This window comes from Algoriphagus hitonicola (genome assembly GCF_900113375.1).
GTDB classification, from domain to species: Bacteria; Bacteroidota; Bacteroidia; order Cytophagales; family Cyclobacteriaceae; genus Algoriphagus; species Algoriphagus hitonicola.
Genome location: NZ_FOPC01000008.1, coordinates 173015 through 224217 on the forward strand (window position 1 = coordinate 173015; position 51203 = coordinate 224217).

At 43.2% G+C, this 51203-nt stretch carries 41 protein-coding genes, 3 tRNA genes and 1 pseudogene (1 of these 45 cut by a window edge); 19 read left to right on the forward strand and 26 right to left on the reverse strand.

Annotated elements, in window-relative coordinates; all coding sequences use genetic code 11:
• The 4 genes from BM043_RS12410 to BM043_RS12420 form a co-directional block, all read right to left on the reverse strand.
• Positions 1–630, reverse strand: partial view of an amylo-alpha-1,6-glucosidase gene (locus BM043_RS12410; RefSeq protein WP_092792103.1) — the beginning only. Its footprint begins 1290 nt before the window's first position; the window shows 630 of its 1920 coding nt (coding positions 1–630); it begins with the start codon at positions 628–630; the stop codon falls past the left edge of the window.
• Positions 631–737: 107 nt separating this feature from the next.
• Complete coding sequence (locus tag BM043_RS19505) at positions 738–878, reverse strand: hypothetical protein (protein ID WP_177188473.1); 141 nt, start codon at positions 876–878, stop codon at positions 738–740.
• A gap of 89 nt (positions 879–967) precedes the next feature.
• A tRNA-His gene (locus tag BM043_RS12415) sits at positions 968–1044 on the reverse strand.
• A 78-nt stretch (positions 1045–1122) separates the two neighbouring features.
• Positions 1123–2466, reverse strand: a complete 1344-nt coding sequence (locus BM043_RS12420) for a dihydroorotase (protein WP_092792187.1) — start codon at positions 2464–2466, stop codon at positions 1123–1125.
• 36 nt (positions 2467–2502) lie between these two features.
• On the opposite strand from BM043_RS12420, the gene BM043_RS12425 reads away from it, so the two are divergent.
• Entirely contained in the window at positions 2503–3852 is a 1350-nt protein-coding gene (locus tag BM043_RS12425) for a DEAD/DEAH box helicase (RefSeq protein ID WP_092792106.1), read from the forward strand.
• 45 nt (positions 3853–3897) lie between these two features.
• Here BM043_RS12425 and BM043_RS12430 read toward each other — a convergent pair whose 3' ends face one another.
• On the reverse strand, positions 3898–5394 hold the full coding sequence (locus BM043_RS12430; protein WP_092792110.1) for a M28 family metallopeptidase: 1497 nt from the start codon (positions 5392–5394) through the stop codon (positions 3898–3900).
• Positions 5395–5589: 195 nt separating this feature from the next.
• Between BM043_RS12430 and gcvP the strand changes: the two genes are divergently transcribed.
• Entirely contained in the window at positions 5590–8484 is a 2895-nt protein-coding gene (gene gcvP, locus BM043_RS12435) for an aminomethyl-transferring glycine dehydrogenase (protein WP_092792188.1), read from the forward strand.
• Positions 8485–8557: 73 nt separating this feature from the next.
• Here the strand turns inward: gcvP and BM043_RS19875 are convergent.
• The 3 genes and pseudogenes from BM043_RS19875 to BM043_RS12450 form a co-directional block, all read right to left on the reverse strand.
• Positions 8558–8983, reverse strand: a pseudogene (locus BM043_RS19875) (hypothetical protein); the annotation flags it as partial.
• A gap of 190 nt (positions 8984–9173) precedes the next feature.
• Positions 9174–11573, reverse strand: a complete 2400-nt coding sequence (locus BM043_RS12445; RefSeq protein WP_092792114.1) for a ribonucleoside-diphosphate reductase subunit alpha — start codon at positions 11571–11573, stop codon at positions 9174–9176.
• 36 nt (positions 11574–11609) lie between these two features.
• Entirely contained in the window at positions 11610–12590 is a 981-nt protein-coding gene (locus tag BM043_RS12450; protein ID WP_092792116.1) for a ribonucleotide-diphosphate reductase subunit beta, read from the reverse strand.
• 702 nt (positions 12591–13292) lie between these two features.
• Here BM043_RS12450 and rplU point away from each other — a divergent pair.
• From rplU to BM043_RS12470, 4 genes are all read left to right on the forward strand, one after another.
• Complete coding sequence (rplU, locus tag BM043_RS12455) at positions 13293–13604, forward strand: 50S ribosomal protein L21 (protein ID WP_092792118.1); 312 nt, start codon at positions 13293–13295, stop codon at positions 13602–13604.
• A 34-nt stretch (positions 13605–13638) separates the two neighbouring features.
• On the forward strand, positions 13639–13899 hold the full coding sequence (gene rpmA, locus BM043_RS12460) for a 50S ribosomal protein L27 (RefSeq protein ID WP_092792120.1): 261 nt from the start codon (positions 13639–13641) through the stop codon (positions 13897–13899).
• 152 nt (positions 13900–14051) lie between these two features.
• A complete protein-coding gene (locus tag BM043_RS12465; protein ID WP_092792122.1) occupies positions 14052–16760 on the forward strand; it encodes a S9 family peptidase in 2709 nt (902 codons plus the stop codon).
• A 100-nt stretch (positions 16761–16860) separates the two neighbouring features.
• Entirely contained in the window at positions 16861–19923 is a 3063-nt protein-coding gene (locus tag BM043_RS12470; protein WP_092792124.1) for a WD40/YVTN/BNR-like repeat-containing protein, read from the forward strand.
• Positions 19924–19961: 38 nt separating this feature from the next.
• Here the strand turns inward: BM043_RS12470 and BM043_RS12475 are convergent, their stop codons facing one another.
• From BM043_RS12475 to lipB, 7 genes are all read right to left on the reverse strand, one after another.
• Positions 19962–21134 (reverse strand): baeRF7 domain-containing protein, encoded by a 1173-nt coding sequence (locus tag BM043_RS12475; protein ID WP_092792126.1) that lies wholly within the window; start codon positions 21132–21134, stop codon positions 19962–19964.
• A 222-nt stretch (positions 21135–21356) separates the two neighbouring features.
• A complete protein-coding gene (locus tag BM043_RS12480; protein WP_092792128.1) occupies positions 21357–21986 on the reverse strand; it encodes a rhomboid family intramembrane serine protease in 630 nt (209 codons plus the stop codon).
• Between the two features lie 2 nt (positions 21987–21988).
• Complete coding sequence (locus BM043_RS12485) at positions 21989–22975, reverse strand: polyprenyl synthetase family protein (protein WP_092792130.1); 987 nt, start codon at positions 22973–22975, stop codon at positions 21989–21991.
• Positions 22938–25136 (reverse strand): ribonuclease R, encoded by a 2199-nt coding sequence (rnr, locus tag BM043_RS12490; RefSeq protein ID WP_092792132.1) that lies wholly within the window; start codon positions 25134–25136, stop codon positions 22938–22940. The genes BM043_RS12485 and rnr overlap by 38 nt, the downstream gene beginning before the upstream one ends.
• A 50-nt stretch (positions 25137–25186) precedes the next feature.
• On the reverse strand, positions 25187–25939 hold the full coding sequence (locus tag BM043_RS12495; protein ID WP_092792134.1) for a 3'-5' exonuclease: 753 nt from the start codon (positions 25937–25939) through the stop codon (positions 25187–25189).
• Positions 25940–25949: 10 nt separating this feature from the next.
• Complete coding sequence (locus BM043_RS12500; RefSeq protein WP_092792136.1) at positions 25950–26351, reverse strand: hypothetical protein; 402 nt, start codon at positions 26349–26351, stop codon at positions 25950–25952.
• 3 nt (positions 26352–26354) lie between these two features.
• The gene (lipB, locus tag BM043_RS12505) at positions 26355–27089 is read right to left on the reverse strand and encodes a lipoyl(octanoyl) transferase LipB (protein WP_092792190.1); all 735 of its coding nucleotides are present in this window, start codon (positions 27087–27089) and stop codon (positions 26355–26357) included.
• Positions 27090–27173: 84 nt separating this feature from the next.
• On the opposite strand from lipB, the gene BM043_RS12510 reads away from it, so the two are divergent.
• On the forward strand, positions 27174–27530 hold the full coding sequence (locus tag BM043_RS12510) for a YraN family protein (protein ID WP_092792138.1): 357 nt from the start codon (positions 27174–27176) through the stop codon (positions 27528–27530).
• Here BM043_RS12510 and BM043_RS12515 read toward each other — a convergent pair.
• Positions 27524–28393 (reverse strand): toxin-antitoxin system YwqK family antitoxin, encoded by an 870-nt coding sequence (locus tag BM043_RS12515; RefSeq protein ID WP_092792140.1) that lies wholly within the window; start codon positions 28391–28393, stop codon positions 27524–27526. The genes BM043_RS12510 and BM043_RS12515 overlap by 7 nt on opposite strands.
• Before the next feature lie 133 nt (positions 28394–28526).
• Here BM043_RS12515 and BM043_RS12520 point away from each other — a divergent pair, with 133 nt between their 5' ends.
• Together BM043_RS12520 and BM043_RS12525 are read left to right on the forward strand one after the other, a co-directional pair.
• Positions 28527–29729 carry a pyridoxal phosphate-dependent aminotransferase gene (locus tag BM043_RS12520; RefSeq protein WP_092792142.1) on the forward strand — a complete coding sequence of 401 codons (1203 nt, stop codon included), beginning with the start codon at positions 28527–28529 and terminating at the stop codon, positions 29727–29729.
• Positions 29730–29805: 76 nt separating this feature from the next.
• On the forward strand, positions 29806–30516 hold the full coding sequence (locus BM043_RS12525; protein ID WP_092792144.1) for a glycosyltransferase: 711 nt from the start codon (positions 29806–29808) through the stop codon (positions 30514–30516).
• On the opposite strand, the gene BM043_RS12530 is transcribed toward BM043_RS12525, so the two are convergent.
• Positions 30513–31337, reverse strand: a complete 825-nt coding sequence (locus tag BM043_RS12530; RefSeq protein WP_092792147.1) for an FkbM family methyltransferase — start codon at positions 31335–31337, stop codon at positions 30513–30515. The genes BM043_RS12525 and BM043_RS12530 overlap by 4 nt on opposite strands.
• A gap of 41 nt (positions 31338–31378) precedes the next feature.
• Positions 31379–32152, reverse strand: a complete 774-nt coding sequence (locus BM043_RS12535) for a glycosyltransferase family 2 protein (RefSeq protein ID WP_245753025.1) — start codon at positions 32150–32152, stop codon at positions 31379–31381.
• A gap of 346 nt (positions 32153–32498) precedes the next feature.
• Here BM043_RS12535 and BM043_RS12540 point away from each other — a divergent pair, with 346 nt between their 5' ends.
• Both BM043_RS12540 and amaB read left to right on the forward strand, forming a co-directional pair.
• A complete protein-coding gene (locus tag BM043_RS12540; RefSeq protein WP_092792150.1) occupies positions 32499–33494 on the forward strand; it encodes a DUF4421 domain-containing protein in 996 nt (331 codons plus the stop codon).
• 78 nt (positions 33495–33572) lie between these two features.
• Positions 33573–35117, forward strand: coding sequence for an L-piperidine-6-carboxylate dehydrogenase (gene amaB, locus BM043_RS12545; RefSeq protein ID WP_092792152.1), 1545 nt, complete (start codon positions 33573–33575; stop codon positions 35115–35117).
• Positions 35118–35164: 47 nt separating this feature from the next.
• Here the strand turns inward: amaB and BM043_RS12550 are convergent, their stop codons facing one another.
• The 5 genes from BM043_RS12550 to BM043_RS12570 form a co-directional block, all read right to left on the reverse strand.
• Positions 35165–35725, reverse strand: coding sequence for a type 1 glutamine amidotransferase domain-containing protein (locus BM043_RS12550; RefSeq protein WP_092792154.1), 561 nt, complete (start codon positions 35723–35725; stop codon positions 35165–35167).
• 21 nt (positions 35726–35746) lie between these two features.
• Positions 35747–35995, reverse strand: coding sequence for a DUF7218 family protein (locus BM043_RS12555; protein WP_092792155.1), 249 nt, complete (start codon positions 35993–35995; stop codon positions 35747–35749).
• Between the two features lie 206 nt (positions 35996–36201).
• Positions 36202–36276 (reverse strand) — tRNA-Val (locus BM043_RS12560).
• An 18-nt stretch (positions 36277–36294) separates the two neighbouring features.
• Positions 36295–36369, reverse strand: a tRNA-Val gene (locus tag BM043_RS12565).
• Between the two features lie 117 nt (positions 36370–36486).
• Positions 36487–38313 carry a TonB-dependent receptor plug domain-containing protein gene (locus tag BM043_RS12570; protein ID WP_092792157.1) on the reverse strand — a complete coding sequence of 609 codons (1827 nt, stop codon included), beginning with the start codon at positions 38311–38313 and terminating at the stop codon, positions 36487–36489.
• Between the two features lie 164 nt (positions 38314–38477).
• Here BM043_RS12570 and BM043_RS12575 point away from each other — a divergent pair, with 164 nt between their 5' ends.
• Positions 38478–40427 carry a M1 family metallopeptidase gene (locus tag BM043_RS12575; RefSeq protein ID WP_245753027.1) on the forward strand — a complete coding sequence of 650 codons (1950 nt, stop codon included), beginning with the start codon at positions 38478–38480 and terminating at the stop codon, positions 40425–40427.
• Between the two features lie 92 nt (positions 40428–40519).
• On the opposite strand, the gene BM043_RS12580 is transcribed toward BM043_RS12575, so the two are convergent.
• Together BM043_RS12580 and BM043_RS12585 are read right to left on the reverse strand one after the other, a co-directional pair.
• Positions 40520–40954 (reverse strand): VOC family protein, encoded by a 435-nt coding sequence (locus BM043_RS12580; protein WP_245753026.1) that lies wholly within the window; start codon positions 40952–40954, stop codon positions 40520–40522.
• A 110-nt stretch (positions 40955–41064) separates the two neighbouring features.
• The gene (locus BM043_RS12585) at positions 41065–42741 is read right to left on the reverse strand and encodes a S41 family peptidase (protein WP_092792192.1); all 1677 of its coding nucleotides are present in this window, start codon (positions 42739–42741) and stop codon (positions 41065–41067) included.
• A 163-nt stretch (positions 42742–42904) separates the two neighbouring features.
• On the opposite strand from BM043_RS12585, the gene BM043_RS12590 reads away from it, so the two are divergent.
• The 5 genes from BM043_RS12590 to BM043_RS12610 all read left to right on the forward strand — a co-directional run bounded on the left by BM043_RS12590 (position 42905) and on the right by BM043_RS12610 (position 47844).
• Positions 42905–43663, forward strand: coding sequence for a hemerythrin domain-containing protein (locus BM043_RS12590; protein WP_092792161.1), 759 nt, complete (start codon positions 42905–42907; stop codon positions 43661–43663).
• Entirely contained in the window at positions 43663–44076 is a 414-nt protein-coding gene (gene ruvX, locus BM043_RS12595; RefSeq protein WP_092792163.1) for a Holliday junction resolvase RuvX, read from the forward strand. Before BM043_RS12590 ends, ruvX begins: the two co-directional genes overlap by 1 nt.
• The gene (gene def, locus BM043_RS12600) at positions 44073–44627 is read left to right on the forward strand and encodes a peptide deformylase (RefSeq protein WP_092792164.1); all 555 of its coding nucleotides are present in this window, start codon (positions 44073–44075) and stop codon (positions 44625–44627) included. The genes ruvX and def overlap by 4 nt, the downstream gene beginning before the upstream one ends.
• Positions 44624–45424, forward strand: coding sequence for an amidohydrolase (locus BM043_RS12605; protein WP_092792166.1), 801 nt, complete (start codon positions 44624–44626; stop codon positions 45422–45424). Before def ends, BM043_RS12605 begins: the two co-directional genes overlap by 4 nt.
• A gap of 188 nt (positions 45425–45612) precedes the next feature.
• Complete coding sequence (locus BM043_RS12610) at positions 45613–47844, forward strand: NADP-dependent isocitrate dehydrogenase (protein ID WP_092792194.1); 2232 nt, start codon at positions 45613–45615, stop codon at positions 47842–47844.
• A gap of 54 nt (positions 47845–47898) precedes the next feature.
• On the opposite strand, the gene BM043_RS12615 is transcribed toward BM043_RS12610, so the two are convergent.
• On the reverse strand, positions 47899–48771 hold the full coding sequence (locus BM043_RS12615; protein WP_092792196.1) for a S1 family peptidase: 873 nt from the start codon (positions 48769–48771) through the stop codon (positions 47899–47901).
• A 244-nt stretch (positions 48772–49015) separates the two neighbouring features.
• On the opposite strand from BM043_RS12615, the gene gap reads away from it, so the two are divergent.
• Positions 49016–50020: a type I glyceraldehyde-3-phosphate dehydrogenase gene (gene gap / locus BM043_RS12620; protein ID WP_092792167.1), complete on the forward strand. Its 1005-nt coding sequence runs from the start codon at positions 49016–49018 to the stop codon at positions 50018–50020.
• 284 nt (positions 50021–50304) lie between these two features.
• On the forward strand, positions 50305–50925 hold the full coding sequence (locus BM043_RS12625) for an LON peptidase substrate-binding domain-containing protein (RefSeq protein WP_092792169.1): 621 nt from the start codon (positions 50305–50307) through the stop codon (positions 50923–50925).
• Positions 50926–51203: the final 278 nt, after the last annotated feature.

Below are 51203 nucleotides of genomic sequence, written 5' to 3' on the forward strand. Positions count from 1 at the left end.
AATGTACTCCACATTGTTGTACCAGTTAGGCTCGAATTTGAATTTATTTTTCTTCGAAAGCTGTAAAAATAGCGGATCATAAACCGGGTAAAGCCTAAACTGTACGCCGTTGGGGACTTTTTCAAAATCCTTGTTGATGTCTGAGTTTTCCTTGCACAAGGTATGATATCCGCGAAAAGCCAAAAATGGCTGGATCCGGATTTTGGTAGGAGAGTGGGCTTCCAAAAGCGTATATCGAATCATTACTCGATCCCGGTTGGTGTCCAGAATGATTTCTTTTTGAAGGACCACACCTCCGACACGATAAGTGAGCTTAGGGATGGGTTCGGAATCAAAATCTTCTAGGTATTTATGGCCTCTCGGTGAATAGTTGCCGGGATATTTGCTGATGCCGAGATTGAAGCTGGCTCCATGCTGGATGACCGTCTCATGGACTGTCGATAGAAAGACGTGGTTTTGGGAATCGATTTGTGGCTGAGGAGCCACGAGCAAACCATGGTATTTTCGGGTGTTACAGCCGATGATGGTCGTGCTGGTATAGGCTCCGGACCGATTGGTACGGATAATTTCCCGATCTAGCGAATAGTTCAGGTTGACAAGCTGCGTTTTGTCAAAATGGATGTAACTCATAGGGTAAAAATTGTATTCCGTTAAAATAGAATATTGAACTGATAGAAAAAATGAATTGGCAAAAAATAAAGGTTATGTTTCCATAACCTTTCGAATTTGTACTGTTTTTAAGAATGAATTGCTTCTTTTTGGATTTCTTCAAAAATCCGAAGTGACTCTTCAAACTTGACCATGTAGCTTTTCACCTGATGGATATTCACCGGCTTGACCACAGGGAATTTTGGTGAGGATTTGAACAAAGTAAACATCACAAGTTGGTTTAGTTTGGTCTGAATTTGTCAAATGTTGTGCCAAGCACACCGTTATTTAAAGCAAAAACCCCTCAATTGGAGGGGTTTGGGGTGAAAGACCGGGTTCGAACCGGCGACCTCTGGTGCCACAAACCAGCGCTCTAACCAGCTGAGCTACAATCACCATTTATTCTTCTTGAGAACTCCTTTCTCAATCGGTTGGCAAAGGTAAGTAGAATGAAATTTAACTCCAAGATTGCTTTTAAATATTTGTAAGAAATGTGAGCCGTTCTCCTTTTTTAGATTCATCAAACTGTCCGTTTTCATACGCTAAGTGTCCAGAGACGATCGTATGGGTGACTTTGGATTGAAATTGATGTCCTTCGAAAGGAGACCAACCGCATTTTGCCAAGATATTTTCCTTATTTACGGTCCAGGGATCGTTCAGGTCCACCAGCACTAAATCCGCAAAATATCCTTCCCGGATATAGCCTCTTTCTTCCATTCGGAACAGTTTGGCCACGTTGTGCGACATTTTGTCAGCGATGCGCTCTAGGCTGATTTTGCCTTGATGATAGAAATCCAACATCGCGACCAAGGAATGCTGAATCAGCGGTCCTCCTGAAGGAGCCTTAGTGTAAACCTGTGATTTTTCCTCTAGTGTATGCGGAGCATGATCCGTAGCAATCACGTCGATCCGGTCATCAAGCATGGCTTGGAAAATCTGATCCCGGTCTTGGGCAGTTTTTACTGCAGGGTTCCATTTAATCAGGTTGCCTTTGGTATCGTAATCTTCCTCGCAAAACCACAGGTGATGAATGCAGGCCTCGGCAGTGATTTTCTTTTCCTCCAAAGGAATACCATTGTCAAATAGACTTAATTCTTTGGCTGTACTGATATGAAGAATGTGCAGTCGAGTTCCGTATTTTTTGGCCATGGCCACCGCTCGACTTGAGGCATCGTAGCAGGCTTCCTCTGATCGGATTTTGTGATGAAATTTTACCGGAATATCCTCCCCGTATTTGGCTTTGTATTCGGCTAAATTGGTGGCGATGATGTGATCATTTTCGGAGTGAATGGCTAGAAGTCCTTTGTAATGCTTAAATATTCCTTCCAGCGATTCGATATTGTCCACAACCATATTTCCTGTGGAGGAACCCTGAAACACCTTCAAACCGCAGACATTTCTGAGATCCAGTTTGAGGATTTGTTCCAAGTTGTCATTGGTGCCTCCGAAGAAAAAGGAATAGTTGGCCAGAGAAACTTCCTTTGCGCGAGCATATTTTTCTTCCAAAAGTGGAATGGTCACCGCTTGAGGAACGGTATTCGGCATTTCCATGTAGGAGGTCACTCCGCCGGCAACCCCGGCTTTGGCTTCCGTATAGATTTCGCCTTTGTGCGTCAGTCCGGGCTCTCTGAAATGTACCTGATCATCGATCAATCCGGGAAAGAGGTATTTGCCCTCGGCATTGATGTGTTTTTCGGCAGATTCCTTGGCTAGGTTTTCTCCGATTTTGGCGATCCTTCCATTTTGAACTAACACATCCCCCCGAAAGATCCGGCCTTCATTGACTATATTTGCATCGGTGATCAGAATACTTTTCATCATATCTCAGTAATATTTTCCCAAAAATACGGAATCATGGCCAATCAGGCAGAAGGATTTGACACTTTTAAATTAAATAAGCAATTGCTCAATGCGATAGCAGAGGCAGGCTATCAGCATCCGACTGGAGTGCAGGAAAAGGCGATTCCCCTGGCTTTGGCAGGTCATGACGTATTGGGGATCGCACAGACGGGAACAGGAAAAACTGCCGCTTATGTGTTACCGATTTTGATGAAGGTAAAATACGCGCAGGGGACTTGGCCGAGGGCTTTGGTACTGGCGCCAACCCGCGAACTGGTCATGCAGATCGAGGAGGTTTTTCATCAGCTTGGAAAATATACAGACTTGAGGATCGTGTCGCTTTATGGCGGGATAGGCCCCAAAACTCAGATCGAACAAGTGACAGCCGGGGTGGACATTATCATTTCTACGCCTGGGCGTTTTCTGGATTTGTATAAAAAAGGGGTGATCCTTACCAAGGAACTCAAAACCATGGTGCTCGACGAAGCGGACAAAATGATGGATATGGGGTTTATGCCTCAAATCCGATCCGTATTGGAAGTAATTCCAGTCAAGCGCCAAAACTTGCTTTTTTCGGCCACCTTTGCCCCTCGGGTGGATGGTTTGGCGGCTGAGTTTTTGGAGTTTCCCGAGCGGGTGGAAGTGACACCTTCTGCGACTACCGCGGAGACCATTGCCCAAGTCAAGTATTTTGTGCCCAACATGCGGACGAAAATTAACCTGCTGGAACACTTGCTCGAAAATGAGGAAATCAACCGGGCGATTATTTTTACCCGAAGCCGGAAAAATGCCGAGGAGGTTTCCAATTTTCTCATGAGAAAAAAAGTAGGGGAAGTGCGGGTGATTCACGCCAACAAAGGTCAAAATACCCGGATCAATTCCATGGAGGATTTTAAGGCAGGGGAAGTACGGATTTTGGTGGCGACTGATGTGGCTTCCCGTGGATTGGATGTGACGATGGTTTCCCATGTGATCAATTTTGACGTGCCGCTGATTTATGAGGATTATGTTCACCGGATCGGCCGAACGGGTCGGGCAGAGCATGAAGGAAAGGCGATTACCTTTATCAATCCTGCTGAAGTATGGCATTTTGAAAAAATCGAAGCATTGATTCGAATGGATGTTCCTGAGTTGGGTATTCCCCAGCCGGTGACGATTACGGAGACGCCTTTCGGCGAAAAGCAGATCTATGCCCGTGAATTGGATAAGTTAAAACAAAAGGAAAATCCGGACTACAAAGGGGCCTTTCATGAGAAGAAAGCCAAACCTAAGCGAAATATCGGGAAGGGAGAAAAAGTCAAAGCCAAGAAATCAGGCACCAAGAAAAACCGGAATCAGTTGAAGACGAAAAATCGGAAGAATTAGAAAAAAAAAGGCCCTGAATGCTCAGAGCCTTTATTCTTTCATGTCTTATCGTTCTCCTCGGGTATTGGTTCCATCTACCCGAGTTCTGTTTTCTCGGTTGGCCAGATCCCAAGCCGTATGGAAAATTAAATGTGCCCGCTTGGTCATCAGCGGAAATTCGATCTTGTCCACGGTATCGGTCACCTGATGGTAATCGTCATGTACTCCATTGAAGAAGAAGATGACAGGGATATCAAATTTTGCGAAGTTGTAATGATCGGATCGGTAGTAAAATCGATTAGGATCATCTTCTGCATCGTAGCGATAGTCTAAGATCAAATCGGTATAGGTGATGTTGTTGTACTCATTGATTTTTTTCAAATCCGTAGATAGCATCTCCGAGCCGATCACGTAAACATAGTCTTTGTTTTCTGCCTCTTGGTATTCATAGTCAATACGACCTACCATGTCGATGTTGATGTTGTTCACCGTATTGGCGATGGGGAATATTGGATTTTCGGAATAGTGCTGAGAGCCCAAAAGTCCTTTTTCTTCACCGGTTACATTGAGAAACAAAATGGATCGTCGAGGTCGATTCCCTTCTTTGGCCGCGGTGGCAAATGCTTCGGCAATTTCCATCACAGAGACTGTCCCGGAGCCATCATCATCGGCCCCATTGAACACTTCCCCAGTAGAGCTCACCCCTACGTGATCGTAGTGCGAAGAAATGACCAAAACTTCGTCTTTTTTATCTGTTCCTTCGAGATAACCCAGCACGTTGTAAGCCTCAAGTTCAGTTTTTGATTTCACTACCTGATAGGTTGCTTTTTGAGACTTGATGGACTCAGGGTTAGATTTTGCTGCTTCTTTCAGCTCTTCGACCGAGGTACCGAAAAGTTCGCCCATTTTATCAGAACTCACCATAAAAATGGGTCTTTGGCTAGTAGGGCTATCGAAACCTACCCGGCCACGACCCGAAAGGGTTTTGTATCGATTGGCAATCCGGTCAAAATTAGCCTGTCCTTCCATGCTGACGATCACTACCCCAGCTGCTCCGGCACCCATTACAGCATTCAGAAGATTATTGCTGCGTTCGCCCACCGCCCAAATACCGACAAGTTTGTCAGTCACATCTACTTTGGCTAGGTTTTCGTCATTGACTAATCCTAAGAACACCAAGTCAGTTTTGGCTTTCTTTTTCATGTCTCCGTCTCCTGTAAAGACAAAGTCTTCATTCTGCACCAGTTTGTTTCTGCCTATCTGCAGACTCACTTCCTCAAATTTAGAGCTAACCAAAGGTACCTGCTGAAAGTAGCTCCCATCCACCGGGCCGGTGAGTCCCAGTTCTTTGTAAAAATCTGCTAAATAATTCGCGGCAATCAAACCCTCTGGGGAGCCGGTATCCCGCCCTTTCATTTCGTCAGAAGCCAAGAAAGTAAGGTGCTCTTCCAAGTCGTCCGCCGTGATGGTATTGGCGTATTTTACCTGCACCGGATTCTGTGCAAGAGCGCTGAGGGAAAGTCCCAAAGCCATCGCTCCTGTCAATACAAATCGTTTTTTCATAGATTAATTTTTATTTTGATCGCTAAGCTATACATTTTTTTATCCCAGCCATAAACCGTTTACAGGAAAGGAGTGTTGAGAGGTTGAAATTGTAGGGGTTAAGGGAAAATTATGTTTCAATTAATTGTACCTTTGCCGCCAGAAATCACTAGGATTCCTAACCCAAATAGTCATTACCGCTTCCAAAAAAATCGTATGAAGATTAACCTTTCGAATGCTGTCAAATTTGAGAGCAGACACAATGGCCCGACTGAGGCAGAGATTGCAGAGATGTTGGAGAAAATCGGCGCCAGTTCATTGGATGAATTAATCAACCAGACCGTCCCCGAATCCATACAATTAACTCGACCCTTGGACCTTCCAAAGGCCCAACTGGAGTCTGAGTTTATCAGCAGTTTTAAAAAACTGGCTGCTAAAAACAAAGTATTTAAGTCATTTATCGGGCAGGGCTACTACGATACGATTGTTCCGGGTGTGGTTTTGAGAAATGTGCTGGAAAATCCAGGATGGTATACCGCCTACACTCCTTATCAGGCGGAGATCGCTCAGGGAAGACTGGAAGCGCTGATTAATTTCCAGACGGTGGTCATGGAGTTGACTGGAATGGAGCTCGCCAATGCTTCATTACTGGATGAAGGGACAGCTGCTGCGGAAGCGATGACCATGCTTCATGCGGTCAAGCCAAGAGAGAAAAAGAATGCCAATAAATTTTTTGTAGATCATAAGATTTTTCCTCAGACGAAAGCCTTGCTTGAAACCAGAGCTGAGCCGGTGGGTATCGAATTGGTTTTTGGTTCAATCGCTGAGCTGGATGTTACTGACCCTGAACTTTACGGTATTTTGTTCCAATACCCGGATGCAGACGGCGCGGTAAGAGATTACTCAGCTATCGTGGCTGCGGCCAAAGAAAATAAGGTACTGACGGCTTTTGCTTCAGATCTCTTGGCATTGACTTTATTGACCCCTCCGGGAGAAATGGGAGCGGATGTAGTGGTAGGTTCTGCACAGCGATTTGGTGTGCCCATGGGATACGGTGGACCACATGCAGGTTTCTTTGCTACCAAAGAAGATTTCAAAAGACAAATTCCGGGAAGAATCATCGGAGTATCCATCGACCGAGCTGGAAACAAAGCTTACAGAATGGCCCTTCAAACCCGGGAGCAGCATATCAAGCGGGAAAAGGCCACTTCCAATATTTGTACAGCACAGGTTTTGTTGGCGGTGATGTCCTCTTTCTATGCAGTCTATCACGGTCCCAAAGGCTTGAAAGATATCGCGTTGAGAACCCATGGCTTGGCTAAGTTGACTGCACAAGCACTCAAAAAAGTAGGTTTGGAAGTTGCAGGACAGGATTTCTTCGATACCATTCAAATCAAAATGAATGAGGTTTCCCGTGAGCGAATCCGAGGATTGGCTTTGGGAGCGGAGATGAATTTCCGCTATGAAAGTGAGTCAGTTTTCATCACCTTCGACGAAACCAAAACCTTGGCCGACGTCGAACAGATTGTATCTATTTTTGCAACTGAAGAAGGAAAACATACCCTCAATCTCGATGAATTGGTCCAAAACCTGGAGCTTTCATTTCCTGAATCTTTGGCTCGAACCTCTGACTATTTGACCCATCCGGTATTCAACAACTACCATTCCGAGCATGAGATGCTTCGGTATATCAAGCGATTGGAAAACAAGGATCTTTCGTTGGTACATTCCATGATTTCCTTGGGTAGCTGTACCATGAAATTGAACGCTACTGCCGAAATGATCCCGGTGACTTGGCCTGAATTTGGACAGATTCACCCCTTTGCTCCGATGGATCAGGCCTTGGGTTATCAGGAGTTGTTCACAAATTTGAGAACCTGGTTGACAGAAATTACCGGTTTTGCCGATACTTCCTTACAGCCTAATTCAGGTGCGCAGGGAGAATATGCTGGGTTGATGGTGATCCGGGCTTATCACATTAACCGTGGGGAAGGACATCGAAATGTAGCTTTGATTCCCACTTCCGCTCACGGAACCAATCCTGCATCTGCTGTGATGGCAGGGATGAAAGTGGTTTTGGTTAAGTGTGACGAAAAAGGAAATATTGATGTGGCTGACTTGAAAGAAAAAGCTGAGGCAAACTCGGAAAACCTTTCCGCTTTGATGGTCACTTATCCATCCACACATGGGGTATTTGAGGAGGCTATTCAGGAAATCTGTGAAATCATTCATCAGCATGGAGGTCAAGTTTACATGGATGGCGCCAACATGAATGCGCAGGTAGGTTTGACTTCTCCGGGAAGAATCGGAGCAGACGTTTGTCATTTGAATTTACATAAGACCTTCTGCATCCCTCACGGGGGAGGTGGACCGGGTATGGGACCAATTTGCGTAGCCGCTCATTTGGTGCCTTTCCTTCCTGGAAATCCTTTGGTGAAAACCGGTGGAACTCAAGCCGTATCTTCCATCTCAGCAGCTCCTTATGGCAGTGCGAGTATTTTGCCGATTTCCTATGCCTATATCGCGATGATGGGCGGAGATGGCTTGACGAATGCTACCAAAATGGCGATTTTGAATGCCAACTATATCAAGGAGCGATTGGAAGGCCACTATCCGATTCTTTACATAGGAACGAAAGGGCGTGCAGCTCACGAGATGATTGTGGACTGCCGAGAATTCAAATCAGTGGGCGTGGAAGTGGAAGATATTGCTAAGCGACTGATGGATTATGGATTCCATGCGCCGACCGTATCCTTCCCAGTAGCCGGTACCATGATGATCGAGCCTACCGAGTCGGAAACTAAGGCTGAATTGGATCGATTCTGTGATGCCATGATTTCAATCCGTGAGGAAATTCGTGAAGTCGAAAACGGCGAAGCAGATAAGGAAAACAATGTGCTGAAAAATGCGCCGCATACTGCGCAGATGGTTTTGATCGGAGAATGGGATTTGCCTTACTCCAGAGAAAAAGCAGTTTATCCATTGAGCACGGTGAAAGAGAATAAATTTTGGCCGACTGTAAGAAGAATTGACTCCGCTTACGGAGACAGAAACTTGGTTTGTAGCTGTATCCCAGTGGAGGAATATGCCGATCAGGAAGAACTGGCTTAATTGGATTTAGATGAGAAAAGAGGTTAGTGGAAACGCTAACCTCTTTTTTTTTTTCAATCCCAAACTGTCTAAAATGATGGGTGAAATGTTTTTGGTGGAACTTCTCCCATTCCTCATGTGTCAAAAATCCAAATCGGGGATGAATCGATTTGAAATCGGGATTTTTCTCAAAAACCTCTTCATATTCTTGAATGCTTTGAATCAGTTTTGCTTTAGCCGTGTCCAAATCAGGAAATCGTAAATCTGATAATTCTCCCTTGGAATTTGGTGCTAAAACACCCTTTGGGAATTCCATATCGGTATAAATTAGCGCTTGCTTTTGCATCAGCTGTTTTTCATTCGGTTCAAATTCCGGAAGCTTGATTCTACCGCTCGATAGTTTCATGGTAAGGGTCAGATGCTCCACCATGTGCTGAGGAGTCATGATGCCGAATTGGGCGGGGGTATCGGGATTTAAATGGTTAAGTTGGGATTCTATCAACGAACTGTCCATATCCATTTCTTTAAAAGCTGAAGCTCTAAGATACAATTTTTGTTAAGAGCCATTGTAATTTCGATTTGCGGGCTGTTGAGGATTTTTTCTTTCCTTCCACTTATTTAATCCTTTTTCGATTTAGCCACCTATCGCACTAAATAAAAAAAGCATCTGAGAGACCCAGACGCTTTTTCCAATTGACGAACTCTAAAATTTAACTTCCGCACATTTCACAGTCATCCGGATTGTCCAGAGAGCATTGCACGGCTTCTTGTTTGGTTGATTTTGCGGCAGCTTCTTCAGCCTTGGCTTTTTCATCCTGAGGCTCAAAACCCGTCTTATCCAGCGTAAACTTGATCGCCGCAGCGGCAGCCTGAGACCTGAGGTAATACATGCCGGTTTTCAAGCCTTTCTTCCAGGCATAAAAGTGCATGGAAGTCAACTTGCCGAAGTTTGGATCCTGAAGGAAGACATTCATACTCTGAGACTGACAGATATAAGCTCCACGATCGGCCGCCATGTCGATGATGATTTTTTGAGAAATTTCCCAAACCGTCTTGTAAAGGTCCTTGATGTTTTGAGGGATTCCAGGGATATTTTGAACTGATCCATTGGTAGAGATCAATCGGTTACGCATGGTATCATTCCACATACCCAATTTGATCAGATCCCGCATCAAGTGCTTATTGACGACGATGAATTCACCGGACAAAGTTCTTCTCGTGTAAATATTGGAAGTATATGGCTCGAAGCATTCATTGTTTCCAAGGATCTGTGAAGTGGATGCAGTCGGCATTGGAGCGACTAGAAGCGAGTTCCTTAAGCCGTGCTTTTTCACATGCTCTTTCAATTCTGACCAGTTCCATCTTCCTGATTTGGGAGTGACTCCCCACATGTCAAACTGGAATTCTCCTTTTGATGCTGGCGAACCTTCATAAGTCTCGTAAGTACCTTCTACTTTCGCCAATTCCATGGAAGTTTCCATCGCTGCGTAATAGATGGTTTCGAAAATATCCTCGTTCAGACCCTTTGCTTCAGGAGAATCAAATGGCATTCGAAGCAAGATAAAGGCATCTGCCAAGCCCTGTACGCCAAGCCCGATGGGCCGGTGACGGAAATTGGATCGACGCGCTTCCTCTACCGGGTAGTAGTTGACATCGATGACCTTATTAAGGTTTTTCGTGGCTACTTTGGTGATTTCATATAGTTTCTGATGATCAAAGAACAATTTGCCATCAGGACCGGCGGTAACAAATTTTGGCAAGGCCAAAGACGCAAGGTTACACACTGCTACTTCGTCCGGAGCAGTGTACTCGATGATCTCGGTACACAGATTGGAGGATTTGATCGTTCCCAAGTTCTTCTGATTGGACTTTCCATTTGCCGCATCTTTGTAAAGCATGTAGGGAGTTCCGGTCTCGATTTGAGATTCCAATACTTCAAACCAAAGTTCCTGTGCTTTGATGGTCTCGCGCGCTTTTCCTTCGCGCTCGTATTTTTCGTATAGTCTTTCGAATTCTTCTCCGTGGCAATCCGAAAGGCCAGGGCACTCATTGGGACAGAAGAGAGACCAAGATTCATTTTGCTCCACCCGCTTCATAAACAAATCCGGGATCCAAAGGGCGTAGAACAAATCTCTGGCTCGCATTTCTTCTTTCCCGTGATTTCGTTTCAGCTCTAGGAAGTCCTTGATATCTGCATGCCAAGGTTCCAAGTAGATTGCAAATGATCCTTTTCTTTTTCCTCCGCCTTGATCTACGTAGCGAGCAGTCATGTCAAAGTTTCTCAGCATCGGCACAATACCGTTGGAGACTCCATTGGTGCCTTTGATGTAAGAGCCTTTGGCTCGAACGTGATGGATAGATAGACCGATGCCGCCTGCTGATTGAGAGATTTTCGCACATTGCTTTAGGGTATCATAAATCCCGTCGATGCTGTCATCTTTCATGGTCAAAAGGAAGCAGGATGAAAGTTGAGGTTTGGGTGTTCCTGCATTGAAAAGCGTAGGGGTTGCGTGCGTAAACCACTTTTCAGAAAGCAGGTTGTACGTTTCGATAACTGAATCGATATCCTCCTTGTGAATACCAACAGCCACACGCATCAGCATGTGCTGAGGTCGCTCCACTACTTTGCCATCCAAACGGATGAGATAGGATCGCTCTAAAGTTTTATAGCCAAAATAATCATAACCAAAATCTCGTTTGTAATCGATGGCCGAATCAAGTTTGGCTGCGTTCTTTTTGATGATTCCATAGACATCAGGATCAATCAATGCCGCGTTTCCACCGGTGATTGGGTTGACATAAGTGTACAACCGTTTCATCGTATTTGAAAAAGACTGGCTAGTAGTTTTATGCAGGTTGGAGATCGCAATACGCGCGGCAAGGACAGCATAATCCGGGTGCTTTACCGTGAGGGATGCGCAGACTTCCGCTGCCAGATTATCCAGCTCGGAAGTAGTCACTCCATCGTACAGTCCGTCGATTACTTTTTTGGCAACCTCTATCGGTTGGATGAATTTGGGATCAAGTTCATAGCAAAGGTTTTCGATCCGGGTTGTGATTTTATCAAACCGGACCGATTCGCGTCTTCCGTCTCTTTTTATTACTAGCATAGCTTAACGAATTTGGGTGGTTGTGTGGATTTATTATTAAAAGTCTTCCCCTAAAGAGAAGCGCTCGGAATCTGTGGCTGGTTCGGTGGATTTCATCACACCTGCTTTTTGGTAATCACCTACTCGCTTTTCGAAGAAATTGGTTTTTCCCTGGAGAGAAATCATATCCATAAAATCGAATGGATTGGTGCTGTTCCAGATTTTTTCGCAGTCTAGCTCCACCAAAAGACGATCGGCTACGAACTCAATGTATTGGCACATCAAGTCGGCATTCATTCCGATGAGTCTAACGGGAAGGGCATCGGTGACAAATTCTTTTTCGATCTCCACAGCATCTTTGATGATGGCGGTGACGGTTTCCTTGGGAAGTGGATTGACCACGTGTTTGGTGTAGAGGTGACAGGCAAAGTCGCAATGCAAGCCCTCGTCACGGGAAATCAATTCGTTGGAGAAAGTCAATCCCGGCATCAAGCCTCTCTTTTTCAACCAGAAAATAGAGCAGAAAGATCCGGAAAAGAAGATTCCTTCTACTGCGGCAAAAGCGATCAATCGCTCTTGGAAATTACCGTTGTCGATCCATCGAAGAGCCCAGTCGGCTTTTTTCTTTACGCAGTCAATATGCTCGATGGCATTGAGCAGTTTATCGCGCTCAGCGCCGTCTTTGATGTACGTGTCTATTAAAAGGCTGTAAGTTTCGGAGTGGATGTTTTCCATGGCAATCTGAAAGCCATAGAAAAATTTTGCCTCGGTGTACTGCACTTCAGATACAAAGTGCTCGGCGAGGTTTTCGTTTACGATCCCATCACTGGCTGCGAAAAAGGCAAGTACATGGGAAATGAAATGTCTTTCCCCATCATTGAGATTTTTCCAGTCCCGCATATCCTGGCCGAGGTCGATTTCCTCCGCAGTCCAAAAACTAGCTTCCGCCTTTTTATAATACTGCCAGATATCTGCATGCTGAATGGGGAATAAAACAAAGCGATTCTTGTTCTCTACTAAAATGGGTTCTTCTTGCATCGTTCTCTTTGGTTTATTTAATGTCTTTTTTTAATGATGTTGTTTTCAGGCTTCTAGCTTCAATAAAACTGGCCGGGGATAGCAAAGGCTGCCTTTTCAGAACAGCCTCTGAACAAATATGTGAACCAAAATCCAGAAAAAAAACCCCGAAAGGTAGAGAAATCACTAATTTTTGAACCTAATTCAAAAATGTATAACTACCTATTTTATAATTAGATATAATAACTTAATTCAATCAATAAATTAGCTGAAACAGTCATTTTAGGCGGGGTCAACTTTTTTGAGAAAAGTTGAAAAAACTTTTTTTACCTAAATTCAAGCTTAATTTTGAACGTCAGTCAAAAACTGAATCTCCGCTTTTCCTTAAATAAACAACTGAAAATCAGGGATGAAATACAGCGCTTTTCCAGATGGTCCTTGCTTATCAATCGGTTAAAATTTCAATATTTCATGAATCGGTTCTGATTTTAGCATGGGATTTCACCTGAAATCTGGCAAAAAACTGGTCTGAAATTTAAGCTCAATAGGACATAAACAGGGTCCATTCCTTCAAAAAATTTACATTTGAAAATCCATGGATCGGATAACCACCTGAAAAGGGCTTACTTAAGAGTAGGATAAATTTAATGCTCTGTTTTTTTCTTAAAAATCTCTTCCTTATATTTGCACTCCGATTTTGACAAAGAATCTATAAATAAACACATGTACGCAATTGTAAACATCGCTGGAAAGCAGTTCAAAGTAACAAAAGATCAGTTTGTCTATGCTCCCAAGCTAGACGCAGAAACTGGCGCTTCCGTGGAATTTGACCAAGTACTATTGGCTGAGGCTGATGGGAATGTGTCAGTAGGTGCACCTGTGCTCGAAGGTGCCAAGGTATCCGGCAAGGTGCTGGATCATTTAAAAGGTGACAAAGTGATTATCTTCAAAAAGAAGCGAAGAAAAGGCTACAAAAAGAAGAATGGTCACAGACAGGATTTCACTAAAATATTGATCGAAAATATTTCACTTTAAGTTTTCATTCAGAAAACCATAAACGAATAGAACCATGGCACACAAAAAAGGTGTAGGTAGCTCCAAAAACGGTAGAGAGTCGCATTCCAAAAGATTGGGTGTGAAGAAATTTGGCGGTGAGCAAGTGATCGCCGGAAATATCATTGTAAGACAAAGAGGCACAAAACATCATCCAGGGAACAATGTAGGGTTGGGCAAAGACCATACCTTGTTTGCATTGTCTGATGGAGTGGTGACTTTCAAAAAGAAAGTAGACGGTAAGTCTTATGTGAGTGTTTTGCCTGCTGAGGCTTAAACATTACTCCTAACATTGAAAGGGCGCTCGAAAGACCGCCCTTTTTTTTTGCGTGAATTCCAGAGGTTTTTACCTCAAATGTAATTTCAATTTTTATTCTGTGCAGTGTGATTGATATTGGCTAATATACATCCCAAATAATCCCACTAGCCATGAAACCATATATACCCATTCTCTTTTTCCTATTTTGTTTTGGTACTCTTGCCCAGGAAAAACCACTACAACTCGAAGACTACTCCCGCTGGTCTAGAATCATCTCCCCGGAAGTGTCCCCCGATGGTGATTGGTTTGCCTATGCTTTGCGGCCAAACGGAGGAGACGACACGCTTCATATTTTATCTGTCAAAAATCAACAAGTCGACAGAATCCCAAATGGGTTTTCCCCTACTTTTTCTGCTGAGGGTAATTACGTCGCCTACTTTACCAAGCCAGGAGAAGAAGAAGCCGATAAATTGAGAAAAGCCAAAAAGTCGGTCCCTCAATCGGCAACAGTAAAATCTCTCAGCGTAGATCATCAGTATGTCATCGAAAATGCGGATAGATTGGCGTTTTCCAATGATGGGGCCTACTGGGCTGTGCTCAAGGAGAAGGCAGAAGGAGCAAAAGGGGCGGATTTGATTCTATACAATTTAGGGAAAAAGCAGGCCATGTCAATCGGGAATGTATCCGATTTTGCCTTTAACCAGAAGAGCTCTCACTTGGCTTATACTGTCGATGCCGCTGACCAGGCAGGTAATGGTCTTTACCTTTTGGCTTTAGGCACCAAAAATACCACCCTGCTAGATGGGGACAAAGCGACTTATCAAAAGCTTACCTGGGATGATACTCAGGCAAAAAAAGAGGAGCGGAACGCAAAAGGAAACCAACTGGCGGTGCTCAAGGGAAACAAAGTAGATTCACTCTGGCAACAGTCCAATGAATTATTGGTTTTTTATGACCTTAATCGAGAACCTAAGCAAGCGAATCTTTCCATAGAATCATCTGGTTTTCCGGCTGATTTTGTCATCAGTGACAAAGGAGATTTGAGTTTTTCCGATGACGGGAGATCGATATTTTTTGGGATCAAGGAGCAGGAAGAGAAAATCAAAATGAGTAAGGACACCATTGCCAATGTAGATGTCTGGCATTGGAAAGATCCCTATATTCAATCGGTACAGATCGTTCGTGCAAATCGGGACAAGAATTTCACCTACACGTCAGTCTTTCATTTTCAGGATGGAAGTTTTAAGCAACTGTCCGATGAAAACATGCGGACGGTACTAGACTCCAAGCATCCAAACTATAGATTGGGCCGAGATGAAACTTCCTATCTCAATGATGTAAACTGGGGGATTTCTCCTGCCGATCTTTATCGTGTCGATATCAAAACAGCTGAGAAAAAGGTTATTGCAGCCGAAGTCAACCGGACTTTGGGTTATTCTCCTGACGGGCGATATTATTTGTACCAAAAGGATACTTCTCTCCTCGTGTATGATTTTGACAGAGATCAGACGACCGATATCTCTTCGAATGCTCCTATCGTCTTTATGAATTTGGAGCATCCATATCCCCATGAAAAGCCACCATTTGGTTTGGCAGGTTGGACCAAAGATGGAAACCATGTAATCGTTAATCATAAATATGATCTTTGGATGCTGGCCTTGGATGGATCTGAAGCCACAAATCTTACTAAAATCGGAGATCAGGAGGAAATCAGATTTCGACTGGTCAATCTCGATAGGGAAGAAGAATGGATCGATACCGAAAAGCCAATTCTGCTATCGGCTTATGGAGAATTGACCAAAAAAGAAGGATTTTATAATTTGGAACTGGGGAAAAATCCAAATCCTTTGGTCTATGAAGACATGAGCTTTGGTAATCCCATGAAGGCAGCAGAAAATTCAGGTCTGATATTTTTCACCAAACAGACCTTTGAAAAATTCCCAGACTACTATGTATCCTCTTCTGATTTTAAAAATCACATCAAACTAACTGATGCCAATCCGCAGCAGTCCGAATATGCATGGGGGAAGCGGAAGTTAGTAGAGTTTACGGATAGCCGGGGAAATAAATTACAGGGTACGATGACTCTTCCGGCAGGATATGAAGAAGGAAAAGCTTATCCGACTTTATTTTACTTTTATGAGAAAATGTCGGATCGACATCATCAATATTCCATGCCGGTGTATGACGACAGACCGCATTTCTCGACCTATGCGAGTAACGGATATCTGATTTTCATGCCTGATATTGTCTTCGAAGAAGGAAAGCCGGGAACGAGTTCCTTGGACGTGATCACATCGGCAGCCAAAGAACTGATCAAACTAGGCTATGCGGATGAGGAGCGAATTGGCTTGCAAGGTCATAGTTGGGGAGGATATCAAACTTCGTTTATTTTGACTCAAACCGATATGTTCCGCTGTATCGTGACCGGTGCACCTCCCACTAATTTGGAGAGCTTTTACAACAATATCTATGGAAGCTCGGGTACCGTTCACCATGGAATCATGGAGATTGGACAGGTTAGAATGGGACGAGGAGTCACGCCTTGGACACACCGGGAGATTTATCAGCGCGAAAACCCCATGCACCATGTGCCGAATATCAAGACACCATTTATGATTCTTCACGGCACCAAAGACGGGGCGGTGGATTGGTCTCAGGGCTTGGAGTTTTTCAACGCCGCCAGAAGAAATGGGAAAGAAGTTATTTTCTTATCTTACCCCAATGAAGGTCATCATCTCGCCAATGAAGCTAATCAAAAGGATTTCCAAAGAAGAATGAAGGCTTATTTCGATCATTATCTGATGGATAAGCCTGCGCCAGAATGGATGGTCGAGGGTATTCCTCATTTGGATAAATTATATGAAAAAGCCGATTGATTTTCATTAACAAAAAAACCGAATCGATTTTCAGCTGCCTAGGGAAGCTGAATTAAAACGTAATGAGTAATTTCTAATTCAATCAACCACCAATTTTACTATGAGAAAAATATTACTTCTCGGAATAATTCCAATGCTGTTATTTGCTTTGGTTATTCCAAATACCAAAGCTCAAAATGTACCGGATCCAGAGATTTATAAAGCTTTGGAATGGCGACTTGTCGGACCTTTTCGTGGAGGTCGAGCGGATGGAGTCACCGGGGTACCGGGATCAGATCATTCGTATTATTTTGCCTCTACTGGTGGAGGCGTGTGGAAAACAGTGGACTCCGGCCGAACATGGAAATCTGTCTCCGATGGATTTTTTGGAGGTTCTATCGGCGCGGTAGCCGTTTCTCAAAGTGATACCGCTGTGGTTTATGCAGGTGGGGGAGAAAAGACCGTCCGAGGAAATGTTTCCTTTGGTTATGGGGTTTGGAGATCTGCAGATGCGGGAAAAACCTGGGAAAGGGCAGGACTGGATAAAAGTCGATTTGTCTCCCGTCTTCGTATTCATCCCGAGGACCCCAATACGGTTTACGCAGCTGTTTTGGGCGATATTTTTAAGCCCGATCAAACCAGAGGAGTTTACAAAACTACGGATGGAGGCAAAAATTGGAAACAAGTGCTTTTCGCTGATGATCAATCGGGAGCAGTGGATTTGATTCTGGATCCAAACGATCCGAACGTGCTTTATGCGACGACTTGGGAGCTGAAGCGGACACCGTATTCCCTGGAAAGTGGTGGTGCAGGATCCAAAATGTATAAATCTACCGACGGGGGAGAAAACTGGGAAGATTTGACCGAAAAAGAAGGATTTCCAGAAGGACTTTTAGGGATTATGGGTATCACCGTTTCTCCGGTTAATTCTGACAGACTTTATGCCATTATTGAAAATGAAAATGGAGGTGTATTCACCTCCAAAGATGGCGGTGAAACTTGGGAGAAAACCAATGATGACCGAAGTCTTCGGCAGCGAGCGTGGTACTATACTCGGATCTATGCCGATACCCAAGACGAAGAGACTGTTTATGTACTCAATGTAAGCTACCACAAATCCACTGACGGTGGTAAGAAGTTTAAAGGAGCCAATGCGCCTCATGGAGATCACCATGATTTATGGATTGACCCTGAAAATAATCAACGAATGATTATTGCTGATGATGGAGGAGCTCAGATTTCTGAAGATGGAGGCAACAATTGGTCATCGATGATGAATCAGCCGACAGCTCAATTTTATCGGGTGACGACGGATAATTCTTTCCCATATCGAATTTATGGTGCCCAGCAGGATAATTCCACCATGCGAATTCGTCACCGCGTAGCCGGGGGCGGAGGAATCTCTGAGGATGATTGGGAACCTACAGCAGGAGGAGAAAGTGGCTGGATAGCACCTGACCCGACAGACAATGATATCGTTTATGGTGGATCGTATGGTGGTTACCTCACCCGTGTTGATCATAGAAATGATATCACGCGCTCTGTGAATGTGTGGCCAAATAACCCGATGGGACATGGAGCCGAGGATATGAAATACCGCTTCCAGTGGAATTTTCCGATTTTCTTTTCACCGCACAATCCAAAAATGCTCTATACGACATCTAATCGTTTTCACCGATCTACGAATGAAGGGCAGAGTTGGGAAGTATTCTCTCCGGATTTGACCAGAAATGACCAAAGTAAACTCGGACCCTCTGGAGGACCAATCACCAAAGACAATACTTCGGTAGAATATTATGCGACTATTTTCACCGCAGCAGAATCTCCAGTGAAGGCAGGGGTGATTTGGGCTGGATCAGATGACGGTTTGGTGCACGTAACCACAGATAATGGTACCATTTGGCAGAATGTAACTCCTGCCGAAATGCCCGAATGGCTTCAAATCAATAGTATCGAAGCGAGCCCATTTGATCCGGCTGAGGCTTATTTTGCCGCTACTGGATACAAGAGCGGGAATTATGAACCTTATCTCTACAAGACCAAGGATTATGGAAAGACCTGGACCAAAATCACCAGCGGAATCGATCCTGAGCACTTCACACGGGTAGTTCGGGCAGATCCAGAAAAGCGGGGAATGCTTTATGCAGGGACAGAAACCGGTATGTATTACTCCAAAGATGATGGAGCTTCTTGGCATTCACTTCAGATGAATCTGCCGATTGTGCCGATCACGGATTTGACGATTAAGGAAAATAATTTGATTGCGGCAACTCAAGGTCGTTCATTTTGGATAATTGATGATTTGACCGTCCTTCATCAGGCTGAGCCTGGATTCGAAGAGAAGGCGCTTCACCTATTCAAGCCTCAGGATTCCTATCGAATTGATGGCGTGAGGAGAAAATCATTAACTCAGGGATCAAATCGGCCAGGTGGTGTTTTGGTTTATTACTTCATGAAAGAAGAGCCCAAGGAAGAGTTAAAAGTTGAGTTTTTGGATAATGAAGACCGGATTCTTAGAACCTTCTCTACAGCAGGCTACAACGGAGACACGCTAAAAGTTAAGCCGGGAAGCAATGAATTTAACTGGAATCTGAGAGTTGAAGATGCTGAGGGATTTGATGGATTGATCATGTGGGCAGCTAATTTGAGAGGGCCCAAAGTAGTACCGGGAACTTACAAGGTGAGAATGACGCTCGATGGTGAAACACAGGTTCAGGATTTCAAGGTTTTGGCTGATCCTAGATATCCTTCGACTCAAGCGGACTTGGAGGAGCAGTTTGAATTTTTGATGAATGTTAACAGAAAGCTGACCGAAACTCATCAAACGATTAAGTTGATTCGCCAGTATAGGACTGAATTGGATAGCTTGGACAAGAAAACCAAAGCAATTGAACGAGTACAGGCTGAGATGAAATCTATTGAGGAGACGCTTTATCAGACTAAAAATCGAAGCGGTCAGGACCCACTCAACTTCCCAATTCGACTCAATAATAAATTGGCTCACTTGAATTCTGTAGCCGGAAATGGCGATTTCAAACCCACCGATCAGGCCGAAGAAGTACGGACTGAATTGACGGAGCTCATCGCTGTTCAACTGGCAAAATTCAAAGAACTGGAGCAGGAAGAAATATCAAAACTGCTTAATATTGAAGAGTTGAAAACGAAATTGGATATGAAGAAATAAATGAAAAGCAAAGCCCCAAGTCGTCCTTGGGGCTTTTTTTAATTTGCAGGGTATCGAAGAATACCTTTGATGTATTGGTTTTCAGGGAAGTCTTCAGGCACTGCATGGAAAACCTTTCCACCTGTTTCTATTACTTTTTGGCTCGCCAAATCAAATAAACAATGCGCTCCTTTTTTTTGCGTGTCAAACAGGGTTGTTTTATGATCCTGCGGTGAAAATTTGCCCCATAGATGCTTATGATTCGGATTGACAAATAGAGTGTCTACTGCACCTGTGAGAGCCATTTTAATGAGAGTATCAGGATCATTATCGATCGCAAGCCTTTCGGCCTTTTTAGCTTCAAATTCCTGAAATCGTTTATCTTCATCTTTTCGAAATAAATCACTCGCAAGCTCCCAGGCATTTTGATGGATTTCCATTTGATCCTTTGGGGAAAACGATCCGCTGATATGCCCTTCTTGTAGATTACCATAATTGCTGGCCTGACGATATAGGGGAATCAGATAATCCACACCAGCCAGAAATAAGGGGAGGGGATTTTGATTCAATTTGGGTTCGAGCATAGAAGACATTCGATGAAAATAATTTAATATGGTCACCTTTTTTTCCTCGTCCGAACCCCCAGCATGTCCGTGAAACATCGCTCCCGCATTTCCCACACCTCCTTTTCCCTGAAGGTGTGCTTGGTTTTCGTCTATTTCTTCTTCAGCGGTATAGGACAATGCTACCTCCTCAGAATCCAGAATAATTTCTTGAATGACATCTCGGGTTGCACAATAAAGGTGAATTTTGTCCAAGTTCAGCAACAAAATATAAAACTGACCATTTCCGTTGATAGCCGGGATCAGGGGAAAAGTCAGCGGTCGCTCTCCGATAAAATGAGAGGCTTTTTCAAGCGAAAGTGGTAGCCGGATACTTTTCATTTCGTCTTCATAAATATAGAGAGTTAACATGTCAGAGTTGTGCTGCCAAAACTCAAAATTATCCAGTAGCTCATGGGCTGGATTTAGGAGTTTATCGATTTGTTTCTTTTCCATATTCCAAATCTCCTGAAGTTTTGATTTAATCTCCTTGAGTTGGTTTTTCAATTGAATCATATCTTCTCTATAGCCATCCGAACTTTGTCGAGAGGTAGGAAGAAAAATAGATATAACCGGGTTGGACTCTATTTTTGTTAAGTCCAGGAAATCTTGTTTTGCGAAAATTTTCATGATTTTTTAGGCTTTATTTTATTCTAAATTTTTAATTCCAGAAATAAATAATGTACTAAAAAATAACTACAAAATCAAATTTAGAATTAATAAAATAGGTAAAAAATAATTCAAAAATCGACCCGTTGGATTCTTTTATTTTTCTAAAAACCTGATTTTTAACTTCTTAATTCATTCAGGCAAGAAATTAAAGGATAAGATTCAGGATCAAAATTTTGAAAATCAAAAAATTCGATAACTCTTGATCTGTTCGAAAAACTGAATGGCACTTTCAGGAGAAATAACCAAAATGAAAATAATTCCGAATAAGGCCCCATAGAGGTGCGCATCGTGGTTGATGCCATCATTGTCTTGCTTTCCTTTGGTGTAGGAATAAATCAAAAAGAGTGCACCCAGGATAAATCCTGGGAGGCAGATGATCCCAAAAAGACAAATATCTGCCAGTGGCATAATAATAATGCTGGAAAAAACCGTAGCGGCTGTACCCCCTGAAGCGCCTAAAGCCCGATAATAGCTGTTGTCCTTATTTTTAAGATAGGTAGGAATATCCGCTATGATGATTCCCAAAAGATAAAAAACAATGAATACCAGCCCGCCGGTGATTACTCCAAACTGATAGGCTAAAAACTGTTCCACGACCCTTCCAAAAAAGTAGAAGGTGAACATATTGAATAGCAGGTGGATGTAGTCTTTGTGGATCAATCCGGATAGGATAAATCGGTCCCATTGATTTTTCCGCTTGATCTGATATGGGGTAAACATCCAGCGTTCGATAAAACTGGAATTATTAAAACCGATTAAGCTGGTGATCACGGTTAGGATGATCACAAGGGTAGTGATGGAAAGAGTCATGCTTATTTTTCTCTATGGACGAGATCTTGAGTAATCGAAAGTAAAGTCTCGTGATAATCAGGGTTTTTGAAGGAAATGGACTCAAGTTGATCAAATCCCTTGCTGAAATAGAAGTTCATTTTCTCTTCCGTGAGTTTTCGGATTCCGAGCTTTTCATACAAGGCTGTGACGGCATTGACCTTTTGGGTCTTGTCAAATTCCTTTAGCGAAAGCCAGGTATTTAATTCCATGAGATCTTGGCCTTTGGCAGCTTCGAGCGCTTTGATCAGCAGGAAAGTCTTCTTATTTGAAATGATGTCTCCACCCACCTGCTTTCCGAATTTGGCCTGATCGGCAAATACATCGAGCAAATCATCTTTCAACTGAAAGCCGATCCCGATATTGACACCAAATTCATACAAAAGTTGACTGTCTCGGGAAGGGGCTCCGGCAAGAATAGCCCCAAGCTGCAATGCGTGGCCGAGGAGTACGGCTGTTTTGAGCCGAATCATGTTGATATACTCACTTTCTTCCACTACCGTCAAACTTTCAAAATTCATGTCCAGCTGCTGTCCTTCGCAGACTTCAGCGGCAGTTTGATTAAATAGGCGAATAATTTCTGGGAGGTACTGATGATCAGATTTGAGCAATAAATCATAAGCTCTGACCAGCATCACATCGCCGGATAAAATGGCCACATTAGGGTTCCATTTTTCATGTACCGTGGCTTTGCCTCTGCGCAGAGGGGCTTCATCCATGATGTCGTCATGCATCAGGGTGAAGTTGTGAAAAACCTCAATTGCCGCTGCCGGACCTAGGATTTTTTCAGGATCATCCTGATAGAGTCCATAGGAAAGCAGGGCCAAAAGCGGTCGAATACGCTTTCCGCCAAGACTGAGAATGTATCTGATGGGTTGATAAAGTTCTTTGGGGGATTCTCCAAAATTCTCTTCCGCAAGGAAGTTTTCCAGGTTAGTTAAAAGCTCGTGAGCGGGACTTTTTTTCGTCATTGTCTGCAAATTCCAAATCGATTGTTCTTCGGTCAATATCGGTGTTAACTACCCGGACCATCACTTTGTCACCCAAAGTGATCATTTTTTTTGATCGGGATCCGATCAAGCGCATATTTTTCTCGTCAAAATCGTAGTAATCATCAGTCATATCCTGCACTCGAATCATGCCTTCGCATTTGGTTTCGGTGATCTCGACAAAGACTCCCCACTCCGTGACTCCGGAGACGATTCCTTCGTAATCTTTTTCCTCTGCCAAGGACATATACTCTACCTGCTTGTATTTGATAGAAGCTCTTTCGGCATCCGCAGCACGTTTTTCTCTTTCAGAAGAATGCACACATTTTTGTTCCCAAGATTCCGGATCCGGAGATTTTCCTCCATCAAGATAATGCTCCAATAATCGATGCACCATCATATCAGGATATCTTCTGATCGGAGAGGTGAAATGAGTATAGTGCGCAAAAGCCAATCCAAAATGGCCTTTGGGTTCGGTCGTATATTTTGCTTTGGCCATACTTCGAATAGCCAGCTGCTCGAGTACATTTTGTTCGGGTTTTCCCTGGATTTCGTCCATGAGTTTGTTTAGTCCTGCCGAAATTTTGGTTTCTCCGATTTCGATTTGATGGCCAAATCGCTTCGCGAAATTGGAGAAGGTTTCGAGTTTTTCGGGATCCGGGGAATCGTGAGTTCGATAGACGAAAGTATCTGCCCCACTTCGCTTTTTGAAAATAAATTCGGCCACATATTTATTGGCCAAAAGCATAAATTCCTCGATCATCTTATGAATGTCTTTTCGCTCCTTGACCATTAATCCCAGTGGGGTTCCCTTTTCATCCAGTTTGAATTTGACTTCTACGGTTTCAAAATTCACTGCTCCATGATCAAAGCGCTTTTTTCTCACTTTTTTAGCTAACTCGTTCAGGGTAGTGAGCTCTTCGAAAAAGTCACCGGATTGGTCGTCAATATTTTGTTGAGCATCCTCGTAGGCAAATCTTCGATCCGAGTGAATGATCGTTCGGCCGATCCAATGATTATGAATTTTAGCCTGATCGTCTATTTCAAATACACAGGCAAAAGTCAACTTATCCTCATTTGGTCGAAGGGAGCAAAGTCCATTACTTAGCCGCTCAGGGAGCATAGGAATCGTCCGATCCACCAGATAAACGGATGTAGCTCGATTAAAGGCTTCTTTTTCCAGTTCAGTTTTTGGCTTGACGTAGTGAGTCACATCCGCAATGTGAATTCCGACTTCGAAATGACCGTTTTCCATTTTTTTAAAGGAAATCGCATCATCAAAATCCTTGGCATCTACGGGATCAATGGTGAACGTAGTGATATCCCTATAATCCCGACGAGATTGGATTTCCTTCTTCGAAATTTCCTCTGAAATAGCATTGGCTTCCTGATCGGGCTGCTCTGGGTATTCAAAAGGTAGCCCAAATTCAGCCATGATTGAGTGAATTTCCACTTCATGTAAACCTGCTTTTCCCAAAACCCGGGTGACTTTTCCGGTGGGGTTTTTGTCTCCCTCGCGCCATTCAGTAAGTTTGACGATGACTTTTTCATTGTGCTCTGCACCCATCAAGTCTCCGCGATGCACAAAGATGTCCTTATGCATTTTTTTGAAATCCGGAACTACAAAGGCGAATCGGGGTGAGATTTCGACTCGGCCGACAAATTCATCCCGATCCCGTTCGAGGATTTCAAGGACTTTTCCTTCTACCCGGCCAGTGCGTCCCTTAGTTGGATAGACCATGATGCGTACGCGGTCTCCGTCGAGGGCCTGCTTAAGATCGGCTTCTTTGACCAAAATATCCCCATCCGATACCTTGGGGTCATCCGGGATGACGTAGGCAAATCGGGGATTGACATTGTCAACCGTGCCGGTGATGAATCCTGGCTCCTGATTGGATGAAAAATAATTTCGGGGAGTTTTGGAAATCGATCCGTTTTCCACCAGTTTGTGAAGGATGGGTTCTACACCTCCTTTGGTGATTGAGTCTCTGATTTCCAGGCTTTTAATAATTTGTTTAGGGTTGAATTCTTGACCAAAGTTATTGTCCAAAAATTGTAAGATTCGACGAGCAAGTGATGCTGCATCGGTTTGTTTATTGCCTTTTGGGCTGTTGGATTTTTTCCGGTTGGATTTTCTTCCCATAGCGTGGGTGATTGAATGGTTTAAGGTAAAAAGATTATGGTCTGTACCCTTTATTTTTTATGTTCTTTTTTTAATTCTTCGAGATGAATGACTTCGATTTCCATTTCGTCAAGTTGAGGATGCATGGCCAGATATACCCGGGCGGTCACTTCCACATCGCGGGCGCAGTATTTTTTGATTTTTTCTAGGTCATTTTCCAAATGAAAAGTCGCATTGACCTGACTGCCGTCCAAGTCATCCTTGGATGAAGGGATACCAAAAACAGAGGTGAGTAATTCGAGTCGGGTGTAGTGCTTATAATCCCCAAATTTCCAAAGCTCCATGGTGTCCAAATGTCGGACTTCCCAAGGTTTTTTTCCAGCGATTTGCAAAGGCTCCGGTAGTGGAACCCCCTGAATCAGCATTCGGCGGCAGAGGTATGGAAAATCGAATTCTTTCCCATTGTGGGCACAGAGAATCCATTTTTTCTTCTCCAATAAGGCAGAAAAGTCCACCAAAAGTTCCCGCTCCTCAGCAGCGGAAAAAACTTTGGATCGGAAGATCAGCTTTTTGTCCTTTTTTTTCCATTGGAAATAACCGACTCCCACACAGACTACTTGGCCAAATTCAGCGTGAATCCCCGCCCGATCAAAGTAGAGCGAACCTGGTTCGATTTTACCATCATCATCAGATTTGATCAGCCGTTCTTTTTTTACCCATTCTTCCTGAAGTCGCTCGTTGAGTTCTTCAAATTTCGGGGTCAAAGATGCCGTCTCAATGTCTAAAAAGAGAATGTCTCCAAGTTGCTCAAAAAAGTCATTCATGGTTGGTTCGTTAACTATGTAAGACCCCTTCGAGTCCTAGTTCGGGGATGACTTGCCGCAGTGAGGGGTCAAAACTGCCAGGAGTAAAGATAAACTTTTTGTCAAAAATCTGATCCATTATGTAGTAACTCACCCAAAACTCGTTGTTCAGCGTGAAAACTGCCGGATCGATGGGCTCGACTTTGGCCACGCACTGTGGCCCCAATTCCTCGATCATGTGGCGAAGCGTGGAAGTTTTTCGTTTTTCCCCGTCGATTTCTCCATATCCACGAGAGGTAATCATGACGGTTTTTAGCTCGATCAGGTTGAGGTTGATCATATAAACCGACCATTCTTCTCCTGATTCGGTTTCTTCTTTTGCAATCGCCAATTTGACGCCTGTAACTGGAGAGAAATCAATATCTTTTTTCATAAATCAACTAGTTTGATCCGTTTCGACAAAGTCCATTTCGAAAAGGTCTCCTATGTGTTTTTTCAAATGAGCCTTGACTTCGGCTTCGTTTACAGCATGCCCCAGCTCCAGATGTAAGGAAGTGACGGCTTTGTCGTCAATACCGCAGGGAATGATGTGTCCGAAATATTCGATGTCCGCATTGAGATTAAAAGCAAATCCATGCATGGTTACCCATCTGCTGGATTTGACGCCCATTGCGCAGATTTTTCGGGGATTTATTTGTGTAATATGATCCAGCCAAACTCCTGTCAATCCGTCGATTCGACCTGCTTCTACCCCGTAATCCGCCAAAGTCAAAATAATGGCCTCTTCCAAAAGGCGAAGGTATTTGTGAATATCGGTAAAGAAATTGTCCAGGTCCAAAATCGGATAGCCAACCAGCTGTCCGGGTCCGTGATAGGTGATGTCCCCGCCGCGGTTGATTTTGTAATAAGTCGCCTGATGTGTTTTTAGTCCGGCTTCATCGAGCAGCAGATTTTCTTCTTTTCCGCTCTTTCCCAAGGTGTAGACGTGGGGATGCTCGACAAATAGCAGGTAATTAGGTGTGGAAACTTGTTCCTCTGTAGGAAGTTTTCGATTCTGAATCTTAAGGCTGACGGTTTCGCCAAAGAGTTTTTCCTGATAGTCCCAGGCTTCCTGGTAATCCATTCGGCCCAAATCTCGGAATTCTACTTTTTTATTGATAATTTCATTCATCTGCAGCACATCAGGTGACTTGATTTCAACTCCTGATTCGTTGAATTCGTTCTTCGATTTTTCAAAATTAAACATTATTCCAAGATGGCAGAGCATAATGAGATCGGTAAAAAAGCGGAAGAAATGGCCGCGGATTGGCTTCAGGGAAAGGGCTATGAATTAATCGAGACCAACTACCGGTACAAACACGCCGAAATTGACCTGATTATGAAGTATCGCGGTCTGTTGATATTCGTGGAGGTGAAATATCGGTCGGGGACGGGTTTTGGTTATGCGGAGGAATTTGTGGATTACACCAAAAAGAAACTCCTCGTCAAAGCTGCCGATGCCTACATTCATGAAATAGAATGGCATAAGGATATACGATTTGATATCGTGGGCGTGTATCGGGATCGAACCGGAGCGATTAATTTCAGACAGTTTGAAGATGCATTTTATTGATTTTGAGCTCTCGGGCTTCGGTAAATCAAATTTCCCTCATCATCCCATTCTGCTCGAATGTAGGGTTTGAAATCATCATTAAACGGTTCTCCCTGATATTGAATTTCACGCTTTCGGATGGCTTTGGTATTGGCAGTGTCCCAATACTCAGTCCACAATCCTACTTTTTCTCCGTATTGATATTCTCCGGTGACAGCTACTTGCCGGTCTTCGTAAAAGTGATAGAAATTCCCTTCTTCCAATCCGTATTGAACCGGAATGATTTTCTCGATGGTTTTGGATGAACGATTGTAATAGGTTACACGGGATTCGCGAGGCCAGCCTTCTTCGTAATGATTTTTGTCCTGAAGCACATTTTGAGCATCAAAGAGCATCCAAGTGCTATGTTTGGTGCCGTAATAAAACATTCCACTTTCCACGACCACTTCATTGACTTGTCGCTCGTAGGGTCCGTGTAAGAGGTATCCAGCTCCCGAAGTAAATCCCGATGAGCGGATAGTTCGCTCTCCCTGATCAAACCAATAGACATCCCGGATATAGGGGTCCGGCTGTCTGGTAGCGTCCGTGTAATTAAAAATATGATATATCTCTTGACCTCGGATATTTTCCCGGATAAAGCCTCTTTTGGTTTTGATCCCAAACCAGATATTTTTTTTGGCTTTTTTCTTTTTTGCCTTTTTCTCCTCTTTTTCTTTCGAATCATCAAAAAGCAACAAAGGCATCGTGGTGGGCAGAAGACTTTTGTCCACTACGCCTGAGGAATCCGGGTCGGTCTTTTCCTCGGTTTTTTTGTCTTGCTTTTGAGCATGACTATAACCTGTGGTGACTAGTAATAAAAGGAAGAGTAATCGAACTCGCTTCATGTATGCGAAAAACGAAATTTTTTACGGTGTATTTTATTCAAAAATAACATTTCATCATCAATTCTCCCGCTTTGTTTAAAATTTATAATCTTCTGCCTATTTTTGAGGAATTTGTAATAAAATCCCAAAAATAATGAATTCTATTCTATCAGATCGCATCTTGAATATGGAGGAATCAGCAACCCTAGCCATGGCAAAAAAAGCTCGGGAACTGAAAACTCAAGGTATTGACATCATTGGGCTGAGTCTTGGCGAGCCGGATTTCAAAACTCCCAAACACATTCAGGAAGCTGCAAAATCCGCGATCGACGAGGGGAAATACTTTTCATATCCTCCCGTGGCCGGATATCAGGATCTGAGAGAAGCTATCGCAAAAAAACTTCGCGTAGAGAATAACATTTCCGAAGCTAAAGCCGAAAATATCGTAGTATCGACCGGTGCAAAGCATTCGATCGCCAATACTTTTATGTGCCTAATCAACGAAGGAGATGAAGTGGTGATTTTTTCACCGTATTGGGTAAGCTATGCCGAAATCATCAAATTGGCCGGAGGCGTCCCCGTATTGATCGAAGGAACTTTGGAGAATAATTTCAAGGCTACTGCTCAGCAACTAGAAGAAGCAATTACCGATAAAACCAAAGCGGTGATCTATTCCTCTCCCTGCAATCCTACTGGATCAGTTTTCAGCCAGTCTGAATTGGAAGCGATTGCCGAAGTGGTCAAAAAGAAAGCTGGACTAATGGTCATTGCAGATGAAATTTATGAGTTGATCAATTTTACGGGCAAAAATTTCAGTATCGCATCCTTACCCGGGATGTTTGAGCGGACGATCACCGTCAATGGATTTTCCAAAGGCTATGCGATGACGGGATGGCGAGTAGGCTACATCTGCGCCCCGGTGGAAATCGCCAAAGCAGTGGAAAAAATCCAAGGTCAATTTACGTCAGGGGGAACTGGAATTGCCCAGCGAGCAGCTCTTGCTGCCATTTCCGGAGATCAAACGCCTTCTAAGGAAATGGCCGATGCCTATTTAAATCGAAGAGCGATTGTCTTGGATCTTCTTCAGGAAATTCCAGGAATCAAAACGCATATTCCCGAGGGAGCGTTTTACTTCTTTCCGGACGTGACCGCGTTTTTTGGCAAGTCCGCCCATGGTCACACGATAAATAATGCAGATGATTTGTGTTTGTATTTATTGGATGTGGCTCACGTGTCACTAGTGACAGGTGCTGCATTTGGAGCAGACAACTGCGTTCGTTTGAGTTACGCGGCTTCGGAGGACGATTTGAAAGAAGCCATGAAGCGATTGAAAAAGGCCCTTGGCGAATTAGCTTAAACTTTTCAACCCCGGTAAACGCCGGGGTTGTTTTTTTGCCAAAAGAGAATGGCGTAATTTTGAATAAATTTAGAATATGGCCAAAGCCTTAGTCATCACTCCGGTAAAAAATTCGATTGAGACCACCCTGGATACCGCTCGGGCGATCGCTCAATCCGATGTTTCGGTGAAGCACATCATTTTTAATGATTTTAGCACCGAGGAAACCAAGAAGGAACTGGAAGAAAATAAAGCCGAAATCGGCTATGAACTGATTCACTTGGAGGATCTGACCGATCAACCATCGCCAAATTATAAATTGGTGTTGCAGCATTCGCAGAAAAAGGCATTGGAAATGAATCTTCCACTTTTGGTGATCGAGTCCGATGTAGTGGTCAAACCCAATACCATCAGCCAATTATTGAATCATCAAAAGTCACATGCTCATTCGGGACTGACCGGCGCCGTGACAGTAGATGAAAAGGGAGTGGTGAATTTTCCTTACCTGAAATTCAAAGTCCGGAAAGAATCCGAAATCAACACCAAACGGAGCCTGAGTTTTTGCTGTACACTTTTTTCATTGGATTTTCTCAATGCCTATGATTTTACCGGGCTGGACGATGCCAAAGACTGGTATGATACCTTTATTTCGACCCAATCCCTGGAATGTGGATTCGAAAATTTTGTTCTGATGGACGCTCCGGTATGGCATCGTCCACACGGAAGCCGGCCTTGGAAGCAGCTGAAATACAAAAATCCGCTGAAATATTATTTCTTGAAGTTTTGGAAAGGCTGGGATAAAATCTAGATGGTTTTTTGGAAAAAGTGTTCAAACTCCTGAGTTGGATTGAGCATGGCTAAGGTATCACGACCGATTACTTTTAACTGGTAGCCATTTTCGGTTAGCATTTGGTAACATTTTGAAAGTTCCGCGGCCGAATGATTGACGTTTTCAAATATGATTGCGCCAGGTTTGGAATTTGGAATGTCAAAAATGGAAATTACTTCCAAATCAAAACCCTCTGCATCGATTTGCAGCAGGTCGATTTTGTCAATTTTATATTTTTTTATCAGGGTGTTTGGACTGATGACATCGACCATTTCAAATCCGATTCGTTCGGAAGGATCTGAAGGGATCTTAATTCCGAATTTTTGGCAGTTCTTTTCCACAATTCCATTTTCAAACAATTCTTCGATCTTTTCTTTGGAAAATGAAGCCAAGCCCGTTGCCCAGCGCATCTCACTGAATCCTATTTTATACAGCTTTTGCTGGCCGTCTCCTCTTCCTATGGCTGCACAGATGGGATGAAGTTCTTTGTTTTTTTTGTAGATTTTTTTCAAAAACTGATGAAAAACCGCCGGCTGAGGCTCTAGTAATACTCCCTTCCAGCGATCTCTTTTGATGAATTTATGGATGGGGTCATTGGTGATTCCATCATTTGCTCCGATTTGAATGACGGTAAAATCTCCTTTTTTGGATAAGGAATATTCAGAGAGAAATGCTGAAAGGCTTCCGCTTTTAGGCTTATAAAAGTGTCTGTAGTAGGCCATGAAAAGCGGGTTTTCATTGGCGCTGAGAGATATGCGGAGATTTTTGTAAAAGGTCTTGAATTTAGATTTTAGGGTCATGGCTGGAGGTTGGCAGACAATATTAAGCAATTAGCCGAGTGTTATTTAAGCAATCTTAAAATTTTGAGGAGTTTGTTGTAGGGTTTGGACCAAGTTCGCTGAATTCGTAGTGGACCGGACAGTTCACGGTAAAAAAAATCAGCATGTTTTCGATTCAGATAGGCGATTCGCTCTCTTTTCTTTTGACTGGTTCCGGTTCGTTTTCGCTTGCTACCGGGTGTCAGTCTGTAGAAAAATCCGACAAAGGGGAGCTGAACGACTTCACCTTCATTTTTGAGCATTTTGATCCAGAATTCCCAATCTTCCCTTCCCATGGTCATATCTTCAGAAAACCCACCGCAAGCTTCCCAGTCTTTTTTTCTAAAAAGTGCAGCCACGTAAATCATATTGTCTCTGGCCAAAGCATATCGGCTAAATGCTTTGAGGTTCCAGGCTTTGGTACCCGAGCTGTCAAATTTCACCGCTTTTGCATACACGACTTTTACTGATGGATTTTCCTGGAGTACTCTGACTGCTTTTTCGATGTATTGATCCGAAATCAAATCATCTCCGTCGAGGGGTAAAATGTATTCACCCCGAGCCTGCTGAATTCCGTGATTTCTGGCAACCGCTACTCCGGAGTTTTTCTGACTCAGGACAAAGACTTCAGGAAATTGAGCAGCTAAATCCTCCGCGATTTTGAGACTATTGTCAGTGGAGCCATCATTGACTATGATCAGCTCAATAGGTTCATAGCTCGATTTTAAAACCGACTGGACAGTTTCTTTCAAGTAGTTTGCCTGATTGTAGCAAGGTATTATGACAGAAACTAACATGGGCTTGGAATTCATAGCATACAAACTAACGCAAAGAAAAGGACTTGTAAAATACGGATTCTACTTGGGCTAGACATCCAAGGAAAAGAAATAATTGAACCTGAAAAATGCCATTTAAGGAGTCGTTTCCAAATATTTCACTTTTTTAGCAAAAAAACACAATTATTAATTTGGATAATTAAATACTCTTCGTACTTTCATGCTGGTGATTAAACAACTTTTGTCAACTTCTTTTTAAAAATTCAGAGATTACGATCTCGCAATTTTCGAACTCAATCAGTTTTAGAAAAAAATCCGGGCCACGGTCCGGATTTTTTTATGTCAAATATTTCTTCCAATTTCCTTCATGAGTTTTTCATCCAAAGCATGTCTTTTCTTTATTTTCCTATTTGGACTAAACAGTACCCTGACTTTAGCACAATACGACACTGCTTTTATCGAAAAGCCGGATGATCAGTTGATTGTCAGGCTTTATCTATCCCGGAAATTCACGGATTTTACGCTGAGGGATCCGGATAATCAGCTACGATTTTTGCCAAATTCCGGACAAAATCTGGGTATCGGAGCTACATACAAAACCCTGACGCTCAACCTTGCTTTTCCATTCGGTTTTCTAAATCCAAATCGCCGGACCGATTTCCCGAAGTATTTAGATTTGCAGGCGCATATTTACCCCGAAAAGTGGATTATCGATTTGTTTGGACAGTTTTACAACGGTTATTCGATCCGGGATTATTATGGAGAAGGGGAAGATTATGTGCGGCAGGATATGAAAATGCGAAAAATAGGAGCCAACTTAAATTATCTTATAAATGGAGAGCAGATTTCATTTGCCGCTGCCATGCTTCAAAGTGAAATCCAAAAACGCTCGGCGATTTCGCCCATGCTGGGGTTTGAACTTTATCGGATTACTGTAAAAGCAGATTCATTGATTTTTCCGGTGGATTCGGGGATTGATTCTAATTTTCAGCGGGGCGATTTTATTCAGTTTGGACCCAATGCAGGCATGGTTGGAACTTTGGTTTTTGGGAAAGGATTTTTTGTCACAGCAGCGATGAGTGCAGATCTTGGTTTGGGATATGGTCGTTTGGAGAGACAATCAGAAAGCCGTGTTTGGGAGTTTAATCCCACGTATTTTGCCCGAGGGTTTGCCGGATATAATGGGAGACAGTTCTCTGTGAATTTCAACTATGTCTACAAGCGTTTGCCGCTGGCGGGGACCAGTAATTTTGACCAGTCGGTCAATACGGGAAATTACCGAGTGAATCTGGTTTATAAATTCCCACTGAAAAAAGAGCTGGGTCGGGCACTTAGGCAAATAAATCCCACACGAATTCTTTAGAAAGATAAGGATTGATTTTCCCTGTGTAAGCAGGAAAATATTCCTAGTTTTGAATAGTATAAAAATCCAGAATTAAATATGAAAGATCAATTTGGAATCCGTGAATCCCTCGAAAGACTTGGAATAAAATCTGAAAATCTGGGGACTTCTACCGGAATCAATTGGGTGGCCTCGGATGAAAAACATATTGAGTCGGTATCTCCTGTAGATGGAGCTGTAATCGGAAATGTACAGTTGACCAGTGAAGAAGCCTACGAAAAAGTGATCACCACAGCCCAAATAGCTTTTGAAAAATGGCGGATGGTACCTGCTCCTCAGCGTGGGGAAATTGTCCGGGAAATCGGAAATGCACTTCGTGAGGTTAAGGATGATTTAGGCAAGCTGGTATCTTATGAAATGGGCAAATCCTATCAGGAAGGACTAGGAGAAGTTCAGGAAATGATCGATATCTGTGATTTCGCAGTGGGACTTTCTCGTCAACTCTATGGCTTGTCCATGCATTCGGAGCGTCCGGGTCACCGCATGTACGAGCAATGGCATCCGCTTGGAATAGTGGGAATTATTTCCGCCTTTAATTTTCCAGTGGCTGTCTGGTCCTGGAATACCGCATTGGCCTGGGTCTGTGGCGATGTGACGGTATGGAAGCCATCAGAGAAGGCGCCACTTTCAGGCATTGCCTGCCAAAAAATAGTAGGAGAAATTTTTAGAAAACACGGTATGCCCGAAGGAATTTCATCCTTGATCGTGGGGGATTATCGGGTGGGTGAGTTGCTTTCCCACGATTCTCGGATTCCCCTAGTTTCAGCTACCGGCTCCACCCGAATGGGGAAAGCCGTAGGGAAAGCTGTCGGGGAAAGACTCGGAAGGTCCCTTTTGGAATTGGGAGGAAACAATGCGATCATCATTACCGAACATGCCGATCTGGAAATTGCTATTCGCGGAGCACTTTTTGGTGCGGTGGGAACCGCCGGACAAAGATGTACGAGTACTCGAAGACTGATTATTCATGAGTCTATTTTTGATGAGGTGAAAAACCGTTTGGCTAATGCTTATGGAAAACTGACAATAGGCAATCCCTTGGATGAAAATAATCATGTAGGACCTCTAATCGATCAAGATGCGGTGAAAATTTATGAAGCCGCCCTTCAAAAGGTAAAAGAGGAAGGTGGAAAAGTAGTTGTCGAAGGGGGAGTACTTACAGGCGAGGGCTATGAATCGGGCTGCTATGTCAAGCCGGCGATTTTTGAAGCAGAAAATCACTTTGAAATTGTGCAGCACGAGACATTTGCTCCGATATTGTATTTGATCAAATACAAAACCATCGCGGAGGCCATCGCTATTCAGAATGGGGTCCCCCAAGGGCTTTCATCCGCAATCATGACGACAAATATGCGAGAAGCGGAAGCCTTTTTATCTGCTGAGGGTTCTGATTGCGGTATCGCAAATGTCAATATAGGAACTTCGGGTGCCGAAATCGGCGGAGCTTTTGGAGGAGAGAAAGAAACCGGTGGAGGAAGAGAGTCAGGTTCTGATGCTTGGAAGGCTTATATGCGGCGTCAGACGAACACGATCAATTACTCGACAGCGTTGCCCTTGGCACAAGGGATCAAGTTTGATATTTGATTAAAAAGAAGAGGCTACCAAAATTAATTGGCAGCCTCTTTTTGATTTTAAATGGTTTTGTTTCGATTGTGAACTCCTTCTCGGAACTCCTCAATCATTTTGGAATTGAAGGCATCCAAATCGTTAGGATCTCTACTGGTGACTAATCCCTGATCGGTGACCACCTCTCGATTTTCCCATCTGACTCCAGCATTTTTTAAATCTGTCTTGATACTGGAGAAACTTGTCATTCTTCTTCCTTGCAATGCGCCAGTTTCAATCAATACCTGCGGCCCATGGCAAATACTGGCAATGGGTTTTCCGGCATCGAAAAACTGATTAATAAATCCGATCGCGTCTTCATTTCTTCTGAGCTTGTCGGGATTGAGAACCCCTCCAGGGATCAATAGTCCGTCGTAATCTTTTGGGTCTGCATCGGTTAATAATTTATCGACATCCAGTTCCATATTCCAATTCCCATTATTCCAGCTTTTGATTTTGGCCTGAGGAGAAATAATATCTACACGAAAACCAGCATCTTCCAAAGCTTTCTTTGGATGGGTTAATTCTACTTCTTCAAATCCAGTTTCAGTTAAAAGTGCAATATGTTTGTTTGAATTTTTCATCATAAAAGGGTTTTAAGTTTAAAATTAATTTGATCTCAAAGCTTCAATCAATTCGCTTTTCGTCATTTTGCTTCTTCCTTCGATACCAATCTCTTTGGCTTTTTGATATAATTCATTCTTCGATCGAGATTCGTAAGGTCGACTATCATAGTCCATTTCATCGCTGGGAGTGTTGGCAATCCGAGCAGCTTTTTGTTTGCTCATGCCTTTGTCTCGAAGCGCTTCATATTGTTCTTCATTTTTGATTTGCGGGGTTGATTTATCTGGTGCCATGACAAATTACGTTTGATGAAGTTCTTATTAATATAACTATTAAATCAGGAAAATGTTTCAATAATCACCCTTTTTTAGTCGAAATGGCAAATCATTCTTGGAATTTGAGATGGATTTTACCATAAATGAAAAAAATGCAGGTCCCAGTTTTAGGTTCCAATAGGGTCTTGCCAAAAAAAAAGCCTCAGAATATGCTGAGGCTAATGTGGAAGTTGAGGGATTCGAACCCCCGACCCTCTGCTTGTAAGGCAGATGCTCTGAACCAGCTGAGCTAAACTTCCTGCTGATGGTTTATGAAGTGGGAGCTGAGGGATTCGAACCCCCGACCCTCTGCTTGTAAGGCAGATGCTCTGAACCAACTGAGCTAAGCTCCCTTCCTGGAACTTTGTCCTAAAAGGAATGCAAAAGTAAATGCTTTTTTATTTGGGACAAAGAATAGAAACTGTTTTTTCAAAACCGGATACTAATGCACTGATATTCAATTGTAAAATTTATTCCAGGTTTAGCATGAATCCCATTCGAAACCACCTGCCCGGCATTTGTACTGTTCCGGATTCGATATAATCCGTATTGCTGATGTTAGAAGCTTCCGCAAAAATCCCCAATTTTCCACTTCTGTTGTAATCGACTCGCGAATCCAAGAGAAAATAAGGGTCGAGGCTAAATCGCTCTACATAGCGCATCTTGGTATTCCACTCTAATTTTTGACCGATTCCAACCAAAAAACCACCGATCAACTGATGTCTCAAAGCAGCCAATGCATATCGGGTTTCGATTCCGGGTCTTTCTACTAGATTTGCATCGATGTAATTGTACGAAATCATCAATTCCTTTAAGCGGAAAGATGTGCTTCCAGAAGCCATTCGATAAGTTAAGGCAGCCTCAATTCCGTTGAATTTAACCTCATTGAAATTTTGGGGTTGCCATGGGGTATTTTCATTAGGTCGAGTCCACTCGATCAAATCATCGGTATCTCTATGGAAATAAACGAGCTCTGCGAAAAATCTATTTTTAACCCATTTGGCTCCAATTTCAAAATTTTGAGCTTGTTCGGGTCGAAGTTCTGCATTCCCGATATTGGTCGGACCGACATAAAATAAATCGGTGTAGGTAGGAATTCGAAAGCTTTTGCCATACCCGGAATAAAATCGAAGGGCCTCTGTGGCTTGATAGCCCAATTCGGCACCGGGGAAATGCTTCCAGCCAAATTCATTGAAATAATTACTGTAAACTCCAGCACGGAGATCGGTTTTTTCTCCCAAATTGATCAGCTGCTCCAAGAAAATCCCTGCCAAAGTTCGGTCATGGTTTCCTAAATTATTGCTTTGGATTTCTTCCTTTCGGTATTCCAGACCAAAACCGGTAGTGCCCAAGTTACTTTCGAAACTGCCATTTGCCTCCAGCGCATAGGTGTTAGAAGTATGAAAATTCTGATAAAACTCAGGTTCATTTCTTCTTAGACGATATTCATCCGCATTTTTTCGCCAATAGGCTCTCGTATTGATTCTCCATTTGGAATTGCTGTAAGTATGACTCAAAGCTCCAAGGCTGGTTTGTAGACTTTCCCACTGATCAGGAAATGCACTGGTGTAAAATCCATTGGCGCCAAAACTCCGATCAGTATAGGCTATCATTCCTCTTAGTTCATGAGATTCATTCAGTGCAAGGCCTCCTTCATAAAAGAAATTACTGACTTGATAATCTGAGTTGTACCAATGTCCGGCAGATTCGTCGTATGAGATGGAAAGATTTTGGCGGTAATTTCCGGTAGGTAAAGATCCCGCAAAAGCCAATCCCCGCATCGCAAAATCTCCACCGTATCCTTGTAGCCTGAGATTTCGGGTATTGGAAAGTTCGGTGATGATATTGACTGCGCCTGCGTAGGCATTTTGGCCAAAAATCCGTGAACCTGGCCCTTTGAGCACTTCCACTCGGTCAATATTGACCATGGGCACGGGAATATTCATCATATGATGTCCGGTCTGAGGATCGGTGAGTTTGATCCCGTTGAGAAGCATCAGCGTTTGGTTAAAGGAGCCGCCGCGAATCCCAATATCCGCTTGGACTCCGGTGACGCCCCGCTGTCTCACATCAACCCCGGGAACAAAAGCCAAAACCTCTTGAAGACTTCTGGCGGGAGTAGTTTCGAGCTGCGGCTTGGTGATGACAGAAATATTTCTGCTTTGCTTCGAAAACGGAATCTGAATACGGTTTTCTTGAATGACAATTTCCTGTAAATCCAAGGAATCACTCTCTGTCTGAGCAATTAGCTCATTCCAACACCCTCCAAGGAGGATTGCGAGTAGAATTTTTTTCATAGGGGTGATTTGCGTAATAGTTTAGGCAAAGTTCAACTCAAAATTTCCGAAATCCAATATTGAGTCTTTTCTAAAAATTCGTTAAGCTTTTCCCATTCACGAAAAATAGGCTGGCAGAATGAAATTGCCTTTGTATTTTCAAGCCTTAAAATAAAAGTGATATGATGAAAAAAATGTTTTCAGGATTGATTTTGACCGCCCTTTTTCTAGGCAGTCCTTCGATTGCCCAGCAGGGATTAGAGAATAATCAATCGGATTTTGGCGAATTTATGAACCGCAAGGGGACTTTTACCCGTACGGCATCAGGCAAGCCCAGCGAAAATTATTGGCAAAATGCTGCTGATTATCAAATCGAAGTCACCCTTGATGATGAAGCGCATACCCTAACCGGAAAGGTCACTATCGATTACACCAATAATAGTCCGGAGGAGTTGAGTTTTGTTTGGCTCCAGCTTGAGCAAAATCGCTTTACTCCTGATTCTCGGGGTACGCTAACTACTCCGGTGCAGGGAAACCGCTACAATGGGGACATCGATGGAGGTTATGACATCTCTGAGGTTCAGGCCACAGTTGGAAAAAGAGGAGCTGTGTCCACCAAGCATTTGATCGAAGATACTCGAATGCAGGTTTGGTTTGATGAGCCGATTCCGGCAAAAGGTGGTACGGCTACGATATCGATGAATTTTTCATTTAAAGTTCCAATCAAAGGAATGGATCGAATGGGAAGGTTGCAAGTGAAGGATGGATGGATCTATGCCTTTGCTCAGTGGTATCCCAAAGTGTCAGTATTTGATGATATTGAGGGATGGAATGTAGAGCCTTATCTAGGCGCGGGAGAGTTTTATTTGGAATATGGCGATTTTGATTACAAGGTGACTGTTCCTTACGATCACATTGTCGTGGGTTCAGGAAAGCTCATGAATCCCAAAGAAGTGCTTTCGGCAGAGCTTCAAAACCGCTACCAAGATGCGCAACAAAGTAATGAAACGGTCTATCTAGTTTCTCCTGATGAAATAAAAAATACTGAAATCACCCGGCCAAAGCAGGATGGAATGATCACTTGGCATTTCCAGATTGAAAATGCCCGTGATATTGCTTTTGCGAGTTCAGAATCCTTTATCTGGGATGCTGCCAAAATCAATTTACCTAGCGGAAAGACGATTTTGGCGCAGTCTGTCTATCCAAAAGAATCAGATGGGCAGGAAGCTTGGTCAAGATCCACAGAATATTCCAAAGCTTCGATCGAGCATTATTCCGAAAAGTGGTACGAATATCCCTACGACGCTGCCACCAATGTAGCGGCTGATATCGGAGGAATGGAATATCCCGGACTGAATTTCTGTCGCTACACTTCTAAGGGTGAAGGACTCTGGGGTGTGACCGATCATGAGTTTGGTCACAACTGGTTCCCGATGATCGTAGGGAGCAACGAGCGGAGATATGCTTGGATGGACGAAGGGTTCAATACCTTCATCAACCATTACAGTACTTTAGAATTTAATGATGGAGAATATCCAGCCAACTTGGACCAAACGCGTCGATACAATAATTACTTTGTCAATGAAAACCGGGAAGGAATCGATACCTATCCCGATGTAGCCAATACTTCCAATCTGGGAATGGTTGCCTACATGAAGCCTGGAATTGGCTTGATTATGCTTCGCGAATACGTGTTGGGTCCTGAGCGATTTGACAACGCATTCAGGTCATATATTGAGACTTGGGCGTATAAGCATCCTCAGCCTTCGGATTTCTTTAATCATATGGAAAATGTGGCTGGAGAAAATCTTTCTTGGTTTTGGCAGGGCTGGTTTTATGGTAATGGGAATATTGACCTAGGAATTAACACTGTCGTGCCTTACTCAGGCAATTATTTGGTAGTTTTGACCAACAAAGGAGATTTCCCTATGCCGGTATTGCTCGAGATCGAATTTGAGGATGGATCCAAAGAGCGTCAAATGTTGCCTGTTGAGATCTGGCAACGTGGAGATAATTGGAATCACCTGATCCGAACTGATAAGCGAGTGGTCAAAGTGACGATAGATCCTGATAAAATTCTTCCGGATGTGAATCTGGGAAATGACAGCTGGCCTCAGCCACTTTATGAGGATTGATTCATAAAAAGGCAAAAAAGGAATGTAGAGTGAGTTCTATTTTCTTGTAAAAAAGCAAACGCCCGGAGAAAAATTCTTCGGGCGTTTTCGTGTCAATAATCATCATTGATCTCAAGCCAATAGCCATCTGGATCCTGAATGTAAATCTGTCGGACTCCGTCGGGGCGAGTGGTGATTTTTCCTTTTTCACCCGGCCAATCTTCAAAAGGATAGCCGGTGGTTTTTAATCTGGAAATAAATGCATCCATGTTTTCCATTGAAAAACAAAGGTGATTGATTTTTGAAATTTCATTTGGCACGTCGGGAGCCTCGATCAAATGAAGGGCGGCACCTCCACAGATGTCATACCAAGCATGGAGTCCGTCTTTGAAGGGTTCGTCGATTTCCTTTAAGTCTAAAATTTCCTCATAAAACTGACTGCTTTTTTCCAAATTGGCCACATGAACGGCAATATGATTGGTTTTGATTTGGGCGTGAATGGCGGAAGACATAAGGGTAAAACTAATGATGAACAATAGGTTTTTCATTGGGTTTTGGGTTTGAATAGATTTTGAAGGTAGCTTTTTTCGAGAAGACCTCACAAATGGATCAAAAAAAAAGCGGCATGGACCGCTTTTCAATAGTTATTTAGGATGAGTTATTCTTCCTCCTCCTCTTCTTCTTCAGGTTTCTCTTCATTGCTCAAGTCCGATGCCATGGCGATTCGATCCGCTTCGTCAAAGAGGCGTATAGCTTGCTGATACACTTCATTGATATCGTTGATAACCATGTAGAAGGCATCATCATCGTAAAGTTGTCGGCCGAGATGGGCTTTTACCAAGATTTTCAAGTAATCCTTTGATTTGGAATAATCTTCCGCATCATAAGCGATTTCATTTTTCTCTCCGACTTTGATCAATTCCTGAAGCATGGCATCGTTCACTTCAAATTCCTTGTAATATTCATCCACACTCATTTCTGAGAATTGCTCTTTGTTTTGGTTGGTGTACTCAAGAATAAATTCTCTGGAAGAGTCAGAATTAAACAGTCGACTCACATAAGCTGACGAATAGGTGGTGTCCAATGGAACAAAGAAGTCAGGCATAATACCACCGCCTCCATAGACGATTCTGCCTTTTTTGGTTTCGTATTTTAAGCTGTCATTGAATTTGATGCTGTCCGCTGAGAAAAACTCCCCGTGCTCTAATCGGGAAATCCAATCCTGCTCGTAAGCTTCATGGTCAGGACCGTAAGGCTTTTGGATGGATCGTCCGGAAGGCGTGAAATATCGGGCGATTGTCAGTCGAAGTTCAGCTCCATCAGAAAGGTCAATTGGCATTTGTACCAGCCCTTTTCCAAAAGAGCGTCTTCCCACGATCAACCCCCGGTCATTGTCCTGTACCGCACCGGCCAAAATTTCAGAAGCGGATGCTGAGCCTTCGTTAACCAAAACGATGACAGAACCTTCTTCAAACATTCCGGGTCTGAAAGCATAAGCTTTTTGACTGTATTGCTCCACTTTGCCCTCTTGAGATACGATTAGTGATCGATCTGCCAAGATTTCATCGGCGATGTTAATAGCCGCCCCCATATATCCTCCAGGATTTCCCTGCAAGTCAATGATGAGTTTTTCCATCCCCTGACTTTTCAAATCTGCCACCGCTTCTTTAAACTCGTCATAGGTGGTCGCTGCAAATCGGGTGATTTTGACGTAGCCGATTTCATTGCTGACCATATAAGAGGCATTGATGCTGTATTGCGGGATTTTGTCCCGGGTAATCTCATAGGTGATTAGATCACTTTCATTTTTGCGTTTGATGTCGACGATGACTTGACTGCCTTTCGGTCCACGAAGCAATTCAAATACATCTCGGTTGGTGATGCCGGTGCCCGCTACGGTTTCGCCGTCCACTTTGATGATTTGGTCTCCGGATTTGATCCCTAATTCTTCAGAAGGACCTCCGGTTAGTGGAGCTACCACGTAAATGGTATCGCGAATGATTCCAAATTCCACTCCGATTCCGTCAAATTCACCGTCCAATTGCGATTGAGCAAGTGAAGCGTCCTTGGCTGGAATATAACTGGAATGCGGATCTAGATTTTCCAGCATTTTATTGATCCCATATTCTACGAGGTCGTTGGTATCGACACTGTCGACATAATCTCTATTAATATAGGTCATGATCTCTTGGAGCTTGTAAAGTGCCGCTCTCAGATCATTTTGATTGCTTTTGGGTTCCGCAAATGTAGCCCCTATCCATATTCCCGCCGAAATAGCAAGGGCTAGGATGATGGGAAGGCGGATTTGGGTTTTCGAATTTTTAGTCTGGCTCACGTTTCTACTCTTTCTGTTGGTTATTTTCAATAAGTTAAACTACTGCTTTTTACTAGTGTTTAAAAGTGGCTTTTGATAAAGTATGTGAAAGTTTATACGAGCAGAACGCATAAAGGTCAAATTTAATCCCCTACTTTCTCTTAAAATAATTTATTTTTGTAAAATGCAACAGGACGAAAAGGTGAATAAGGCGTTAGTAGGAGATTTAGTCTCCGAAAATTACGTGTTCGCTTCTGTTCTACATTATTTTGGGATCAGTTTTTATCAATATCCCACCCAATCCCTCGAGCAGGTCTGCAAAAAGCATAAAGTCAATCCCCGTCAACTCATATCCGAGCTGGAGTCTTGGGCTTCCCGCAAAGAACCCACGCCTGAGGAGTTATACCTCAACCCGATCGAGGTCTTGGTCGCTTACTTGAAAAAAAAACATTATTATTTTGTCCGACAGGAGCTTCCTTTTCTTTCCAATATGATTTCGGGAATAGTTCCTGATCCCGGATTTCATTCGCTTATGGCAGATTTGAGGATTATGTTTCCGCTATTTGTACAGGATTTTATCCATCATATTCATGAAGAGGAAAGTCGACTTTTTAAGCGAATCGAATTGCTTCAGGATGTTGAGGACGGAAATTTTGCATTATATGATGCCTTAAAGATTTTAGAGAAGGACCCCGTTTATAAACTTGCAGATGCCCATGAAATCCACGATGACGAAATGGAGGGCATCCGAAAACTGACTTCTAACTATTCGTTGAATTCGGATGCTCCCCTCACCATGCGGGTGCTTTATCATGAATTACAAAACTTCGAAAGTGAATTGATTATTCATGCTCAAATCGAAGATGAACTTTTATTTCCTAAAGCGGTAGAGCTCGAGCGGGAAGCAATCCGAAAAATCAGACACAAAATCAGAATTAACTGATGGGTCGAATAATCGCTATAGACCTAGGTACCAAGCGGACCGGTATCGCTGTCACAGATCCACTTCAAATCCTTGCTAATCCCTTGGAAACTATTGAGACATCCACACTGTTGGATTTCCTGAAAAGTTACTTGGCCAAAGAAGAAGTGGAAACAATTGTGTTGGGAATGCCTACACGGTTGGATGGTAGTGCCAATGAAATGACACCACGAGTGATGGACCTCAAGGGGAAGCTTGAGAAGCAATTTCCCACTCAAAAAATTGAACTAATTGATGAGCGCTTTACTTCCAAAATAGCCATGCAGTCTATGATAGCCATGGGAAGTAAAAAAAAGGACAGAAAAGAAAAGTCCGGAAATTTGGATAAAGTCAGCGCTGCTATTATCCTACAATCCTATTTAGAGAGAAAATGATATACCCGATTGTTGCTTACGGCAATCCTATACTGAAAAAAGAAGCTGCCGAGATAGAAGAAGGAGCGGAGTTGAAAGCACTGATTCAGGACATGTACTCCACGATGGACCATGCGAGTGGAGTGGGACTCGCGGCACCGCAAATCAACCAAGGTCTTAGATTATTTGTCATTGACAGTAGTCTGATGCTGGATGAAGAAGACGAAGAAAAAGGAATTCGTCGGGCCTTTATCAACCCGATTATCTTGGATGAATATGGCGACAATTATGGTTTTGAGGAAGGTTGTCTCAGTATTCCTGATGTCAGGGCCGAAATCATCCGTCCTGAAAAATTGACCATAGAGTATTTTGATGAAAACTGGAACCTCAAAGAAGAGGAGTTTTCGGGTATGACTGCACGGGTCATTCAGCACGAATATGATCACTTGGAAGGGATACTTTTTGTAGATTATCTCAAAGGACTCAAAAAGCGATTAGTCCAATCCAAACTCATCGACGTAAGCAAGGGAAAAATCCACACCGATTATCGAATGATTTACCCGCTCAAATGAGCCGATCCTCCCAATTAAAAATTGCTCTGATTCAAGCGGATTTATTCTGGAAAGAAAAGATCGCCAATTTCTCCATGTTCGAAGAAAAAATATGGGAAATCGGGCAAAAGGTTGATTTGATCATCCTACCTGAGATGTTTCCTACTGGGTTTAGTATGGATGCTGAGGAATTGGCTGAGCCGATGAACCTGACAATTTGCAAATGGATGCAGCAGCAGGCCGCTCAAACCGGGGCAGTGATTACGGGTAGTGCGATCATTAAAGAAAATCAACATTTTTTCAACCGCTTGCTTTGGGTTGACCCTAATGGCCATATCGAGTTTTACGATAAGCGACACCTCTTTAGGATGGCTCAGGAGGATGAGCATTTTGATGCAGGTAGAAGGTTGCCGATTTTTCAATTGAAAGGCTGGCGGATATTACCTCAGGTTTGTTACGATCTCCGGTTTCCGATTTGGTCTCGAAATACCCACATCGATGGTCAAATGGCCTACGATTTGGTTTTTTATGTAGCTTCCTGGCCGGCTCCCCGGGTGAGTGCATGGGATGCTCTGCTTCCAGCTCGTGCCATCGAAAATCTTGCCTATTCCATTGGAGTGAATAGGATTGGAGTTGATGGGAATGAGGTCCCGTATTGTGGGCATTCGGCGGCGTTTGATTTCAAAGGAAAGTGTCTCTTGGATTTGGGAGAGCTAGAGAACGAAGGCCTGATTACCTTGGACGGAGATGCGTTGGATGATTATCGGCAAAAGTTTCCCGCATGGATGGACTCCGACCGATTCTCTATTGATTTGTAGCCTTTCCTAAGTTTCCGAATTCCATCAATGGGATTTGAAACAAGGATATTTTACGTATTTTAGCCCTCTGATTTTCCGAGTCATTGAGGCTTTTTTTCTTTCAAAAAACAGCTCGTTTAGCAGGTTTTCTGAGGAATCGACAAAGTTTTAAGATTCGCTTTTCCCATCATCGAACTCAATTAAAAATCATGAGTAACCAAACTCCAAAAATCCTTTACACCTTAACCGACGAAGCGCCAGCATTGGCTACCTATTCTTTATTGCCTATCGTTGAGGCTTTTACCCAGTCAGCGGGTGTGCAAGTCGAAACTCGAGATATTTCCTTATCAGGAAGGATAATTGCCAATTTCCCGGAATTTCTTACCCCAGAACAGCAACTCAGTGATGCGCTGGCAGAGCTAGGCGCAATCGCCAAAACTCCTGAAGCTAATATCATTAAGCTTCCCAATATTTCAGCTTCTATTCCCCAATTGAAAGCTGCAATCCGTGAATTGCAGGAAAAAGGCTATCCGCTGCCCAATTATCCGGAAGAGCCTAAAAACGAAGAAGAAAAAGGAATCAAAGCAAAGTATGATAAAATCAAAGGATCGGCTGTAAATCCGGTTTTGAGAGAAGGAAACTCTGATCGAAGAGCTCCACAGGCCGTGAAGGCCTATGCCAAAAAGCATCCACATTCGATGGGAAAATGGACGGCCTCATCCAAATCCCATGTCGAAAGTATGTCTGAAGGGGATTTTTATGGAAGCGAACAATCGGTCACATTGAAAGATGCCACCGCAATTTCTATTGAGTTGCATGGCATAAATGGAGAAAAAGAAATTTTAAAATCAGGGCTTGCTCTTCAGAAGGGGGAAATAGTCGATGCATCTTTTATGAGCGTCAGAAAACTGGAAGAATTTTTGAAAAAGGCAAAAGCTGACGCCAAAGAAAAGGGAGTCCTGTTTTCTCTTCACATGAAAGCAACCATGATGAAGGTCTCAGATCCTATTATTTTTGGACACGCAGTAAAAGCCTTTTTTGAGCCAGTCTTCGAAAAACACGCTGCTGTCTTAGAAGAAGCCGGAGTAGATGTAAACAATGGATTAGGGGATTTATTGGCAAGTATCGAAAAACTTCCAGAAGCGCAAAAAGCGGAGATTCTGATTGATTTGGAAGCTTGTTATGCGGATAGTCCTGATTTGGCAATGGTGAATTCGGATAAAGGAATCACCAATCTTCATGTTCCCAGTGATGTTATTATCGATGCTTCCATGCCGGCGATGATCAGAAGCTCCGGACAGATGTGGAATAAAGCCGGGCAACTGCAAGACACCAAAGCGGTAATTCCGGACAGAAGTTATGCCGTTGTATATCAAGCGACGATTGAATTCTGTAGGAGACATGGGGCATTTGATCCATCGACGATGGGGTCAGTTCCCAATGTCGGCTTGATGGCTCAAAAAGCCGAAGAGTATGGTTCGCATGACAAAACATTTGAAATTCCCTTTTCTGGCACAGTAAAGGTTATCTCCGTAGATGACCACGTACTCATGAGCCATGAGGTAGAGGAAGGTGATATTTGGAGAATGTGCCAAACCAAGGACGCTCCGATTCAGGATTGGGTAAAATTAGCAGTGACCCGCGCTAAACTCTCAAATACTCCTGCTGTCTTCTGGCTGGATCCTCAGCGGGCGCATGATGCCGAATTGATCAAAAAGGTTAATGCTTATTTGCCTCAGTACGATACCACAGGTCTTGAGATTCATGTCATGTCACCTATCGAGGCAACGAACTATTCCTTGGCAAGAATTAAAGAGGGAATGGATACGATCTCTGTAACAGGAAATGTGCTCCGGGATTATCTGACTGACCTTTTCCCAATTTTAGAATTAGGAACTAGCGCCAAAATGCTTTCCGTAGTTCCTTTAATGAATGGAGGAGGATTATTTGAAACTGGAGCTGGTGGATCTGCACCTAAGCATGTGGAGCAATTTGTCAATGAAGGCCATTTGAGATGGGACTCACTTGGCGAATTCCTCGCTTTGGCTGTTTCGCTGGAGCATTTGGGTCAGACTTTCGGAAATGAAAAAGCTCTTTTGCTGGCGGAAACCTTGGATCAAGCTACGGGAAAATGGCTGGAAAATGACAAATCTCCAGCCCGTGTCGTAGGAAAACTGGATAATCGTGGAAGTCATTTTTACTTGGCGCTTTATTGGGCTGAAGCCTTGGCACTTCAAAACAAAGATGCTGAACTCAAAGCCAAGTTTGCTCCTATTGCCCAAGCTTTGGCCGAAAAGGCCAATCAAATCGAATTGGAACTTAATACGGCTCAGGGTTCACCGGTAACCATAGGAGGATATTATCGTCCTGATGGGCTACTGGTCTCTCAAGCCATGCGACCGAGCCTTACGTTTAATGAAATTATTAATCAGTTGAGATAATGGAAAAGCCGGGTATAAAAGCCCGGTTTTTTTGTATTAAATCATTTTTCATTTTCAATCCTCTGAAAATCGGACTTGATGCTGGCGCATAAAATCTTTGATGACTTTGACGTGAATACATTCGCCCAAATGGATGAATGCGTAGTCGTTTATTTTTTTGGTTTTTCCGTGAGCGATGACTTCTTTTTCTTCGATATCAAAGCCCAGATGCAGGTGCTTGGTACGGCTTTGCATGCCGTAAATCCTCCCCTTTGTGTCGAAGAGCGGACCGCCACTCTGTCCTCTTAGCCCGGGAGTACTCATTTCTATCCCGTAGATTTCGCCTTTTTTATTCCCCAAAAACCGGGTAACCATTCCTTCGATTGGAAACCTTGGTGATCTAGCGGCGCCTTCTTTGGTCCATTGGAGCGTTTGGCTGGTGGGTTCCAATACAAAATTATTGAATTCGGGAAAAGGAAAGCCTAGTCGGCAAAGCATTTCTCCGGATTGGATGCTTTGATCATCGGCTAAAAATCGAGGCGCCTGACTATAAAGTGGTTTTTGAAAGCCCTCAAATTTTAAAAGCGCAAGATCATATTCTGGGTGGAGGATAAATTTTAAATTTTTGATCTGATCCACACAATCCACGAAAGTGATCCGCATTTCAAAAAGCTGGTCAGGGCTTAATCCCAACTTTTTGGCAAACTTATTTTGCTGTGTACCGGTCAGTCCTTTGCTTTCTTGCATGAATTTCGAAAATCGTTTGTTGACTTGTTCTGCTTGCCCCAGCCACTGGGCGACATGTTTGCAGGTCAGGGCCCAGCCTTCTTCATTTATGAAAAATAAACTAGCTGATCCCCGTTGGATTTTTGGGTTGCCAAAATTTCTGGAGATTGAATGGATTGCCCGGGTGAAATTGGCTACTTCTTTGATGGCTTCTACAAACATGCGGTTATTGATTTTTAGAGCTTGAAGATATTGATTTTCACTCAAAGCCCTTTGAAAAGATACGTTGAAGAACTTTTGAATTTTCGAAATCGATTGAATTACGATCCTCAAGCGGATAGGATTCATCGTGTTTGGGGTAGCCAAAAAATTGTGATAACTTAGGATTCCCAAAGCGATTTTTTGCTGAAAGAAGCAAAGTCTTGGGTGTTTTTAGAATCAAACCTATACAATAATCAAAATAATTATGAGCAAAATCAAAGTTGGAATCAACGGATTCGGAAGAATAGGCCGATTGGCGTTCAGAGTAGCGCAGGAGCGTGATGATATTCAGGTCGTGGGTATCAATGACCTCATCGATGTGGACTATATCGCATATATGCTGAAGTATGACTCCACTCACGGACAATTCAAAGGTACTGTGGAGGTGAAAAACGGCCATTTGGTAGTCAATGGAAACGAAATAAGAGTTACCGCAGAGAAAAACCCTGCCAATCTCAAGTGGGGAGAAATCGGAGCGGATTATATCATTGAGTCCACTGGGATTTTCTTGACCAAAGAATCTGCACAAGGACATATCGATGCAGGAGCAAAGAAAGTCATCATGTCTGCGCCTTCAAAAGATGATACACCAATGTTTGTGATGGGTGTAAATGAGGATTCTTATACCGATGATATGGTTTTTGTATCCAATGCATCTTGTACCACCAACTGTCTGGCTCCAATCGCCAAAGTATTAAATGATAACTGGGGAATCGAAGAAGGATTGATGACTACGGTACATGCGACCACAGCAACTCAGAAAACCGTAGACGGACCATCTGCTAAGGACTGGAGAGGCGGAAGAGGCGCTGGACAGAATATCATCCCATCATCCACCGGTGCTGCAAAAGCGGTAGGAAAGGTGATTCCTGAGTTAAATGGAAAATTAACAGGGATGGCATTTAGAGTGCCAACTCCAAACGTATCTGTAGTGGATCTGACCGTGAGATTGAAGAACCCGGCAAAATACGAAGAGATCTGTGCCAAAATGAAAGAGGTAGCTGAAACGTCCATGAAGGGCATTCTCGGATACACTGAGGATGCGGTGGTTTCCAATGACTTCATTGGAGATGCTCGTACTTCAATTTTTGATGCAGGAGCAGGTATTCAGCTTTCTGATACCTTTGTCAAAGTCGTTTCCTGGTATGACAATGAATGGGGCTATTCCAATAAGGTAGTCGATTTGCTCACTTACATCGCTAAAAAATAATAGATTAAGGCCCCGAAGATTTTCGGGGCTTTTTCTTTTGCTGGAATCTCAGAATATGTATATCCTATTCTTTGCTTGTAAGTGGTTTTCATCAACTGGTATTGGTTTCTCACAGTCGGTCCATTAGGTAAATTTCTTCACGACTTTCTTCAAAAACACTTTTGGGTATAGACAGAAATTGAGGTGGGGCTAACTTAACTTCGGTTGCTACAATCATTCTAGATATTCAGATTTGGGGATAACCAAAATCAATTTGGTGAGTTTTATCTGAAAATTCATTTCCCATGTACCTTCCCATTTTCCCTTTGAAACTTGTGGCTTTTCCTGGAGAGGAACTCAATTTGCATATTTTTGAACCGCGCTATCGCCAGTTGATTTCGGATATCGAATCCAAGGGAGGAACATTTGGTATTTGCACTTTTATTGATCAATTGACTGGTTTTGGAACCGAAATGGAGCTTGTCCGAGTGCATAAGCGCTATGCAGATGGAAGGCTGGATATTATGACTTTGGGAAAGCGGACTTTTAAACTAGAATCTTTCGAAAACCCCATGCAAGGAAAATTGTATGCGGGAGGAAAGGTGAGTTTTTTGAAAAATTTGGAGATCGTAACCCCATCTTTGAAAAATGAATTTGTCTTCTACCTCAAGGAAATCCTGTATCTTCTTAATTATCCACAGCCAATTTCCACTACTGAGGTGGATTCCTATACTTTTTCCCATAAAATCGGACTCAGCTTGGAAGAAGAATTAGAACTGATTAAAATGGAATCAGAGGCAGAGCGAGTGGCTTTTCTGACTCAATACTTCAAGCGGATGATTCCTGTGCTGAAGGCGGCAGAAGATGCTAAAGAAAAGATTAAACAAAACGGACATTTTAAGCACCTGGATCCGTTGAATTTTTAGGATTCTCAGGAAGGTTAAAAAGAGTAATCACTGCAAAACAAAAAAGCAGGCCAAAAGACCTGCTTCTCCTTGTGATCCCGCTGGGGCTTCCCGATCGCTTTGTTTATCGGGATAAACTTCTCGCCCCAGAATGGTATTAAAGCAAAAAAGCAGGCCAAAAGACCTGCTTCTCATTGTGATCCCGCTGGGGCTTCCGGATATCGCTTAGCTCATCGGGATAAACTTCTCGCCCCAGAATGGTATTAAAGCAAAAAAGCAGGCCAAAAGACCTGCTTCTC

Coding starts and splice junctions, on each gene's coding strand:
- BM043_RS12500 (WP_092792136.1), bottom strand. CDS start 26,351: ATGAAAAAAGATATTGATTTCTCTCCAGTTACAGGCGTCAAATTGGCG.
- gcvP (WP_092792188.1), top strand. CDS start 5,590: ATGAAGATTAACCTTTCGAATGCTGTCAAATTTGAGAGCAGACACAAT.
- def (WP_092792164.1), top strand. CDS start 44,073: ATGATATACCCGATTGTTGCTTACGGCAATCCTATACTGAAAAAAGAA.
- BM043_RS12495 (WP_092792134.1), bottom strand. CDS start 25,939: ATGAATGACTTTTTTGAGCAACTTGGAGACATTCTCTTTTTAGACATT.
- BM043_RS12615 (WP_092792196.1), bottom strand. CDS start 48,771: ATGTTTGTAGAAGCCATCAAAGAAGTAGCCAATTTCACCCGGGCAATC.
- BM043_RS12580 (WP_245753026.1), bottom strand. CDS start 40,954: ATGAAAAACCTATTGTTCATCATTAGTTTTACCCTTATGTCTTCCGCC.
- BM043_RS12470 (WP_092792124.1), top strand. CDS start 16,861: ATGAGAAAAATATTACTTCTCGGAATAATTCCAATGCTGTTATTTGCT.
- BM043_RS19505 (WP_177188473.1), bottom strand. CDS start 878: ATGTTTACTTTGTTCAAATCCTCACCAAAATTCCCTGTGGTCAAGCCG.
- BM043_RS12475 (WP_092792126.1), bottom strand. CDS start 21,134: ATGAAAATTTTCGCAAAACAAGATTTCCTGGACTTAACAAAAATAGAG.
- BM043_RS12555 (WP_092792155.1), bottom strand. CDS start 35,995: ATGGCACCAGATAAATCAACCCCGCAAATCAAAAATGAAGAACAATAT.
- BM043_RS12625 (WP_092792169.1), top strand. CDS start 50,305: ATGTACCTTCCCATTTTCCCTTTGAAACTTGTGGCTTTTCCTGGAGAG.
- BM043_RS12610 (WP_092792194.1), top strand. CDS start 45,613: ATGAGTAACCAAACTCCAAAAATCCTTTACACCTTAACCGACGAAGCG.
- BM043_RS12535 (WP_245753025.1), bottom strand. CDS start 32,152: ATGTTAGTTTCTGTCATAATACCTTGCTACAATCAGGCAAACTACTTG.
- BM043_RS12425 (WP_092792106.1), top strand. CDS start 2,503: ATGGCCAATCAGGCAGAAGGATTTGACACTTTTAAATTAAATAAGCAA.
- BM043_RS12420 (WP_092792187.1), bottom strand. CDS start 2,466: ATGAAAAGTATTCTGATCACCGATGCAAATATAGTCAATGAAGGCCGG.
- BM043_RS12605 (WP_092792166.1), top strand. CDS start 44,624: ATGAGCCGATCCTCCCAATTAAAAATTGCTCTGATTCAAGCGGATTTA.
- gap (WP_092792167.1), top strand. CDS start 49,016: ATGAGCAAAATCAAAGTTGGAATCAACGGATTCGGAAGAATAGGCCGA.
- BM043_RS12550 (WP_092792154.1), bottom strand. CDS start 35,725: ATGATGAAAAATTCAAACAAACATATTGCACTTTTAACTGAAACTGGA.
- rplU (WP_092792118.1), top strand. CDS start 13,293: ATGTACGCAATTGTAAACATCGCTGGAAAGCAGTTCAAAGTAACAAAA.
- BM043_RS12445 (WP_092792114.1), bottom strand. CDS start 11,573: ATGCTAGTAATAAAAAGAGACGGAAGACGCGAATCGGTCCGGTTTGAT.
- ruvX (WP_092792163.1), top strand. CDS start 43,663: ATGGGTCGAATAATCGCTATAGACCTAGGTACCAAGCGGACCGGTATC.
- BM043_RS12575 (WP_245753027.1), top strand. CDS start 38,478: ATGAAAAAAATGTTTTCAGGATTGATTTTGACCGCCCTTTTTCTAGGC.
- BM043_RS12570 (WP_092792157.1), bottom strand. CDS start 38,313: ATGAAAAAAATTCTACTCGCAATCCTCCTTGGAGGGTGTTGGAATGAG.
- BM043_RS12480 (WP_092792128.1), bottom strand. CDS start 21,986: ATGACTCTTTCCATCACTACCCTTGTGATCATCCTAACCGTGATCACC.
- BM043_RS12515 (WP_092792140.1), bottom strand. CDS start 28,393: ATGAAGCGAGTTCGATTACTCTTCCTTTTATTACTAGTCACCACAGGT.
- rnr (WP_092792132.1), bottom strand. CDS start 25,136: ATGGGAAGAAAATCCAACCGGAAAAAATCCAACAGCCCAAAAGGCAAT.
- amaB (WP_092792152.1), top strand. CDS start 33,573: ATGAAAGATCAATTTGGAATCCGTGAATCCCTCGAAAGACTTGGAATA.
- BM043_RS12430 (WP_092792110.1), bottom strand. CDS start 5,394: ATGAAAAAACGATTTGTATTGACAGGAGCGATGGCTTTGGGACTTTCC.
- BM043_RS12590 (WP_092792161.1), top strand. CDS start 42,905: ATGCAACAGGACGAAAAGGTGAATAAGGCGTTAGTAGGAGATTTAGTC.
- BM043_RS12485 (WP_092792130.1), bottom strand. CDS start 22,975: ATGACGAAAAAAAGTCCCGCTCACGAGCTTTTAACTAACCTGGAAAAC.
- rpmA (WP_092792120.1), top strand. CDS start 13,639: ATGGCACACAAAAAAGGTGTAGGTAGCTCCAAAAACGGTAGAGAGTCG.
- BM043_RS12465 (WP_092792122.1), top strand. CDS start 14,052: ATGAAACCATATATACCCATTCTCTTTTTCCTATTTTGTTTTGGTACT.
- BM043_RS12530 (WP_092792147.1), bottom strand. CDS start 31,337: ATGACCCTAAAATCTAAATTCAAGACCTTTTACAAAAATCTCCGCATA.
- BM043_RS12540 (WP_092792150.1), top strand. CDS start 32,499: ATGAGTTTTTCATCCAAAGCATGTCTTTTCTTTATTTTCCTATTTGGA.
- lipB (WP_092792190.1), bottom strand. CDS start 27,089: ATGAATGAAATTATCAATAAAAAAGTAGAATTCCGAGATTTGGGCCGA.
- BM043_RS12510 (WP_092792138.1), top strand. CDS start 27,174: ATGGCAGAGCATAATGAGATCGGTAAAAAAGCGGAAGAAATGGCCGCG.
- BM043_RS12525 (WP_092792144.1), top strand. CDS start 29,806: ATGGCCAAAGCCTTAGTCATCACTCCGGTAAAAAATTCGATTGAGACC.
- BM043_RS12450 (WP_092792116.1), bottom strand. CDS start 12,590: ATGCAAGAAGAACCCATTTTAGTAGAGAACAAGAATCGCTTTGTTTTA.
- BM043_RS12520 (WP_092792142.1), top strand. CDS start 28,527: ATGAATTCTATTCTATCAGATCGCATCTTGAATATGGAGGAATCAGCA.